Here is a 57,671-nt window from a genome sequence, read left to right as displayed (position 1 = left end):
GAGGACGTGCCATGTCCGAGTTCGATTACCTGATTGTCGGCGCCGGATCGGCCGGCTGCGTGCTGGCTAACCGCCTGGGCGCCGAGCCCGGCGTGAAGGTGTTGGTGCTGGAAGCCGGGCCGCTGGACCAGAGCTGGACCATCGACATGCCTTCGGCCGTGGGCATCGTCGTTGGCGGCAGTCGCTACAACTGGAGCTACAGCACCGAGCCCGAGCCCTGGCTGGACAACCGCCGCATCGGCACGCCGCGCGGGCGTACCCTGGGCGGCTCCTCGTCCATCAACGGCATGGTCTACATCCGTGGCCATGCCCGCGATTACGACAGCTGGGCCGAGCAGGGCTGCCACGGCTGGAGCTACCAGGAAGTGCTGCCCTATTTCATCCGCGCGGAGAATCACGAGCACGGCGCCGATGCCTACCACGGCGATGCCGGGCACCTGCACGTGACGGCGGGCAATATCGATACGCCGCTGTGTTCCGCCTTCGTCCAGGCCGGCGTGGAAGCGGGCTATGGCGAGAGTCGCGACCTCAACGGCTTCCGCCAGGAAGGCTTCGGCCCGGTGGATCGAACTACCCGCAAGGGCAAGCGCTGGAGCACCGCCCGTGGCTACCTGGCCGAGGCGTTGCAACGCGGCAATGTCACGGTCGCCACCGGTGCTTTGAGCCTGCGCATTCTCTTCGAGGGGCGCCGCGCCTGCGGTATCGAGTACGAGCAGAACGGCGAGGTGCACCAGGCCCGCGCCCGCCGCGAGGTGATCCTCGCCGCCGGGGCGATCAATTCGCCGCAATTGCTGTTGCTGTCGGGCGTCGGTCCAGCCGAGGAAATCCGTGCTCATGGCTTGCCGGTCGTGCATGACCTGCCTGGCGTCGGCCGGCGCCTCAACGATCACCCCGATACCGTGGTGCAGTACCTGTGCAAGCAGCCGGTGTCCATCTACCCCTGGACCCGCGCGCCGGGCAAATGGTGGATCGGCGCGCGCTGGTTCGTCAGCCACGACGGCCTGGCCGCGAGCAACCATTTCGAGGCCGGGGCCTTCATCCGTTCGCGAGCGGGCGTCGAGCACCCGGACCTGCAACTCACCTTCATGCCGCTCGCAGTGCAACCGGGCAGCGTTGACCTCGTGCCATCGCACGCCTTCCAGATCCATATCGACCTGATGCGCCCCACCAGCCTCGGCAGCGTCACCCTGCGCGGCGCCGATCCACGCTTGTCGCCGCGCATCCAGTTCAATTACCTGAAGACCGAGCAGGACCGCGCCGACATGCGTGCTGGTGCGCGACTGGTGCGGGAGATCATCGAGCAGCCGGCCATGCGCGGGCTGAAAGGCAAGGAGCTGGTGCCCGGGCCGGATAATCTCAGTGACCAGGCCCTGGACGCCTGGGCCCGGCGTGTGACCGAAACCGGCTACCACGCCAGTGGCACCTGCAAGATGGGGCCGGCCAGCGACCCGGAAGCGGTGGTCGATCCCGAACTGCGGGTGCACGGGCTGGAAGGCCTACGGGTGGTGGATGCGTCGATCATGCCGATCATCGTCAGTGGCAACACCAATGCGCCAACCGTGATGATCGCGGAGAAGGCCAGCGATATGATCCGGGGCCAGTCACCCCTGCCTGCGGCCCAGGTCCCGGTATGGACCCATCCGGACTGGCGTGGACAACAACGATAACCAGAGCACTGACGAGAGGTGCCGAACGTGGAAGGCCTGAACTCCCGGGAACGCCCGCTGGGCGGCGACAGCACGCTACGCGTCGGCCTGCTGCTGTTGCCGTCATTCCCCAGCCTGGGGTTGGCGGCGGTGGCCGAACCGCTGGCCATCGCCAACTGGCTGAGCCAGAAGCCGCTGTTCCAGTGGACCCTGCTGTCGCTGGACGGTCAGCCGGTACAGGCCAGTAATGGCCTGTCCAGCCAGGTGGAGGCGGGCATCAGCCCGGAGCAGGAGTTCGACCTCTGCTTCGTCATCGCCAGCTTCGATGTGCACCGGCACTGCCGCAACAACCTGCTGAAGAGCTGGCTGCGCAAGCAGGCGTTGTTCGGCGCCGTGCTGGTGGGCGTGGAAACCGGCACCGAACTGCTGGCTGCGGCTGGTGTGCTGGACGGCTACGACGCCGCGGTGCACTGGGACAACCTGCCGGGTTTCCAGGAGAGTTATCCCAAGGTGCGCTCCCGCGCCCAGCTCTATTGTCTCGACCGTCAGCGCCTGACTTGCGCTGGTGCGGCCGCCATCCTGGACATGATGCTCACCTGGCTGGGCAGCCGGATCGACGCTGACCTGGCCCGGGAAATCGGCATGCACCTGCTGGTGGGGCAGGTGCGTGCGCCGACGGAGAGCCAGCTGGACGACGGCCAGAAGGGCGAGCCGCTTCATGAGGGCAAGCTGCGTCGGGCTGTGCGCTTGATGGAGCAGACTCTGGAGGAGCCCCTGGACTGCGAGGCCATTGCCAGCCGCGTCGGCCTGTCGCGCCGGCAACTGGAGCGCCAGTTCAAGCAGCACACCGGGTTGTCGCCGCTGAAGTACTACATCGCCCTGCGTCTGGCCCGTGCCCACAACCTGTTGCAACAGACCAACCTCAGCGTTGCCCAGGTGGCCGCCAGTTCCGGCTTCGGTTCCCTGGAACACTTCTCCCGCGCCTACCGCGCCCGCTTCGGCTGCCCGCCCAGCGAGGACCGCAGCCAGACCTGGACCGCCCCGGTGATGCGCCAGCCGCTGACAAGGCAGGGGGCGTAGGCAAGGGCGGATCTGCGATCCGCTTTAGCGATTGAAATCGCCCCCACAGAGATTCCAATCCGAGCGCGGACAGCTCCCTCTCCCTCTGGGGCGAAGAGGCACGCTTTCGAAAGCACTGCTTTCGGTGCCGATGAGCGCCAGGGCGCGAAGCGAACTGGCCGGGGCGCAGAGCGGGGTTGGGGTGAGGGGAGTGGGCCGGCTCAAATCTCCCAAGGGCAGACCTTCGGCCTGCTTGGCGAATGAATTCGCCCCTACAGGACAAACGCCAGAGAGGAAGTTCGCACGGACAGCCCCCTCTCCCTCAGGGAGAGGGTTGGGGTGAGGGGCATGGAGTGGGCCAGCTCGATTTTCCTGCTCGATGTTTCCGTAGGTTGGGCAGAGCGAAGCGAAGCCCAACAATCCTGGGCACATTCCCCGTTGGGCTTCGCGGAGCTCAGCCACAACCTACGGCAAGACCGCTGGGCTACAACCGATACTCCACCTCTTCCCGATCGAGCATCCGCCTGAGCGCCGCAAAGTGCTTCTCGGCGAAGTCCGGATACTCCAGCCATTGCCGCGCCGTCTTGCGCGCCACCTCGTCGCTGGCGATGCGCAGCGGCCGGCCGGTGGCCAGTGCGGTGATGTAGGTCTCGCAGGCGCGTTCGAAGTAGTAGAGGTCGTCGAAGGCCTGGGCCACGCTGGTGGCGGCGACCATCACGCCGTGGTTGCCCATCAGCAGCACCGGCTTGCCATCCAGCAGGCGGCTGACCCGTTCCGCTTCATCACCCAGCCCCATGCCGTCGAAACCTTCGTCTATCGCCACCCGCTCGAAGAAGCGCATGCAGTTCTGCTCGATGGGCGGCAGCCGCGAGTCGGCCAGGCAGGCCAGGGCGGTGGCGTATTTCGAGTGGGTGTGCAGCACGCAGCGGGCCTGGGGCTGGTTGCGGTGCAGGGCGCCGTGCAGGGCCCAGGCGGTGATGTCCGGGGCGTCGGGGCGGTCGAGGGTGCTCGGGTCGTCGGCGTCCACCAGGATCAGGTCGCTGGCACGGATTTCCGAGAAGTGCTTGCCGTAGGGGTTGATCAGGAACTGCCGGCCATCGGCGGATACCGCCAGGCTGAAGTGATTGGCGATGGCCTCGTGCAGCCCCAGGCGGGCGGCCCAGCGAAAGGCGCAGGCGAGGTCGACCCGCGCCTGCCAGTGATCGAGTTTGTCCATGGGAACTCCATGCGGGGTGAGTTTCTGGCTTCGAGTCTAGGGAGCCGAAGTCGGGTGACTTGATGTGGAGCGACCTTCCTTGGCGCGTTCGTTCAACCGACGCAATGCGCCAGCGATTCGCCGCAATTCATCAACCGCACGCCAGTGGGCTGGCCGACAGTGACGCCACCTTCAATCCGAACCCAGGAGATGCCCATGGCGACCCACCAACTCTTCATCGACGGCCAGTGGCGTGACCCGGTCGAACCCCGGTTGCGGCCGGTGATCAACCCGGCCAATGAGGACGTGCTGGCGCAGGTGGCGGTCGCCGCTGCGGCGGATGCCGACCTGGCGATCGAAGCTGCGCGCCGCGCCTTCGACCAGGGTGAATGGCCCTGGCTGGGTGTCTGCGAGCGGGCCGCGATCCTGCGGCGCATCGCCGATGCCATTGAGGCCGATGGCGAACACCTGGCGCGGCTGGAAACACTCAACGCCGGCAAGACCCTCGGCGAGAGCCAGGGCGACGTGGCCAATGTGGTGGCGACCTTCCGCTTCTACGCCGCCTTACTGGAAGCCGAGGGCGGGACCGCCAACACTCACGCGCCGGCCCATGTCATCAGCCTCAACCAGCGCGAGCCGGTGGGCGTCTGCGCTCTGATTGCGCCCTGGAACTATCCGTTGCTGCAATTGGCCTGGAAGGTTGCCCCAGCACTCGCCGCTGGCAACACATTGGTGGTCAAACCCAGCAGCCTGACGCCGCTGACCGCCCTGCGCCTGTGCGAGCTGATCGAGCAAGTGGGTTTGCCGGCAGGGGTGTTCAACCTGCTCACCGGCCCAGGTGAGATTGGCGAGCGGCTGGCCGCCAGCCCGGATATCGACCTGGTGTCCCTGACGGGAGGCGCAACGGCCGGTGGCAAGGTGATGCGCGCGGCCAGCGGCAACTTCAAGCGGGTGGCGCTGGAGCTGGGAGGCAAGAACCCGAACATCGTCTTCGCCGATGCCGATTTCGAAGTGGCGCTGGATCAGGCGCTCAACGCCGTTTACTTCAATGCCGGCCAGGTCTGCTCGGCGGGCTCGCGGCTGCTGGTGGAAGCGGACATCCATGACGATTTCGTCCAGGCGCTGGCCGAACGGGTGCGGCGCATTCGCCTGGGCGCCGGGTTGGCTGACGGCACGCAGATGGGGCCGGTGATCTCTGCCAGCCAGCGCGATCAAGTTCTGCGCATGGTGAATGGTGCGCTGGAGGAAGGCGCCCAGCTGCTGGCCGGTGGACGGATTCCCCAGGGCGAGGGGTTCGAGCGGGGCTTCTGGCTGGAGCCCACGTTACTGGGCAACGTGCGTGCGGAGATGCGTATCGCTCGCGAAGAAATCTTCGGCCCGGTGATCACCGTCGAGCGCTTCGAGGGCGAAGCCGAAGCACTGCAACTGGCCAACGACACGCCCTTCGGCCTCGCCGCCGGTGTCTGGACCCGCGATCTCGCCAAGGCCCATCGCGTGGCTCGCCGGCTGCGGGCCGGTACGGTGTGGATCAACGACTACAACGCCGCCTTCCCCCAGGCACCCTGGGGCGGCTACAAGTCCAGCGGGATCGGTCGCGAGCTGTCGCGGGCCGGGCTGGAGGAGTTCAGTGAGTTCAAGCACCTCTACCTGAACACCAGCCCGGCTGCGCTGAATTGGTTCGGCGTGTGAAGCCTCATCCGGCCAGCGCTGCGCGTCGCCCGCGCTCCAGGCGCACGCTGGCCAGAAGCAGCAGCCCGACGACGAAATAGCTGCCGGTGATCAGCATGGCCAGGCGGTGATCGCCGCCAGAAATCCAGCTGGTCAAACCGTAGGTCATCGGGCCGAGGATGGCGGAGAGTTTCACTGCCTGCCCCCAGAGCCCGTAGAACTCCGCCAGCCGTGTGGGCGGGGCGAGCAGGCCGACGATGGCACGCCCCGCCGACTGGCTGGCCCCCATGCACAGGCCGGCGATATTGGCGGCGGCCCAGAACAGCGCCGGGCCGCTGGCCAGCCAGATCATGCCGACCATGGCCAGCCAGCCCAGCAAGGTCAGCGCCAGGGTGGGGCGATGGCCGATGCGATCCTGCAGCCAGCCGAACAGCACGGCTCCGATCGAAGCGGTGATGTTGACGACGAAGATCAGCAGCAGGGTGTCCTGGGTGGTGAACCCCATCACCTGGTTGGCGTAGATGGCGGCCAGGCTGATCACCGCAGCGATACCCGCCTGGTAGCAGACTGTGCAGGCCAGGAACCGAACCAGGTCGCGGTAGCGCCCGGCCTCGCGCATCGTTCGGGCAAAGCGTGTCCATGCGCCGCCCTCCGAGTTTGGTTGCGGTCGGCTGCGTTCCTTCAGGTAGAGGAAGGTCGGCGTGCTGGCGAGGGCGAAGAGCAGGGCGGTGATGATCACGCACACCGGCACGAACTGCGCCGCCGTCTGGCCCTGCCCCTGTGCCCAACTGACGTAACCGAGGCAGGCGCCCAGGCTGACCAGTCCGCCGATATAACCCAGTCCCCAGCCCCAGCCGGAAACCCGGCCCAGCGCATCATCGCGGGCGAGCTCCGGGAGGAAGGCGGCGATCAGGTTTTCCCCGGTACCGAAGCAGAAGTTCGACAGCACCACGAAGAGCACCGCCAGTGCCATGGCGCCCGGTCCGGCCAAGGCCAGTGCGGCAGTGAAGATCACGCAGCCGAGGGTGCTGAACAGCAGCAGGCGTTTCTTGCGTGCGGTGGCGTCGGCGTAGGCGCCAATCAGTGGCGCGGTAAGGATGACCAGGGCATAGGAAATGGCCAGCGTAGTGGTCCAGGCCAGGGTACCCCAGGGTTTGCCTTCGGCCACGACGGCGACGAAGTAGGCATTGAAAACGGCGGTGATGACCACCGTGGTGTAGCCGGAATTGGCGAAGTCGAACATCGCCCAAGCCCAGATTTCCCGGCGTGTCACACCGGTGGCGAGACTGGATCGCATGGCGCTTTTCCCCCTGTCGAGCGTCCCGGAGAGCCTAGCCCCGAGCGGGATATCTCGCGACCGTGGTGCCTCGTGTCACGTCCTGGGGCAAATGAAGGGGGCGGTCGTAGGGGCCCGGAATAGCCGCCGATGGTGGATGAAAAAAGCGCCATCCACCCTACAGGGTTGATCCTGTGGGAGCGATTTCAATCGCGAATGAATTCGCTCCCACAGTATTGGTTGAACCTCAGCCCGCCAACTCCGCCACGCGGCTTTGCACCACCCGGTAGCAGGGCACATAGGCCGCGCCGCCCGGCAGTTTCATGCGGTGCTGGCGGACGAAGGCGTTGAGCAGGTCGTCCAATGGCTGCATCACCGCGGGGTCGCCGTGGATTTCGTAGGGACCGTACTGCTCGATCAGGCGAATGCCCTTGTCCTTCACGTTGCCGGCGACGATGCCGGAGAAGGCCCGGCGCAGGTTGGCGGCCAGCTCGTGGGGCGGCAGGTCGCGGCGCAGTTCGAGGCTGGCCATGTTCTCGTGGGTGGGTTCGAACGGGTGCTGGAAGCGTTCATCGATCTTCAACAGCCAGTTGTAGTGGAAGGCGTCGTTGCGCTCGCGGCGGAACTGCTTGACCGCCTTCAGGCCGTGGGCCATCTCGATGGCGACCGCACAGGGGTCGTCGATGATGATCTTGTAGCGGCTCTGCGCGGCTTCGCCCAGCGTGGCGCCGACGAAGGCGTGCAATTGCTCCAGGTAGGCGGCGGCGCTCTTCGGCCCGGTGAGCACGAGAGGGAAGGGCAGGTCCTGGTTGTCCGGGTGCATCAGGATGCCCAGCAGGTAGAGGAATTCCTCGGCCGTACCGGCGCCGCCCGGGAAGATGATGATGCCGTGACCGACGCGAACGAAGGCTTCCAGGCGCTTCTCGATGTCCGGCAGGATCACCAGTTCGTTGACGATGGGATTGGGCGCCTCGGCGGCGATGATGCCGGGCTCGGTCAGGCCCAGGTAGCGACCTCCGTGGGTGCGCTGCTTGGCATGGCCGATGGTGGCGCCCTTCATCGGGCCCTTCATCACACCCGGACCGCAGCCGGTGCAGACGTCCAGGTGGCGCAGGCCCAGCTCGTGGCCGACCTTCTTGGTGTACTTGTATTCCTCGGTGCTGATGGAGTGGCCGCCCCAGCACACGACGATCTTCGGCTCCACGCCGGCGCGCAGGGTGCGGGCATTGCGCAGCAGATGGAACACGTAGTCGGTGATGCCTTCGGAACTGTCCAGGTCGAAGCGGCGACTCTTCAGTTCGTTCTCGGTGTGGACGATGTCGCGCAGGGCACTGAACAGCATCTCGCGGGTGCTGGTGATCATCTCGCCGTCGACGAAGGCGTCAGCCGGGGCATTGATCAGCTCCAGGCGCACGCCGCGGTCCTGCTGGTGGATGCGGACTTCGAAGTCCTTGTAGGCGTCGAGGATGGTCTTGGCGTTGTCGCTGTGGGCGCCGGTATTGAGGATGGCCAGGGCGCATTGGCGGAAGAGCTGGTACATGCGGCCGGAACCGGCTTCGCTGAGCTGCTGCACTTCCAACTGGGAGAGGGTGTCGAGGGCGCCCTTGGGGCTGACCTGGGCATTGATGACTTGTCTTCTGGGCATTCGGAATTTCCTTGCAACGATGCCGGAGGGCCGGTCGACCCGACGCGGCGGAATGCTGGGCGCCATGATCCTTGGCGCAGGTTGAGGCGGTGTTTCTTATCTGGGCACTGCGACGTTACGGATTTATTGCGGGACGGATTCGGCAGTCATGATTCAGCGTAATAGCGAGATTAGTGGCTGTCTGACAAGGACTTTCTTGGAGATGTTCCGGTTCACCGGGAGGTGGACGGCGGGGGCGCCGTCCACCGTTCCGTTCACTTGCGTGCTTCCAGGATGAGGTTGAAGGGCGTCTCCGTGGCTCGACGGAACTGGCTGAAACCGGCCTCTTCGAACACCTTGCGCAGGCGCGCCTCGCCGGCCTGGGCGCCAAGGCCGAGGCCCACTTCCTGGGACAGCGAGTTGGGCGTGCAGATGAAGGTGGAGGCCGAGTAGAACAGGCGGCCCACCGGGGTGGCGTTGTCGTCGAGCTGGTCGTTGGCGTAGGGCTCGACCAGCAGCACGGTGCCACCGGGTTTCAGCGTCTGCCAGGCGTGCTTGGCCGCACCCACCGGGTCGCCCATGTCGTGCAGGCAGTCGAAATAGCAGATCAGGTCGAAGCCGTCGCCCGGATAGTCCTTGGCGCTGGCCTGGGTGAAGGTGGCCCGATCCGCCACGCCCCCGTCCCGGGCCCGTTGGGTCGCGGTTTCGATGGAAGGGGCGTGGTAGTCGAAGCCGATGAAGCGCGAGGCGGGGAAGGCCTGTGCCAGGATCACGGTGGATGCACCGTGACCACAGCCGACGTCGGCCACCTTGGCACCGGCCTTGAGCTTGTCGACGACGCCATCCAGCGCAGGCAGCCATTCGTTCACGAGGTGCGCGCGGTAGCCGGGCCGGAAGAAACGCTCGGTGCCGCTGAACATGCAGGGATGGTGATCGCCCCAGGCCAGTCCGCCATCGCCGCGCATGGCTTTCACCACCTTGTCCTTGTCGTGGAAGAGGGCGGCGATGACGGAAGCACCGCCCGCCACGTATACCGGGGAGTCTTCCACTGCCAGGGCCAGGGCCTGTTCCTCGGGAAGGCGGAAGCGCCCGCTGTCGTGCTCCATGTAGCCGGAGGCGGCGTGGGCGCTCAGCCATTCACGCAGCAGACGGGCGTTGCAGCCGGTCCGCGTGGCTAGTTCTTCCGGGGTGACCGGCTGGCTGTCGGCCATGGCGCGATAGAGGCCGAGTTCGTCGCCGAGGATGATGTTGGCGAGCATCGCTGCGCCACCCATGTCGGTAACCAGCTTGCCCATGAAGTCGTTGAGTTTGGATTCGTCCATCGCCTGTCCTCCTCTGGCAAGTGGGCAACCATCTGGCCGGAGCGACAGCGAAAAGCGGCGACGGGAGCCGTAGGGGCGATGGAAGGAGCCGCGGCAGCCGGGTTGTAATGGCTGGAGAGGCTCCTTCCGTGTCCCGCAATCGCAGGACACTTTCAGTCTAGTGGCCAGCCAATGGTCCATTGCGGGCCGAGGGGGGGCAGCCGATAAGCGGCGTGCGTCTCAGACGTAGATGCTGACCCCGCCCTTGGCCTGCAGCCAGTCGCGGTAAGTGGTCAGGGACGTGGTCTGCTTGTCGCCGTCGTAGCCGATGAAACCGATGCCACTGTCCTTCTCGTCGAAGCCGGCATCGATCAGCTTCTGCACCTTGTCCTTCAGCTTCAGCGCATCGTCGCGGTCCAGTTCCGACACGTCGGGAAGCTGGATTCTGTCGGCGTTGGTGCCGGGCTGCGTGGTTTCCGTCGGCCGGGTACTGCCGGTCTGGGGGCCACTGATGGCGTTGCCGCCGCCGCTCATGGCGCGGAACAGGCCGCCACGGCTCTGGGCGATCAGGGCGTTGGCATAGCGCCGCAGGTCGCCGACCGGGTCTTGGGTGGGGGTCGACTTGTCTTCGCTCTTGCCGGCGCTAGTGCTGGTGCTGGTGCTGGTGCTGGTGGTAGCGGTGCCGGCCGTGTTGCTGGCATTGCTCCTGGAGGCGAGCCCCAGGTAGTTGGCCAAAGCCGAATTGCTGGAAATGGTGGTCATGGCAGTTCCTCTGCGCGATCTGACCGCCTGTTCAGCATTATTCGGGCCAGTTGGCTGAAAGGCCCATGTTTGCTGGGATTCGAAGGACGGGCGTGCCACTCCGGCGGCAGCTGCTTGCCGTCTGCGGGCAACGACCCGCCGCCGTGGCGGGGCGACCATCGGTCCGGCCTCCTTGAGTCGCTGCCGGGCGCCCACCATAGTGGGTTCCATGACTTCGACTCGCCGATCAGCACCGGCCGCGCTGGAGGATTTCCACCCCGCCGTCGCCGCCTGGTTCCGCGCCAGCTTCCCCGCTCCGACGCCAGCCCAGGCCCTCGCCTGGCCGGCCATCCGGGCTGGGGCGAGCACGCTGGTGGCTGCACCCACCGGGTCGGGCAAGACCCTCACCGCCTTTCTCTCGGCCATCGACGAACTGGTCCACGAGGGGCTGGAGCACGGCGGTCTGGCGGATCGCTGCACGGTGGTCTACGTCTCGCCGTTGAAGGCGTTGTCCAACGACATCCGCATCAACCTGGAAGAACCGCTGGCCGGCATCCGTGTCGAGCTGGCGCGCCAGGGCCTGGCGGATGTGGATATCCGCACCGCCGTGCGCACCGGCGATACGCCCCAGGCGGAGCGCGACGCCATGCGCAAGCGCCCGCCGCACATCCTGGTCACCACGCCGGAATCGCTCTACATCCTGCTCGGTTCGGAGTCCGGCCGCGCCATGCTGGCCGGGTGTCGCAGCCTGATCATCGACGAAATCCACGCCATCGCCGGCAGCAAGCGCGGCAGCCACCTGATGCTCAGCGCCGAGCGCCTGGAATCGTTGTGCGGACGCAGCTTGCAGCGCATCGGCCTGTCGGCCACGCAGAAACCCATCGAGCGCGTCGCGGCCTTTCTCATGGGCCAGGAGCGTGACGCCTGCACCCTGGTGGATGTGGGCTACAGCCGCGAGCGCGACCTCGCCATCGAAGTGCCTCCCGTGCCGCTGGAAGCGGTGCTGAGCAATGACGCCTGGGAGAAGGTCTACGACCGGCTGGCCGAGCTGGTGGCCGAACATCGCACCACCCTGGTGTTCGTCAACACCCGCCGGCTGGCAGAGCGCGCCACCCGCCACCTCTCCGAGCGCCTCGGCAATGCCGCGGTCGCCGCGCACCATGGAAGCCTGGCGCGGGACCTGCGCCTGGACGCCGAGCAGCGGCTCAAGCGCGGCGAGCTCAAGGTGCTGGTAGCCACCGCCTCGCTGGAACTGGGCATCGACATCGGCGACGTGGAGTTGGTCTGCCAACTCGGTTCGCCACGCAGCATCGCCGCCTTCCTGCAGCGGGTCGGCCGTTCCGGCCACAGCGTCGGCGGCACGCCCAAGGGGCGGCTGTTCCCGCAATCGCGGGACGACCTGATCGAATGCGCGGCGTTGCTGGATTGTGTGCGCCGTGACGAACTGGATGCCCTGGTGGTTCCCCAGGCGCCGCTGGATGTGCTAGCGCAGCAGATGGTGGCCGAGGTGGCCAGCCAGGAATGGGGCGAGGACGAGCTGTATCGGCTGATGACCCGGGCCATGCCTTTTGCGGACCTGGCCCGGGCGCAGTTCGACGCGCTGGTGAGGATGCTCTCCGAGGGCTACAACGGCCGCCAGGGCGTACGCGGCGCCTACCTGCACCGCGATGCGGTGAATCGCCGTCTGCGTGGCCGTCGTTCGGCGCGCCTGACCGCCATCACGTCTGGCGGCGCCATTCCCGAAACCGCCGATTACGCGGTGTTGCTGGAGCCCCAGGGGATGCCGGTGGGCAGCGTGCACGAGGACTTCGCCGTGGAGAGCCTGGCGGGTGATGTGTTCCAGCTGGGCAACCAGTCCTATCGCATCCTCCGGGTGGAGCCGGGCCGCGTGCGGGTGGAGGACGCGCAGGGGCAGCCGCCGAGCATTCCGTTCTGGCTGGGAGAGGCACCGGGGCGTACGGATGAGTTGTCGGCGGGGGTGGCGAGGTTGCGGGCCAGTGTCGAAGGTTGGCTGGCGGAGTCCGAGCATGCCGATGCCACCCTCACCCCCGGCCCCTCTCCCAGAGGGAGAGGGGAGTTGTCCGAGCGCGCTGAAGACATCGAGCGGGCGATCGAGGCATTGCGCGAAGAAGTCGGCCTCAGCGAGGCGGCGGCGCGGCAGATTGTCGAGTACCTGGCGCGGGCACGGGCTGCGTTGGGGGCGCTGCCGACTCACCAGCGGCTGGTGATGGAACGCTTCTTCGACGAATCCGGCGGCATGCAGCTGATCATCCATTCCCCCTTTGGCAGCCGGCTCAACCGGGCCTGGGGATTGGCGTTGCGCAAGCGCTTCTGCCGCAGTTTCAACTTCGAATTGCAGGCGGCGGCGACGGAAGATGCGCTGATCCTGTCGCTCGCCACCAGCCACAGCTTCCCGCTGGAGGACGTCTGGCGCTATCTGCATTCCAACAGTGCCGAACACATCCTGATCCAGGCCATTCTCGATGCACCGCTGTTCGGCGTGCGCTGGCGCTGGAACGCCTCCGCGGCACTGGCCCTGCCGCGCTACTCCGGCGGTCGCAAGGTCGCGCCGCAGATCCAGCGCATGCGCAGCGAGGACCTGCTGGCCAGCGTCTTTCCCGACCAGGCGGCCTGCCAGGAAAACCTGGTGGGCGAGCGCGAGATTCCCGACCACCCGCTGGTGGCCCAGACCCTCGATGACTGCCTGCACGAAGCCATGGATGCCGAGGGCTGGCTGGCCCTGCTGCGGCGCATGGAGCGTGGCGAGGTGCAACTGGTCGCCCGCGACCTGCCGGCGCCATCCGCCCTGGCGGCAGAAATCCTCGGGGCGCGGCCCTATGCCTACCTCGATGACGCGCCGCTGGAAGAGCGACGTACCCAGGCTGTGCAGCAGCGCCGCTGGAGCGATCCGGAGTCCGCCGACGATCTGGGGGCGCTGGATCTGGACGCCATCGCCGCGGTGGCCGAAGAGGCCTGGCCGCAGGTGCGAGATGCCGACGAGATGCACGAAGCGCTGCTCGCCCTGGCCTGTATCACCCACGCAGAGGCGCAGGCCAATGAAGGCTGGGCCGGCTGGCTGGTGCAGCTGGCAAAGGCCCGTCGGGCGAGTTGCCTGCAACTGGAAGGCAAGCCGGCAATGTGGGTGGCGGCCGAGCGTCTGGAGCAGTTCCACGCGATTTATCCCGATGCCGTGCTCAAACCGGCCATTGCCGCACCGGAAGGATTCACCTCTGCATGGGAAGCCGAGGCGGCGCTGGTGGAGGTCGTGCGCGCTCGCATGAGCGGCTTCGGTCCGCTGTCCCTGGCGAGGCTGGCCAGCGACCTGCGCCAGTCTCCTGCGACGCTCGGCTTTGCCCTGGCCAGCCTGGAGCGCGAAGGGCAGGTGCTGCGCGGTCGTTTCACGCCGGGCACGGTGGAAGAGGAATGGTGCGAGCGCCATCTGCTGGCGCGCATCCATCGCTACACGGTCAAGCGCCTGCGCCGCGAGATCGAGCCGGTGGAACGGTCCGATTTCATGCGGTTCCTGTTCGACTGGCAGCGCATCGCCCCGGCAACCCAGGTCCGTGGCGCCGAAGCCCTGGCGATGGTGCTGGGCCAACTGGAAGGTTTCGAGGCGGCTGCCGCTGCCTGGGAAAGCGAGATTCTTCCCAGCCGGGTGGCCGATTACGGCATCAACTGGCTGGACGACCTCTGCCGAGCCGGCCGGGTGGTCTGGTGTCGCCTGGGTGGACGCGGCAAGGCCGCTGGGCCGGTGCGCGGTACGCCCATCCTCTTGCTGCCGCGCAAGAACCTTGGGCTCTGGCGTGCCTGCCTGCGGGATGCGCCGACGCCCGAGCCGTCGCCGCGTGCCGAGCGGGTGCGCCAGGTGCTGGCTGGCGAGGGCGCGTTGTTCTTCGACGAATTGATGGACGAGGCCCATCTGCTGCGCAGTGAACTGGAGGATTGCCTCGGTGAACTGGTGGCCCTGGGCCTGGCCAATGCCGACAGCTTCGCCGGCCTGCGCTCACTGCTGCTGCCGGCGGCCCGACGCAGCCGGCACGACCGTCGTGCGCGCCTGGCCCTGGCCAACATGCAGGACGCCGGGCGCTGGGCACTGCTGCGCGGCAAGGCCGAAGAGGGCACTGGCAAGGTTCCGGCCGATGCCCTGGAACACGTGGCCCGCACCCTGTTGCGCCGCTATGGCGTGGTGGGCTGGCGCCTGCTGGAGCGCGAAGCCAACTGGCTGCCGCCCTGGCGCGACCTGCTGCGGGTCTATCACCGACTGGAAGCGCGCGGCGAGATTCGGGGTGGACGCTTCGTGGCAGGCGTCTCCGGTGAACAGTTCGCCCTGCCGGAAGCCGTGGGACTGCTGCGCGAAGTGCGCAAGCGTCCGCTTGCTGGACAACTGACCAGCCTCTCGGCCTGCGATCCACTGAACCTGCTGGGGACCTTGCTCAACGGCACCAAGGTGCCGGCGGTGGCGGGCAATCGCCTGCTGTTCCGCGATGGCGTGCCGGTGGCAACGCTGGTGGCGGGCAAGGTGAACCTGCTGCAGGACGCCGATCCGGCCACCGCCAACGAATGGCGCGCGGCGCTGATCCGCCAGCCGGCGGCGACGCCGGTTGGGCAGCAGTCGCGACGGGCGCGGATGCCGTTGTAGGGGAAAAGTGGTGGCGAGGCACTTACCTTGTGGGGGCGAATTCATTCGCTAAGCAGACTGAAAGTCTGCCCTGCAAGGCCACAGGGGGCACTTCGTGCCCCTTCGCGAATAAATTCGCCCCCACAGGAAAAGCGGACCCATCGTTGGCATCAGTCCTAACCGCTTGTAATAGCTCAGAAATTGACCCAACCCAAGCAGCCCCCCGCCAGACCTGGCGCCTGGCCATCTCCCGACAGCTTATCCACAGCTTCATCCACCGTTTTTGTGGGTATGCGCCGATCAGTCTTCGCCGGACTTATCCACAGCCAACAAGGGGGCGAGCAGGGTGCACATGCTGCGCCAATGGGAGCCTTCCCAATACAGCCGGTCGCAGGCCGCACAGCTGAGGAAGCGCGAATAGAGAGCGCCGACCTTGGGCGGGACTCGGGGGCGGGCGAGTTCCGGGGCGATCTCGTGGAGCGGATGGTTGCAGTGCAGGCAGAGGCTGAAGGGATTGGCGCTGCGGGCCAGGTCCAGCCGTTCGAACAGCTCGCGCAGTTGCAGCGAGGGTTTCAGCGCATGCACGTAGCAGCCGTGGGTGATGATGCGGCGCTTGAGCAGCTCGCGGTCTCGGGTGAGCACGATGCGCCCTTCATGGGCGGAAATCTCGGCGATCTGCCCATCCTCGAAGCCGTTGTCGTAGAGGGTGTCGAAACCGCACATGCGCAACAGGCTGGCGAGGCCGCCCAGGTGGGCGTCGGCTACGAAGCGCAGCACCCGCAGCGGGTGTGCGCGGACCTTGAGCAGGGGGCTGATGTCCAGCGTTTCGAACTTGGGATAGACCGCCACCCGGTCGCCATCGAGTATCACTCGCTCGAAACCGACCGACTCGCCATTGAGCAGCACCAGTTCGACTTCGGTGTGCGGCACGCCCAGTGCCTCGATCATGTGCTTGACCGTGGCCGCCCGGGCGCAGGCACAGGTGAAGGCCTGCCGGCGCCGCTCGGTGGGCAGGAAGTCATTGAGCTCTTCGTAGAATCGGAACGTTGCCCTGACCATGCAGGACAGTATGGCAGCCCGTGGCGCGCCCTCCGTGGGAGGGCGCGCGACCGGTCATTTCGGTTGGGCGACGACCCGCAGGTACGGCTTCAGGGTCTTGTAGCCGTCCGGGTACTTCTTCTTCGCGTCTTCGTCGGAGACCGAGGTGGGGATGATCACGTCCTCACCGGGGCGCCAGTTCACCGGCGTCGCCACCGTGTGCTTGGCGTTGAGCTGCAGCGAATCCAGCAGGCGTAGCACTTCGTCGAAGTTGCGGCCGGCGCTCATGGGGTAGACCAGCATGGCCTTGACCTTCTTGTCCGGGCCGATGAGGAACACCGAACGCACCGTGGCGTTATCCACTGCGGTGCGGGGGCCGGCGCTGGCATTGGGGTGGATCATGTCGTAGAGCTTGGCCACCACCAGGTTCTCGTCGCCGATCATCGGGTAGTTGACCGCGTGGCCCTGGGTTTCCTCGATGTCACCGACCCACTTGCGGTGATCGCTGACCGGGTCCACGGACAGGCCGATGACCTTGGTATTGCGCTTGTCGAATTCGGGCTTGAGCTTGGCCATGTAGCCCAGCTCGGTGGTGCAGACCGGCGTGAAGTCCTTCGGGTGGGAGAACAGGATGGCCCACTGGTCACCGATCCACTGGTGGAAATTGATGGTGCCTTCGGTGCTGTCCACGGTGAAGTCGGGTGCTTCGTCACCAATGCGGATTGCCATGTACGTCCTCCTTTGTCTGGCTGTTTAGGCCCGCCAGTGCCTGGCGGCTATCGCGGCAGGCCCTCGAGCCTTCCGGGCCTGAAAGTATAGGTCGGCCTCCCGCGCCTGCCCGGCGGACAGTGGATCAGTGGTCATGCGCGCCGTTCCGGGAGTGCTATTCCTACCTTGTGGAGGTCGTCGGAAGCTCGCTGTCGACAGGGCCCGTGGCGCGTTGCGCCGGATGGGCATGCATGGCGGGAAGAGTGGCGGCCTTCTTCCAGTGCAGTGACTTCCGCAATCCCGACCGTCGCCCTCCAATCAGGAGCGCGCGCATGGCTACGTTCATCACGCTGGCGAGCTTCACCGACCAGGGCATTCGCAGCGTCAAGGATTCCCCGGATCGCTTCGTCGCCTTCAAAGGGTTGGCCGAGCAGCTTGGCCTTTCGGTCAAGACCGTCTACTGGACGGTAGGCAGTTACGACCTGGTGCTGATAGTCGAGGGGGATGAGGAAGCGGCAACCACCTTGCTGCTCAAGACGGGCCAGTTGGGCAATGTCAGGACGCAGACATTGCGAGGTTATTCGGAGCAGGAGTTCCGGCGTCTGCTCGGCGGCCTGTAAAGCGTCCAGACCTTGAACGGGGAGCAGCACCGGCGGCCGCTCCCCTTGGGCTCAAAGCGCGGCCGCTGCCTTGAGCAGGTACTGGCTGGTGGGCAGCACGTCGAGCTTGTCGAAGTCGATGAAGCGATTGCAGCTGTCCATCATCGCCGTCAGGTTCTTCTGGAATTTCGCTTCATCGCCCACCGCATCGAAGAACGCCATGGGATCGGTCATGGCGGCTGGCGGGAAGGCTTCCTCGACTATGGCGTCCACCGGCGCGGCGCCGTGGGTGAGGGCGCGCACCACCAGGTTCTGCACGTAGAGGAAATTGTCCTGGGTGTCGATGGCCACGCGGGTGTGGTGGTTGCGCCAGACATCTAGCCAGGCATCGCGCGTCAGGCGCGGCGGGCAGCTGAGAAAGGCGATCTGCGAGAAACCGTGGGTACGCTGGCCGGGATGGGCGGGGTAGCGGGTATTGCGAATCACCACCGATTCGCTCACCAGGTAGGCCGCCAGCCGGCTGGATACGGCCTTCAGGACGTCATCGAAGGGGCGGCGGACGTCGGTGTTGGCGCTGTCGGCCCAGAGCGACAGGGTGGCGTCCGGCAGCGGCCGGTTGTTTTCCTGGCGCAGCCCGGCGGCAGGGGCGACATCGGCATCTGCCAGGTTCACCTGCAGGCCTCGCGCCCCAAGGGTGAACAGCTGTTCGGCGACCACGCCGCGCAGTTGCTGGGAGAAGTTTTCGACGCTGTCCTGCGGGGCGCGCCACAGGGTGTAGATGATTTTTTCCACGGCAAGGTCCTTGTTTTTATGGAGGCGCCCAGACCATGCGGCCTGGCGCGCGGCGCGGCATCGTCCACCCGGACTAGCGGATGAGTGGCCGGTGGCGTGGTCGAGGCGGTGCTAGCGTTAGGGGAGGGGACGTGCGGCCTTGGGGACTGCCATTCCCGTGCAGCAGGCCATTCGCCCACAACCCTTGTACTCGAACCCGGTGCCGTTGGCACCGCCGGAGTGCGTGCGGCCCTGCCATAACCCATAACCCGCACGGAGGTGATCGCCATGGCCCGTACAACCCCCATCAGCCACTACCGCAACATCGGCATAGTGGCCCACGTGGATGCCGGCAAGACCACCACCACCGAACGGGTTCTCTACTACACCGGGGTCAACCACAAGATGGGCGAGGTGCATGACGGCGCCGCGACCATGGACTGGATGGTCCAGGAGCAGGAGCGTGGCATCACCATCACCTCGGCGGCCACCACGGCGTTCTGGAGCGGTTCGCGCAAGCAGCTCGACAAGTTCCGCATCAACATCATCGACACCCCCGGCCACGTCGACTTCACCATCGAGGTGGAGCGCTCCCTGCGCGTGCTGGATGGCGCGGTGGTGGTGTTCAGCGGCGCCGATGGCGTGGAGCCGCAGTCCGAGACCGTCTGGCGCCAGGCCGACAAATACCACGTGCCGCGCATTGCCTACGTGAACAAGATGGACCGCGCCGGCGCCGACTTCCTGCGGGTGGTGGAGCAGATCAAGAAGCGCCTCGGTCACACGCCGGTGCCGATTCAGTTGCCCATCGGCCAGGAAGAGAACTTCAACGGCCAGATCGATCTGATCCGCATGAAAGCCATCTACTGGAACGACGCCGACCAGGGCGCCAGCTTCCGCGAAGAGGAGATTCCCGCCGAACTGCGGGAGGAGGCTGATCACTGGCACAACGTGATGCTGGAAGCTGCGGCCGAGGCCAATGAGGAGCTGATGACCAAGTACCTCGACGGCGGCAATCTCTCCGAGGAGGAAATCAAGACCGGCCTGCGCATTCGCACCCTGTCCTGCGATGTGGTGCCGGCCGTGTGCGGCTCGTCGTTCAAGAACAAGGGTGTGCCCCTGGTGCTGGATGCCGTGGTCGAGTTGCTGCCGGCGCCCACTGAAATTCCCTCGATTCGCGGCACCCATCCGGACCACCCGGAGAAGGAAGACGAACGTCACGCCGACGACACCGAACCCTTCTCGTCCCTGGCCTTCAAGATTGCTACCGATCCCTTCGTCGGCACCCTGACCTTCGTTCGCGTCTATTCCGGCGTGCTGAGCTCGGGGGATGCCGTGCTCAACTCGGTGAAGGGCAAGAAGGAGCGCGTCGGCCGCATGGTGCAGATGCACGCCAACCACCGCGCGGAGATCAAGGAAGTGCGCGCTGGGGATATCGCTGCGCTGATCGGCATGAAGGACGTCACCACCGGCGACACCCTCTGCGACCTGAACAAACCGATCATTCTGGAACGCATGGACTTCCCTGAGCCGGTGATTTCCATCGCCGTGGAACCCAAGACCAAGGCCGACCAGGAAAAGATGGGCATCGCCCTTGGCAGGCTTGCCCAGGAAGACCCGTCATTCCGGGTCAAGACAGACGAGGAAACCGGACAGACCATCATCTCCGGCATGGGCGAATTGCACCTGGACATCATCGTCGACCGCATGAAGCGCGAGTTCAATGTCGAGGCCAATACCGGCAAGCCCCAGGTGGCCTACCGCGAGACGATCCGCAAGACCTGCGAGATCGAAGGCAAGTTCGTTCGCCAGTCCGGTGGCCGCGGCCAGTACGGCCACTGCTGGATTCGCTTTGCCCCGGCGGACGAAGGGCAGGAGGGGTTGGTGTTCATCAACGAAGTGGTGGGTGGCGTCGTGCCCCGCGAATTCGTCCCGGCCATCCAGAAAGGCATTGAGGAACAGATGAAGAACGGCGTGCTCGCCGGCTATCCGCTGATCGGCCTGAAAGCCGCCGTGTTCGACGGTTCCTACCACGACGTGGACTCCAGCGAGATGGCGTTCAAGATCGCCGCCTCCATGGCCACCAAGCAGCTCTCGCAGAAGGGCGGCGCGGTCCTGCTGGAGCCGGTGATGAAGCTGGAAGTGGTGACACCTGAGGATTACATGGGCGACATCATGGGCGACCTCAACCGCCGCCGTGGCCTGATCCATGGAATGGACGATGGCGTGTCCGGCAAGATCATCCGCGCCGAAGTACCCCTGGGTGAAATGTTCGGCTACGCCACCGACGTGCGTTCCATGTCCCAGGGCCGCGCCAGCTTCTCCATGGAATTCGCCCGCTACGCCGAGGTACCGGCGAGCATTGCCGAAGCGATTGTGAAGAAATCCGGTTGAGTTTTGCAGGGGCTGGAGCTTGTGTAGGTTGTGGCGGGCGGCGTTCCGCTTGAGCAAAGCGAAGCCCAACAATCGAGAACGCGATGTTGGGCCTCGTTCCTCGGACCAACCTACGGCAGATCTTCGATCTGCAGCGAATGAATTCGCCCCCACAAGAAGAGCTCCAACCTTGCCATCCAAAAAGAAAACGGGCCCGAAGGCCCGTTTTTCATTCCTCACTCCGCTGCTCAGGTCAGTCCTTCTGTTTGCGGAAGTAGGGAATCACGTGCTCGCCGATGTTCTTCAGCGTCTCGAGCTGCGCCCACTGGGGCACGGTGCCCATCTGGCAGATGAAGAGGATTTCGTCGGCGCCGGCGTCGATCAGGCGTTGCACGTAGCCGATGCAGTCCTGCACGGTGCCGTAGGCATGGTTGGGGTTCATCATCGCCATGGTCGGGTCGGAGAAGTCCACTTTGACCTCCTCGGAAGCGAAGCGCGACTTGATCACCGCCTGGCCGTTGCCGTCGACGAAGGTGTCGTCCTTCCACTTCTCCGGGTCCGGGCGCTCGCCGCCGGCGTACCAATACGCCAGGGATTCCATGAAGTAGCGCTGGCCACGGATACCGATGTGGCGAGCCTTCTCGTTGTCTTCCAAGACGATGGCCGGGCACAGCGCGGCGATATGACGATTCGGGCGGAAGCCCACCTGGTTCTTCTCGTCACGGTTGTCCCAGGCCTCGTGGTACACGGCCACTTTCTTGGCGATTTCCTCAGGGCCACCGAAGCCCAGCACCAGGGCGCCCATGCCACGGCCGCCGGCGTTCTTCAGCGATTCGGTGTTGGTGCAGGCCAGGTACATCGGCGGGTGCGGGTCCTGGTAGGGCTTGGGATGGATCGGGCGTTTCGGAATCTTCACGAAATCGCCGTTATGTTCGATCTCGTCCTGCACGAACATTTTCGGGATCAGGTACATGGCTTCGTCGATCTGCGGCTGCAGGGTCGCCAGGTCGTAGCCGAAGGTGCCGGCCTCCTGCTGGGTGCCGCCCTTGCCCACACCGAAGTGCACGCGGCCCTTGGACAGCAGGTCGAGGGTGGCGATGCGCTCGGCCACCTTCACCGGGTGGTTCATGGCCGGTGGCAGGCAGACCACGCCGTGACCGATGCCGATGCGCTCGGTCTTGCCGGCGACGAAGGCCAGCATGGTTTCCGGCGCCGACATGTGGGAGTAGTTGGTCAGCGCGGTGTGTTCCACGCACCAGAAAGTGTCGAAACCGAGCTTGTCGGCGAGTACGGCCTGCTCGACGGTTTCGTCGAAAATGCGACGGTCGCCTTCGCGGCTGGAGTCGATCGTCTGTGCCTCGTAGATCAGGGAGAATTTCATGCGCTTGGCCCTTCTTGTTCTTCGATCGGTCAACCCGGAGAAGTCGGGTCTTGAGCGCATGGTGTGGGATCGAAAACGGCGCTGAATCCCCCAAAGGGACTAGTCATCTTGATGCCCCGCACAGCACGACGCCCGCGCGGGGCGGGCGTCGTGGCGAGGCGGGTTCGCCAGCAAGCTGGCTCCTACGTAGGAGCGAGCTTGCTCGCGAATCGCGATCTCAGGACCGTAGGATGTGGTGGGGCGGATACCCATCACCGCGGATTGATGGGTATCGCAAGCCCCACCCATCCTACAGAAGCTGGCTCTTACGCAAAGGGATCAGAGGAAGAAGTCGGTGCTGTCCAGACCCATCCCCACGCCGCCCAGGTTGAGGGCGTACTTGCCCGGGCAGTTGGCCACGTGGGCGCGGCCGGTGTGGATATCGCGGAAGGCGCGGTTGATGCCGTGCTTGCGGAAAATGGTGGAGGCGCCGCTGTTGTACATCAGCGCTTCCACCGCCTGGGCGCACTTGTCGGGGACGATGGCGGAGTCGTAGCGCATCTTCACCCGCTCGGCCATGGTCAACGCTTCGCCTGCCTTGGCGCGCTGCATCATCAGGTCGAAGTTACGCAGCAACACCGTGCGGCATTCATCCACCGTGACCATGGCGTTGGCCAGCGCGGTCTGGGCGCCGGGGTCCTGGATGATCTTGCGGCCATCGTTCACGCCGACGCGGCTCTTGTTGGCCTCGACGAACAGGTCAATGGCGCCCTGCAATGCCCCGATGGTGGAGGAGGAAACCGCCCGCACGAAGATCTGCCCGAAGGGCAGGCGGAACAGCGGAGCCGTGTTCACCGCATTGCCCGGGCTGTTCTGCAGGAAGCCGTCGATGGAGCGATGGGTGCGGTGCTCGGGCACGAACACGTCCTCCACCAGCACGTCGTGGGAGCCGGTGGCTTCCAGGCCCATCACGTCCCAGTTGTCGACGATGCTGTAGTCGCTGCGTGGCACCAGGAAGGTGCGGTAATCCGGGCCATCGCCTTCATTCGCCGGCGGCACCATGGCGCCGAGGAACGCCCACTGGCAGTGCTTGCTGCCCGAGGAGAAGCCCCAGCGGCCGCTGAGGCGGAAGCCGCCGTCGACGCGGGTGACCTTGCCCACCGGCATGTAGGAGGAGGAGATCAGCACGCTCGAATCCTGGCCCCAGACATCCTGCGCCGCGCGGTCGTCGAACAGCGCCAGCTGCCAGTTGTGGATGGCCACTACGCCCAGCACCCAGGCGGACGACATGCAGCCCTCGGCGAGGGTCATCTGCACTTCGAAGAAATCACGCGGCTCCAGTTCGTAGCCTTCCCAGCGCGCAGGCTGGAGGATGCGGAAAAAGCCCGCTTCGTGGAAATCGCGGATGGTTTCCTCGGGCAACTGGCCGTTCTTTGCAGCCAGCGGCGCGCGTTCGCGCAGCACCGGCACCAGTTCTTTGGCACGTTGTTTCAGGCGTTGGCGGATCAGGTCGTGGTCGAGCATGTTGTTGTTCTCCTGTTGAAGGCTTTTCCACCTATCGCCGGGCATTCAAACAACGGGCAAGCGGGGCGGCATCCTTCAAACGGACCATATGCACGAGCGCGGATTTGTCGGCTGGCAGGATCAGCTCTTTTGTGGGGGCGAATTCATTCGCTATGCAGGCCGAAGGTCTGCCCTTCGGCCCAACAGGTGGCAGCTGCGCTGCCCTTGGCGAATGAATTCGCCCCCACAGGTAAAGAGCCCCACGTACCGGCGTTCTGACTAGTCCCCTCGGACGATGTTGCCCGCCCGGCCCTGGCGAAAAATCGGCAGCACTCCAGAACAACAAGAGGGCAGTGCGATGAGCCAGGCCGATCTGAAAGGCGAGATGCTCCAGGCGATGCGTCGTCTGGCCAAGTCCGTGACCATCATCACCACCAGCAATGGCCAGGAGCGGTTCGCCATGTCCGCCACTGCGGTGGATTCGCTTTCCACCGAGCCGCCGTCGCTGCTCATCTGCGTGAACAAGACCGCATCGCTGCATGCCGTGCTGGATGCCGGTGCGGACTTCTGCGTGAACATCCTCGGGTTGGAGCAGGAAGGGCTTTCCCACCTGTGCAGTGGCCCGGTGAAGGGTGAAGCGCGCTTCCAGCAGGGCGACTGGCGCAGTAGCGAGGGCGGCATTCCCTACCTGGGCGATGCCCAGTCCGCCATCCTATGCCAGCAGGACGGCACGTTCAGCTACGGCACCCACACCATCTTCATCGGGCGCATTGTGGAGATCCACAACAGCGCCGAGATCAGTCCGCTGGTCTACCTCAACGGCGCGTACACCACGACCGCGCCGTCCCTGGCCGCTGCCAGCTGAGGGCGTGCCATGACGGCCATGGAGCAGACCCCCGAAGCGCCGCTGCGCGTACGTGATGCCGCGCAGGTGGCCTGGGACGACAGCGCCGACCTGCTGGTGGTCGGCTTCGGTGGCGCCGGTGTGTGTGCTGCCATCGAGGCCGCAAGCCAGGGCGTTTCGGTACTGGCCCTGGATCGCTTCCAGGGCGGCGGTGCCACGGCGCGCAGCGGCGGCGTGGTCTACGCCGGCGGCGGTACGTCGCAGCAGGCCGACGCGGGTGTGGAAGACTCAGTCGAGGCCATGTACGACTACCTGCGCCAGGAAGTGGACGAGGCGGTTTCCGCCGAGACGCTGCGTGGCTTCTGTCAGGACAGCCGCGCCAATCTGGTCTGGCTGGAGCAGCAGGGCGCGGCCTTCCAGGGCAGCGTGCCGCCGCTGAAGACCTCCTACCCCAGCGACCAGTACTACCTCTACTACTCGGGCAACGAAGCGGTACCGAGCTACGCCGCCCAGGCGCGCCCGGCCCCCCGTGGCCACCGCGCGCTGGGTTCCGGTATGTCCGGGATCGCCTTGTTCCGTCCTTTGGCCGCCACCGCCTTGCGCAAGGGCGTGCGCCTGCGTCGCCAGTGCGAGGTACGGCGCCTGGTGCTCGATAATGCCGGCACCGTGCTCGGTGTCGAAGCCTGGGAACTGCCGGCCGGCAGCCGTGCCGCGAAGCGCCACGCGCGGCTGAGCCGTTGGACCGACGCCATTCACCCCTATGCTCCGGCCCTTGCCGATGGCTGGCGCCGCAAGCTGCGTGCGCTGGAACTGGCCCACGGGCAACGCCGGCTGATCCGCGCCATGCACGGGGTGCTGCTCAGCTCAGGTGGATTCGTTTTCAACCGAGCCATGCTGACCGTGCATGCGCCGCGCTATCTCGACGGTTTGCCGCTGGGCACCAGTGGTTGCGATGGCAGCGGCATCCGCCTCGGCCAGAGTGCCGGCGGCCGCACCGCACGCATGGAGCGGGCGAGCGCCTGGCGCTTCATCAATCCGCCACTGGCCTGGGCCCGTGGCCTGATCGTTAACGCCGAAGGCCGTCGCTACTGCAACGAAGAGGTCTACGGCGCCAAGCTCGGCCACGCCATGGTGGAAGAGCAGGGCGGCCGCGCCATCCTCATCCTCAATCGCGCGCTGATGAAGGAAGCCTTCGCCCAGGTGGGACCGGGCAAGGTCTGGTCCTTCCAGCGCCTGCCGGCCGTGCTCAACATGCTGTTCAACGCCCGCCGTGGCCGCAGCCTTGCCGAACTGGCGGAGCGTACCGGTTTGCCGCAGGCGAACCTCGAACGCACGGTTGCCGCCTATAACGCCGCAGCGCGGGGAGACCGCGACGACGAACTGGGCAAATCGAAAGCGTTCCTCGCACCCCTGGACGAGGGCCCCTGGTACGCCCTGGACCTATCGTTCGACAGCAAGCTCTTCCCCTGCCCGGTGATCACCCTCGGCGGCCTGACCGTGTGCGAGCGCAGCGGCCAGGTGCTGGGGGAAGACGGCCAGCCCGTCCCCGGCCTGTTCAGCGCCGGCCGCAATGCGGTGGGCGTGGCCTCCAATTTCTATGTGTCCGGCCTGTCCCTGGCCGACTGCGTCCATTCCGGACGTCGGGTCGGTGCCCATGTGGCGGGCCTGGTTCGTGCCGCTCTGGCTTCCCAAGGAGAACAACAATGAAACGAGTCGAAGGCAAGGTTTGTATCGTCACTGGCGCCGCCAGCGGGGTAGGGCGCGAAGACGCGCTGCTGCTGGCCAGCGAAGGGGCGAAGGTGGTGCTCACCGACCTCAATGAAGAAGCCGGCCGCCAGGTGGCTGCCGAGATCGGCGCCAATGCGATCTTCGTTCGCCAGGACATCGCCAGCGAGGCCGATTGGCAGAACGTCATCAAGCTCACCCTGGAGAAATTCGGCCGTCTCGACGTGCTGGTGAACAACGCCGCCATCCTGGCCATGGCCAGTATCGAGGACACCAGCCTGGAGCTGTGGCAGAAGGTCCAGCGCATCAACAGCGACGGTTACTTCCTCGGCTGCAAGTACGCCATTTCGGCGATGAAGGACAGCGGCGGCGGTTCCATCGTCAACATGTCTTCGGTGGCGGCCCTGGGCGGCATGCCGGCCTTCTGCGCCTACTCCGCCTCCAAGGGCGCAGTGGCCGCGCTGACCCGCTCGGTGGCGCTGCACTGCAAGGAGCAGGGCTACCGCATCCGTTGCAACAGCGTGCACCCGGACGGCATCAACACCCCGATGACCCAGGCCCTGACCGGTGGCCAGGCGATTCCCCAGGAAGTGCTGGACCAGAACCCGAAGAACCGCATGTGCGCCCCGCGCGACATCGCCAACCTGGTGCTCTTCCTCGCCTCCGATGAATCGCGCTTCATCAACGGCAGCGAGATGCGCATCGACAACGCGCAGACCGTCAGCGGCCTGCTTTGATTCGGAGATTGTGATGGGTAGCGTGCAGCCACTTGTGATCGAGCCGCAGCAGTCCGGCGCCTTCCAGCTGGAAGTGGCCGAGGTGATCAGCGAGACCCACGACAGCCGTTCGCTGGTGCTGCGGATTCCCGCCGAACTGGAAGCGCGCTTCCAGTACAAGGCGGGGCAGTACCTGGGCTTTCGCGTGGTGCTCGATGGCAAGCGATTGACACGCTGCTATTCCATGTCCAGTTCGCCGGATTGCGACACCCTGCCGAAGGTCACCGTCAAACGGGTGGAAGGCGGCCGGGTGTCCAACTGGTTCAACGACCAGGTGCGTCCTGGCGACCTGCTGGAGGTGCTGCCGCCCGCGGGGCACTTCCACCTGCGTCCCGGTTCGCATGACCTGGTGTTGTTCGGCGGTGGTTCGGGGATCACCCCGGTGTTTTCCATCCTCAAATCGGCGCTGAAGACCACCGACCGCCGGATCAAGCTTGTGTACGCCAATCGCGACGAAGCCTCGGTGATCTTCCGCGATGAGCTGAAGGCACTGGCCAAGGCCCATGTGGACCAACTGGAAGTGGTCCACGTGCTGGACTCGGTGCAGGGATTCCTCAGCCAGGGCGAAGTACGCCAACTGGTGCGCGGCCACGCCGGCGCGGAGTTCTATATCTGCGGACCCGGTCCCTTCATGGACACCGTGGAAGGAGCTCTGCTGGGGCTGGGGGAAGCGCGTGAGCGCATCCATGTGGAACGCTTTGTCTCGCCGCCCGATCCGGATGCCCAGGAGGCCGTTCCGGCGGCCGCTGGCGTTGAGGCGGAGCAACTGCTGGTGGAGCTCGACGGCCAGCTCAGCGAAGTGCCCGTGCAGTCGGGCGAGACTCTGCTGCAGAGCATGCGCAATGCCGGCCTCGACGCGCCTTACTCCTGCGAAGAGGGCTTCTGTGGCGCCTGCATGTGCAAGGTGGAGGAGGGCGAAGTGGTGCTCTCCCGCAACGATATTCTCAGCCCCGCGGAACTCGCCGAAGGCTGGACCCTGGCATGCCAGGGCCGCCCCGGCAGCGCGCGGCTGAAACTGAAGTTTCCGGGGTGACAGCCGGGGGCTACCGCCCTTACGGGTGGTATTGAGCGTGTATGTCAGTGCCTTTACACCCGGCTTCGGCCGGGTTTTTTATTTTGAAGGTGTAGGTTGGGCAGAGCGCAGCGAAGCCCGACTGGGGGCATGGATTTGTTGGGCTTCGCGTAGCTCAGCCACAACCTGCGGTGGGGGCCGGGCGATCGGTGTGATGGTCATTCCGCCGCGTAGTCTCAACGGACGATCACTCCTGCCCACTCCGGCGGTAGACTCCGCCGAAAGCCCCATTCCAACAACAAGACATCGAGGTTTGCCATGGCGCGTCTGTCCAACAAGGTTGCGGTCATCACCGGTGCCGCTTCGGGTATCGGTCTGGCCTGTGTTCGCCGTTTCGTCGCCGAGGGCGCGCAGGTGGTTGGGCTGGACGTGGGTGAACCCCGCGCGGATGTCGTCGCCAGCCTGGAAGGGCTGCAGCCGGCGCCGCTGTTCATGACCCTGGACGTGCGCGACGAAGCGCGTGTGCAGGCGGTGATGGAAGAAGTGGTTGCACGCTTCGGCCGCATCGACGCACTGGTCAACGCCGCCGGCATCGCCAGCCGTGGCAGCATCACCGAGACCAGCACCGAGGAATGGCGCAGGGTCCTGGATATCCACCTGACCGGCTCCATGCTCACCAGCCGCTACGCACTGCCGCAGATGGTCGCCCAGCGCAGCGGCTCGATCATCAACTTCGGTTCGATCTTCGGTCTGCAGGGTTGCGACGGCAACGCCGCCTACAACACCGCCAAGGGCGGCATCACCCAGCTGACCCGCTCCATGGCCATCGACTACGGCTACGCCAATATCCGCGTCAACGGCCTCTGCCCGGGCCTGATCGACACGCCCATGACCCAGATGGTCAAGGAGCAGAAGGAATTCCACGCCTACTTCGCCTCCCAGCACATGCTCTGCCGTGCCGGGCAGCCGGAAGAGGTGGCCAGCGTGGCGCTGTTCCTCGCCTCTGACGACGCCTCCTTCGTCAGCGGCCAGATGATCGCGGTGGATGGCGGCTTCTCCGCCGGCCGCCGTTTCGCACCGCCGCAAGCCTGATTTCCCATCCATGCCACGGCCGGGTTTACCCGGCCGCTGCCCCGTCGCGCCCCGAGAAAAGCCCATGACCGACCTGGAAAGCGTCCTGACCATTCCTCAGCTGCTGGCCGCCACCGCGACCCGCTACGGCGAATCCATGGCCATCGAGGACGACAGCGTCCGCATCAGCTACCACCGGCTCGACCAGTTGCGGCGCCAGGCCGCCCGCGCTCTGCTGGCGCTGGACATTCAGGCCGGCGAGCGGGTGGCGATCTGGGCGCCGAACGTCCACGAGTGGATAGTCGCCGCCATCGCGCTGCAGAGCGTCGGCGCGGTGCTGGTGCCGCTGAACACGCGGATGAAAGGCAGCGAGGCGGGCTTCATCCTGCGCGAGAGCGGCGCCAGCCTGCTGTTCGTGATCGGCGAATTCCTTGGCACCGACTACCCGTCGCTGCTGGCCGGCGAAGCGCTGCCGGATCTGCGTACGCGCATCTGCTTGCGCGGCGCGGCACCGGGCTGCCTGGGCTGGGACGATTTCATGGCGCTGGCGGACGAGGTGTCCCCGGCGGAGCTGGTGGTGCGCGAGAGTCAGGTGGATCAGCACAGCCTGTCGGACCTGCTGTTCACCTCTGGCACCACCGGCAAGCCCAAGGGCGTGATGACCGCCCACGGCCAGAACCTGCGCATCGTCCGCGACTGGAGCGCCATGGTCGGCCTGCGCCATGGCGATCGCTACCTGATCGTGAACCCGTTCTTCCACAGCTTCGGCTACAAGGCCGGCTGGCTGGCGGCGCTGATGCGCGGTTGCTGCATCCTGCCGCAGCAAGTGTTCGATGTGCCGGTGATGCTCGAACGCGTTGCCCGCGAGCGGGTGAACGTGCTCCCCGGGCCGCCGACCCTGTACCAGTCGATCCTGGCCTTCCCCGAGCGCGAGCGCTTCGATCTGTCCAGCCTGCGGGTGGCGGTGACCGGCGCGGCGTCTGTGCCGGTGGAAATGGTGCGGCGCATGCGTAGCGAACTCGGCTTCGAAACCATCGTCACCGCCTACGGCCTGACCGAGGCCTGCGGCTTCGTCACCATCTGCCGGCCGGGGGATTCCGCCGAGCGGGTGGCGACCACCTCGGGCCGCGCCTTCCCCGATGTAGAAGTGCGCTGCGTCGATGCCAGTGGCAACCCGGTACCGCCGGGCGAACCGGGCGAATTGCTGGTGCGTGGGTACAACCTGATGCAGGGTTACTTCAACAACCCCGAAGCCACGGCCGAAGCTATCGATGCCGAAGGCTGGTTGCACACCGGTGACATCGGCGTGCTGGACGAGGATGGCTACCTGCGCATCACCGACCGCATCAAGGACATGTTCATCACCGGCGGCTTCAACGTGTACCCGGCGGAGATCGAACAGGTGATCCTGCGCTATCCGGGCGTGGCCCAGGCGGCGGTGATCGGCATTCCGGACGAGCGCCTGGGAGAAGTGGCCATGGCCTTCCTCCTGCCCGCGTCCGGCCAGCAATTGGATACCGGCGAGTTCCTCGGCTGGTGCCGCGAGCAGATGGCCAACTACAAGGTCCCGCGCCGCGCCCAGGTGGTGGACGCCATGCCGCTGAATGCGGCGGGCAAGGTGACCAAGGACGCGTTGCGAAGAATGGCCAACCTGTAGGAGCGAGCTTGCTCGCGAAGCGTCCGAGCGCGGTCTTTCGCGAGCAAGCTCGCTCCTACACGGAAACGTGCAACGGGGGCGAGTTGTGCACCCTCCTCAAGCCAACGAAGCCACGCTGTTCAGCAGGGTCTTCACCAATTGCGCCTGGCGCGTGGCGCCGGTCTTGGCGAACACGCCACGCAGGTGGGCGCGCACGGTGTTGCGGGATACGCCGAGGCGTTCGGCGCTTTCGTCCAGGGTCAGGCCATCCATCATCAGCATCGCCACCTCGGTTTCCGTGCGGGTCAGCTGGAACAGGCTGCGCAGCAGGCACCGCGAGGCTTGCGGCGAATCGCCCGGATCGCGGATGAACACGGCCACCGCCGGCCGGCGGGCGTTGCCCTGGCCCTCGTAGTTCAGGGCGATGGGGCGCAGCAGCAGGTTGAGCGGCACCTCCCCGGTGGGGCGCGTCAGGGTCAAGACTTCGATGCAGTCGTCCCGGCCGTGCTGGTGGTGCTGAAGCATGGTCTGGATGTTGCGCTGCAGGTTGCGGTTGTCCTGGCCGGCGAAGGCCCGCAGCTTGTCCTGGTGGCATTCGAGGCCATCCCGCGCGGCGAACAGGCGCTGGGCGGCCTGGTTGCTGTTCATCACCTTGCCGGTCTGGTCGAGGATGGCGGTGCCCACCAATAGCCGGTCGATGGTCACGGCGTAGAGGCGGCGTTCGGAGTCCAGCTGGTCCACCGTCGAGTGCAGGTCCACGGCTTGTTGCAGGTGCGGCAGCAACAGGCGCACCAGGGCCGTTTCCGCGGCGTCGAAATCCCGTCCTGAATGCCCCCGGCAAGCGAACAGGGCGCAGTGCATGCCGGCCGCCGTCTGCATGTTGGCCACCAGCACGTAGCGCAGGTCGAGCGGGCGCAGGTAGCTCTGGTAGAAGTCGTGGGCCAGCCAGTGTCCGGTCCCCAGTATCTGGTCGGCGGTGACCACTTGCTCAGCCGGCCAGTCGAGAAAGGGGCAGATGGCGTAGTAATGCTCGCTGTAGGAGGGCTCGCCGGGCAGGTGCGGGCCATGAATCGAGGCGTTGACGATCAGCCCCGGCCGCTCGTGGGCGGGATTGCGCAGCACCAGGGTCAGGTAGCTGGCGTCGAAGCGTAGGCGCAACGCTTCCAGCAGGCTGGCCCAGGGCGTGGGTTCCTGCGGTCCGCGGTAGTTCAGTGCCAGCAGTTCGCTGAGTTCGGCGGCACTGATTCCCGCCAGTTCATGGGCATGTCGAAGGTCGTCCATCCTCGCCTCGCTTGTTGTGGTTGTCGGGCTGGATCGGCTGAGTATTGGCGGCGCGCGCTGTGGATAAATCGTCCGTTCGGCCTAGTGGCGGTAGGGGATCGATTTGCTTGGCCGGGAAATGTAGGAGCGAGCTCTGCTCGCGAACTTCCGAGCGAGGGACATTCGCGAGCAAGCTCGCTCCTACAGGCCAAGGCCCATTGAGCGTGCGGGCTCAGAGCGCCAACAGGTGCTCAACGATGCGCTCGGCCGCTGCTTCCGCTGATTCACTCGCCGTGTCGATGCGCAGGTCCGGTGCCAGCGGCGGCTCGTAGGGCGAATCGATGCCGGTGAAGTTCTTCAGTTCACCTCGCCGGGCTTTCTGGTAGAGGCCTTTGGGGTCGCGGCTCTCGGCCAGCTCCAGGGATGCGTCGATGAAGATTTCCAGGAAAGCGCCGTCGCCCGCGAGGCTGCGTGCCAGTTCGCGTTCGGCGCGGAAGGGGGAGATGAACGACACCAGGGTAATCAGCCCCGCGTCCAGCATCAGCCGCGCCACTTCGGCCACCCGGCGGATGTTCTCCACGCGGTCGGCTTCGCTGAAGCCCAGGTCGCGGTTGAGGCCGTGGCGCACATTGTCGCCGTCCAGCAGGTAGGTGTGCCGGCCCAGGGCATGCAGCTTGCGCTCCACCAGGTTGGCGACGGTGGATTTGCCTGCCCCGGAAAGACCCGTGAACCAGAGGATGCGCGGCGTCTGGCCCTTCAGCGTGGCACGGGCCGCGCCGTTCACATCGATGGCTTGCCAGTGCACGTTCTGCGCGCGACGCAGGGCGAAGTGCAGCATGCCGGCGCCGACGGTCTGGTTGCTCAGCCGGTCGATGATGATGAAGCCGCCGGTATCGCGGTTTTCCCCATAGGGATCGAAGGCGATCGCCTGGTCCAGGCTCAGGTTGCACACGCCGATCTCGTTGAGCTCCAGGGTTTTCGCCGCGAGCTGCTCCAGGCTGTTGACGTTGACCTTGTGCTTCAAGGTGGCGCAGCTCATGCCGAGGGTGCGGCAGCCGATTTTCATCAGGTAGGGGCGGCCGGGCAGCATGGGTTCCTCGCCCATCCACACCAGGGTGGCTTCGAACTGGTCGGCCACGGCGGGCGGCGCGTCGGCCCGGACGATCAGGTCGCCGCGGCTGATGTCGATCTCGTCTTCCAGGGTCAGGGTCACGGCCTGGCCGCTGATGGCTTCTTCCTGTGCGCCGGCCATGCCGAGGATGCCGGCAACGCGGCTCTGCTGACCCGAGGGCAGCACGCGAATGCGTTCGCCGACGCGGATGGTCCCCGCCGCGACGTTGCCGGCGAAACCACGGAAATCCAGGTTCGGGCGGTTCACCCATTGCACCGGAAGGCGGAAAGCGGCGCCGGCACGGGCCGCTTCCAGGGGCGCGTTCTCCAGGTGCTGGAGCAGGCTCAGGCCCTGGTACCAGGGCATATTGGCGCTGCCTTCCAGCAAGTTGTCACCCTTGAGTGCCGACATCGGGATGCACTGGATATCGGTCAGGCCGAGTTGTGCGGCGAAGGCGCGGTAGTCGGCCTCGATGCGGTTGAAGACCTCCTCCGAGTAATCCATCAGGTCCATCTTGTTCACCGCCACCAGCACCTGGCGGATGCCCAGCAGCGACACCAGGTAGCTATGCCTGCGGGTCTGCGGCAGCAGGCCCTGGCGGGCGTCGATCAGGATCACCGCGAGGTCGGCCGTGGAGGCGCCGGTGACCATGTTGCGGGTGTACTGCTCGTGGCCGGGGGTGTCGGCGACGATGAACTTGCGCTTGTCGGTGGCGAAGAAACGGTAGGCGACGTCGATGGTGATGCCTTGCTCGCGCTCGGCGGCCAGGCCATCCACCAGCAGGGCGAAATCCAGTTCGCCGCCCTGGGTGCCGAGCTTTTTCGAGTCCGCCTCCAACTGGCCGAGCTGGTCTTCGAAGAGCACCTTGGTTTCGTACAGCAGGCGCCCGATCAGGGTGCTCTTGCCGTCGTCGACGCTGCCGCAGGTGATGAAGCGCAGCAGGTCCTTCTGTTGTTGCTGCTCAAGGTACTGGTCAAGTTCGATCTTGGCGTTCATCAGAAGTAGCCCTCTTGTTTCTTCTTCTCCATGGAACCGGCCGAGTCGCTGTCGATCAGCCGACCCTGGCGCTCGGAGGTACGGCTCACCAGCATTTCCTGGATGATCGCCGGCAGGTTGTCGGCGTCGCTGTCGATGGCGCCGGTCAGGGGGTAGCAGCCAAGGGTGCGGAAGCGCACCTTGCGCAGCTCGGGGGATTCGCCGGGGAGCAGCGGCATGCGCTCGTCATCGACCATGATCAGCGTGCCGTCGCGGCGCACCACCGGGCGCTCCTGGGCGAAGTAGAGCGGCACGATGGGAATGCCTTCGAGGTAGATGTATTGCCAGATATCCAGCTCGGTCCAGTTGGAGAGCGGGAACACCCGCAGGCTTTCGCCCTTGCGCTTGCGGGTGTTGTACAGGCGCCAGAGTTCGGGGCGCTGCTGCTTGGGGTCCCAGCGGTGCTGTTCGGAACGGATCGAGAACACACGCTCCTTGGCCCGGGATTTTTCCTCGTCGCGCCGGGCACCGCCGAAGGCCGCGTCGAAGCCGTACAGGTCCAGGGCCTGCTTCAGTCCCTGGGTCTTCCAGATATCGGTGTGCAGCGCCGAGCCGTGGGTGAAGGGGTTGATCCCGCGTTCCTGGCCTTCCGGGTTGATGTGCACCAGCAGTTCCAGGCCCAGGCGCTCGGCGGTCTGGTCGCGGAAGGCGATCATTTCGCGGAACTTCCAGGTGGTGTCCACGTGCAGCAGGGGAAAGGGCGGTTTGCCCGGCGCGAAGGCCTTCATCGCCAGGTGCAGCATGACCGCACTGTCCTTGCCGATGGAGTAGAGCATCACCGGGTTTTCACACTCGGCGACCACTTCGCGGATGATCTGGACGCTTTCGGCTTCCAGGCGTTGCAGGTGAGTCAGCATCGCTTGCCTCCTTGGGTGGGGGCCGGCTCCACGTGCTGCGGGCCGGCTTTTTTCCACGGTAGGGAAAGCGTCGTCGGGGGTTCTTCGTCCGAGCAGACGAAGTTTCAGCGGCTCTCGGCGAACAGCGTTTCGGCGCGTGCCTTGACCGCCAGGGCCACCGCATCGAAGCCCTGCTTGACCCAGGGGCCATGCAGTTCCATCACCTGGTCGGCGGTGTCACCGAGGAACAGGTCGGTGGTGTGGTAGCGGCAACTCTTCGGCCCGGTGGCTTCGATCAGCTGCTCACGGCGCGCGGCGTCGGGGTTGCTCGCGCTGGCGTGCATCTCCCAGGCCAGCAGGCGCGGTGGCTCGAAGCTGGCCAGTTGCTCGACCACATGCAGCAGCTCGCCAGGGCTGGCGGGATTGGGCAGGTACAGGTTCACCGGCTCGCCGAGGCGCAGGCTGGACTCCACCTTCACGGTGAAGGGGTTCCATTCGGGGTAGCGCACAAGGTCCGCCAGGACCGACCAGACCAGCTCGGCGGGGGCAGCGATGTCCACGGTCAGCGACCGCACCAGGTTCTTTTCTTCAGCCATCTGGGATTCCTCGGGATTCAGGCACCGCACCGCGCGACGCCGATCCGGCCGATGCTCCGCGCCCGTTGTCGCCAGTTCCTCGTCCGGGTGGACTAGGTTCCCGCTCATTGCCTCGCTGTAGGAGCCAGCTTGCTGGCGAATGATGCGCCCCCTTCGCGAGCAAGCTCGCTCCTACATCCAGATCGTAGGATGGGTGGAGCTTGCGATACCCATCGACCGCGCTGATGGGTATCGCTCCGCTCCACCCATCCTACGGAGTTACATCCAGCAGCGAGCCAGCCGGTGATTTAGTCCGCCCAGACGAAGAATCCCTCCCGCCCATCTCCCTAAGGTTTCCGCAGTGGCGGGTGTTCCGCCGGACCAGAGGAGACCGAAATGGCCACAGATGGAATCGAACAGCAGGTGCTGACCGGGCAGGTCTGGAGCGATTTCTGCGACCAGCTCAAACGGAGCGGTGAGCAGATCCTGCGAAGCGAGGCACCCAGCGATGCGCAGACCCGCGCCGAGGGCTTCCGCTACCTGACCCGCCTGCTGCGCATCGCCCTGGAAATGCACCTGGAATTCGCCGATCCGGACTTCCCCGGCTTCTTCTCGCCGTCCCACGAGACCGCAAAGATCGGCGCCGACAACCCGGACAACCTTTACCAGTATGCCCGCCTCAACGGCGCGAACCAGTACCGCGTCAGTGGTCGCCGGGGGAGCGTGTCCTACCTCAGTTTCGGCACCCAGAAGGGCGGTTACGAAAGCGACGGCAAGATGATCCAGACTGGTTTCATCGACGCCAGCCAACTGCAGCTCGACGCTGATGGCAGCTTCGAAATCATCCTCAGCCAGGACCGCGTGGACACCGGCAACTGGCTGCGTCTGGAGCCCGAAAGCAACGCGCTGATCGTTCGCCAGACCTTCCTCGACCGCGCCAGCGAACAGCCGGCGCAGCTGCGCATCGAGCGTCTGGACAGCCAGCAGAAGCCCGAACCGCTGAGCGCGGAACGTCTGCAGCAGAGCCTGGGACGGGTCGCCAGCTTCGTCGAGAACACCGCGCGGCTGTTCGCCAACTGGGCCCAGGGCTACCAGGCCCATACCAACCAGCTGCCACCGGCGGACCAGGCCCTGTGCCAGTCGGTGGGCGGCGACCCGAACATCTTCTACTACCACGGCTACTGGTCGCTGGCGGATGACGAGGCGCTGCTGATCGAAGTCGACCAGGTGCCGGATTGCGACTTCTGGAACCTGCAGATCAACAACTACTGGATGGAGTCCCTCGACTACCGCCATCACTGCATCTGCCTGAACAAGCACTCGGCGCAACCGGACGCGCGCGGCGGCGTGCGCATGGTGCTGAGCCACCGCGACCCGGGCCTGCCCAACTGGCTGGAAACCGCTGGCCACGCCGACGGCACCTTCTGCCTGCGCTGGGTCGGCGCCGAGCGTCCCTTCCACCCCGTCACCCGTGTGGTCAAGCTCGACCACCTCAAGGAGTTGCAATGACCAGTCCCATTCCCGCCGGTGACGATTTCGCCCTGGACAGCCTGCTGGACGAAGCCAGCCGCCGCGCTGGCGGGCTCGACGACTTCGGCCCCGGTGACTACCGCCAGGCCCTCGCGGTGCTGGCCGATGCCCTGCACGCAGAGGCCAAACTGTCTGCCCAGGGCCGGGCACTGCTCAGGGAGAAGCTGGTGGCGCAGCTGGTGAACCGCCTGGTGATCGAGGAGCACTGCAAGCGTCACCCGGAGATTCTCCAGCAGCCCATCGACGACCCGCTGGTGATCGTCGGTCTGCCGCGCACCGGCACCACGCTGCTGCAACGGCTGTTGTCGGTGGACCCGCAGTTCAGCAAGGCGCAGTGGTGGGAAACCCGCTACCCGGCGCCGCTGGACGGCGAAACCCTGGAGCGGCCGCAGGTGCGGATCGAGCGGGCGCGTGCCGAGGTGGCGGCGATGATCGAGTTCGTGCCGCAGATTCTGGCGATCCATCCGCTGGACGCCGAGCAGCCGGATGAGGAGTTCATGCTCATGGAGCACTCCTTCCTCTGTGCCATGGATTCCTACGTCAACGTGCCGACCTACACCGCCTGGCTCGACCGCCAGGACCAGACCCAGGTCTATGCGTACTTGAAGAAGATGCTGCAGTTCCTGCAATGGCAGCAGGCGCGTCGTGGCATCGCACCGGGACGCCGCTGGCTGCTGAAGAGCCCGCAGCACCTGCATACCCTGGAAATCCTGCTGAAGGTTTTCCCGAAGGCGCAGGTGATCCTCACCCATCGCGACCCGGGCAAGACCATTCCGTCGCTGGCGAGCTTTATCCACACCCTCTGGCAGATCTACAGCGACCAGGCCGACCCGGCCCAGGTCGGCGAGCAGTGGAACAGCCGCATGGCCCGCGCCCTGCGCCACAGCATGGCGGTGCGCGAAGGGCGGCCGGCCAGCGCGTTCTTCGACCTGCACTTCGAGGACACGGTGACCGACCCGCTGGGCGTGGCCGAACGCATCTATCGCTTTGCCGGCCTGGAACTGAAGCCTGAGGTGCGTGCGGCGATGGCCGATTGGCTGTCGCGCAATGGCCGCGAGCAGCGCGCCCCGCACCAGTACGACCCGGCCACCTTCGGCCTCGACGACGCACGTCTGCAGCGCGACTACGGCGATTACCGCAGCCGCTACCTGGCTGGTGCTTCTGTGTAGGAGCCAGCTTGCTGGCGAAGAGGAAGTTCCCATTCGCGAGCAAGCTCGCTCCTACGAAAAGCAGATCGATAACAACAAAAGGACACGAACATGCTGCTGAACGACAAGGTTGTAATGATCTCCGGTATCGGCCCGGGTATGGGTATCAAGCTCGCCCTGGAGGCGGCGCGCGAAGGCGCACGTGCCGTGGCGATCTGCGCCCGCAATGAAGAGCGGCTGCGCGAGGCGGAACAGCGCATCCATGACCTGGGCACCGACTGCCAGGTGCTGTGGGTGCCCACCGATGTGAGCAACCCGGAGGCCTGCCGCGCCTTTGCGGCGGCAACGGTGGAACGTTTCGGACGCATCGATGCCCTGGTCAACAGCGCTTACGCCCACGGCGGTTTCGAATCCCTGGAAAGCTGCACCGACCCGCTGCTGCAGGAGGCCCTGGAGGTAAACCTGTTCGGCTCGCTGCACCTGACCCGTGCGGTGCTGCCACAGATGAAGGCGCAGCGCTCCGGTGCCATCACCATGATCAGCACCCTGGGTGTGTTCAAGCCCTACGCGGGGGGCGGCGCCTATGCAATTTCCAAGGGAAGCCTGGCAGTGGCGGTGCGCTACCTGGCTGCCGAACTCGCCGGGCACGGCCTGCGGGTGAACGGCCTGGCCTGTGGCTGGATGTGGGGCGAGCCGGTGCAGGCCCATGTGCGCCAGGCTGCCGCCGCGCGCGGTGTCAGCGAGGAACAGGTGCGTGCGGAGTTCAGCCAGGGCATTCCCGGCGGCCGCATGCCGGGCGACGAGGAATGCGCCCGCGCGGCGTTGTTCCTGGTCTCCGACTACGCCAGCGCCATCAACGGCGCGCAACTGGACGCCAACGGCGGCGAGCTGATGCGCTGAGCGCGGGGGGATGAAGATGCTCGAACATTGCGCCTTCAACGGCGACGCGGACGGACTCTGCGCCTTGCAGCAATTGCGCCTCGCCGGAGAACTGAAAGCAGGCGTGCGCCTGGTCAGCGGCGTGAAGCGTGATATCGGCCTGCTCGACCGAGTGCAGGCCGGCCCAGGCGAGCGGGTCACGGTGCTGGACATTGCCCATGAGCAGAATCGGTCGGACGTCGCGCGCCTGCTCGATGCGGGTGCCCGAGTCCGCTACTTCGATCACCACTTCGCGGGTGAATTGCCTGAGCACCCGGCGTTCGAGTCCTTCATCGACACGGCGTCAGATGTCTGCACCAGCCTGCTGGTGGATCGCTTCCTCGCGGGGCAGTTCCATCGCTGGGCGGTGGCGGCGGCCTTCGGTGACGGCATGGCCGGGCCGGCCAGGGCGCTGGCCGAGCGTCATGGCCTGCGCGCGGTGGATATCGAGGCGCTGGCAGAGCTGGGCCAACTGCTGAACTACAACGCCTATGGCGACAGCCTGGACGATTTGCATTTCGACCCGCTGGCGCTGGCGGTGGAGCTGGCGCCCTACGACGATCCGTTGGACTTCATCCGGCAGAGCCCCAGCTTCGCCTGCTTGCGTGAGGGGTACGGCGCCGACATGGCGGCTGCGGCGCGTCTCGAGCCCTGGCAGACGGGGGAGGGCGCGACGCTCTATCGCTTACCGGCAGAACCCTGGGCGCGGCGGGTCAGCGGGGTGCTGGCCAACCAGTTGGCAGCGCGGGACCCGCGGCGGGCATTGGGCCTGCTGAGTGCGCGAGCCGATGGGGACTGGACCTTCAGCCTGCGAGTACCGGCCGACGCCAGCCTGGAAGCGGACGCTTTCTGCCGGGGCTTCGCAACCGGAGGAGGACGCAAACGCGCGGCTGGCATCAACCGTTTGCCGGCCGCGTCGTTGCAGGTGTTCGCCGATGCATTCCTGGGGAGCTACCAGTAGTTAGGAGAGGCGCCGTGGTTACAGCACGAAGCCTTCCCGCTCCATGCGCGCCAGCAGACTCTGCCAGAACGGCAGTTCGGTGGTATTGCCGACGCGTCTGGGCGCGCCGCCCTTCAAGGTGTAAAGCCCGTCGGCATCGAAGGCGTAGCGCAGGGCCAGGTCCTTGCGCCGGGACGCGGGGAGGATGTCGTCCACCAGGTTGTCGAGGACCAGGGGCTCTGCGTCCGGGGTTTCGTGATAGGTCACCACCATGTGCGCCTGGTTCAGCTCCAGGGCGCGCGCATAGGTGATGCGCAGCTTGTCCGGAGCGACGCCCAGTTGCAGCAGGGTGAAGTATTTGGCCAGGGCGAAGTCTTCACAGTCCCCGGCGCCCTTGGCCAGGGTTTCCACGGGCGTGGCCCAGTAGTCGCGGCGTTGCCAGAGGGCGCTGTCGTCGGTGAAGCGCACCTGACGATTGAACTGGCGGTTGACGGCCTCGAGCTGCTGTCGTTCAGTCAGGCGGCGACCGGTTTCCAACAGGTCATGCCAGGCCTGGAGGCGATCCTTCGCCGGGCCGCTGCGACCGTAGCGCTTTTCCGCCTTGCGCAGCACGGGGTCGGCGCTCCAGGCGGCCCTGGCGTCCCCGGCACTCAATAGCAGGCTGCCGCTGAAAAGGGCGAGCGTGAGCAATTGCCAGGACAGGGGGACGCCGAAGCGGCGAGAGGCGGGCTTCTGCAACGGTTTGACTCTCCAGGGGAAAGCGGCCGGGGCCGGGTTCTGCGGTGGATCAATCCGTTGAGCGAATCACCGGCATAGAGGAAACCCTCCGCCGGTTCAGGGATGTTGACACACTAGGATCAGGACGGTCGGTGCCGCAAGCGGCAGGGGATGCGCGGCAGGGGCTGGGAGAGCTCGAGGCAGTCAGGACAGCTCTGGATCGGGCGCCTGGAGGCGCTGGCCGGTTGTCGGAAAGTGGGGTCTTTTTCTGCCCGCCGGCGGCGCAAGACTGCGCACGTCCGACGGGCGGGGAGTCATCGGTTACTTACCGAATTCGACTCGCTGCTGTTGAATCCACGATTGGTATTTCGGCATTTGCCGCTCGCCCGAGTACGCCTCTTCGTCCTCATAGCTACGGCCAGACGCGGTGGGTTGTTCCTCGACCATTCGTGTGAAGCGCTCGCTGGAGTCCTCCCTCATCTGCAGGACTTGCTCGTTGCGCATCCGGAACTCGTCCAGGCGGTCGCTTCCATTCTCCGCCAGGGCAGTGCCCGGTCCCGTTGTCGCCGCCAGGGCCAGAAGGCCGCTGAGGGTCATTGTGGTGAGTGTGGATTTCATTTGTCGTTTCCTCTTGTTCCTGGCTCGCCTCCCCACGAGTTGGACGAACAGCATCGGCGATTATTACGGCTGGCGTGGATAGCCTGACGGATGGCCGAAAAGTTGACCGATGGGCGTTTGCAAGGCCTTGATTGGCATGGGTATTTCCGAGGTTCATGCCCGTTTTTGGCCCTCGTGCCGGAGAGCCGGGCATCCCTTTGTGGGGGCGATTTCAATCGCTATGCAGGACGCAGTCCTGCCAATCGTGAAATGGGATGTGGCACCGCGCGCAAACCTGGAGTCCCAAAAAAATACGCCCCCGCCAAGAAGGGCAGGGGCGCCGCGTGGATTCCTCGTCCGTGAGGATTGGGGAGTCGCGGATCAAGCGTTCGGGGAATGTTCCCCTTGTTCTTTCCAGCCGCCGCCAAGGGCCTTGTACAGGTTCACTTCGCTGGCCAACTGGTTGAGGCGGTCGCCGATCAGTTGCTGGCGGGCGCTGAACAGCTGGCGCTGGGCGTCCAGCAGGGTCAGGTAGCTGTCGACACCGGTGCGGTAGCGGCGCTCGGCGAGGCGGTAGTACTCCTCGGTGGTCTTCACCAGTGCGCGCTGGGAATCCAGTTGGTGCTGGTAGGTCGTACGCGCGGCGAGGCCGTCGGCGACTTCCTGGAAGGCGACCTGGATGGCCTTCTCGTACTGCGCGACCTGGATGTCCTTCTGCAGCTCGGTGTAGTCGAGGTTCGCCTTCAGGCGGCCGGCGGTGAAGATCGGCAGGCTGATGCTCGGCTGGAACAGCCAACTGCCCGAGCCGGCATCGAACAGGCCGGACAACTCGTTGCTCATGGTGCCGGCGTTCGCGGTCAGGCTGACGCTGGGGAAGAAGGCCGCACGCGCCGCGCCGATATTGGCGTTGGCCGACTTCAGCAGGTGCTCGGCCTGGACCACGTCCGGGCGGCGTTGCAGCAGCTCGGAGGGCAAGCCCGGCGGTACTTCGGCCAGCAGGTCGGCGTCCAGCGCCAGGCCCCTGGGCAGGTCCGCCGGAATGCCGGTGCCCACCAACTGGGTCAGGGCGTTGCGGTCCTGGGCCACGAGACGGGTGTACTGCGCCAGGCTGACCTGGGCGCTTTCCACGGCGGTGCGCGCCTGGCTCAGGGCCAGGGCATCGGCGACGCCCACGTCGAAGCTGCGTTTGGTGAGGGCGTAGCTTTCCTGATAGGTCTTGAGGGTGTCGCGGGTCAGCTGCAGCAGGGCCTGGTCGGCCTGCCAGTCCAGATAGGCGGTGGCCACCGAGGCCACCAGGCTGATCTGGGTGCTGCGGCGCGCCTGTTCGGTGGCGAAGTACTGTTCCAGGGCCTGCTCGTTGAGGCTGCGCAGGCGGCCGAAGAAGTCCAGTTCCCAGGCGTTGGTGCCGAGGGTGGCGCTGTAGCTGCTGCTGGTGTCGGCCTGGCCGCTCTGGCTCATGATGCCGGGAGTGCGCTGGCGGGTGGCGCCGCCGTCGGCCGAGATGCTGGGGAACAACTCGGAGCGCTGGATGCGATAGAGCGCGCGATAGGCCTCGACGTTCAGCGCGGCGGTGCGCAGGTCGCGGTTGTTGTCCAGGGCGAGCTGCACCAGTTGGCGCAGCGCCGGGTCCTGGAAGAACGCGTTCCAGTCGAGGTCGGCGGCGGCGGTACTCACCTGGGCCGCACCGTCGCTGTACGCCTCCCCCTGGGGCCAGTCGGCCTCCACCGGCGCTTCCGGGCGCTGGTAGTCGGGGATCATGGAGCAGCCACCGAGCAGGGTCGCGGCGATGGTCAGGGACATCAGGGAACGCCTCACTGCAGGGCCTCCTTCTTGATCGCAGCCTTGCTCGCCTTGTCCTTGAACAGCGAGCAGACCAGCACGTAGAACAGCGGCACCCAGAAGATGGCCAGGACGGTCGCGGTGAGCATGCCGCCGATCACGCCGGTACCAATGGCGTGCTGGCTGCCGGAGCCGGCGCCGTTGGAGATGGCCAGGGGCACCACGCCGAGGATGAACGCCAGCGAGGTCATGATGATCGGGCGCAGGCGCATGCGGCAGGCTTCCACGGCGGCTTCGAACAGGCTCTTGCCCTGCTCGTGCAGCTCCTTGGCGAACTCGACGATGAGGATCGCGTTCTTCGCCGAGAGGCCGATGGTGGTGAGCAGGCCGACCTGGAAGAACACGTCGTTGGACAGGCCGCGCAGGCTGGTGAACATCAGCGCGCCGATCACACCCAGCGGCACCACCAGCATCACCGAGAACGGAATCGACCAGCTCTCGTACAGCGCCGCCAGGCAGAGGAACACCACCAGCAGCGACAGCGCGTAGAGGGCCGGGGCCTGGGAACCGGACAGGCGTTCCTCGTAGGAGAGGCCGGTCCAGGAGTAGCCGACGCCCGCCGGCAACTGCTTGGCGATCTCTTCCACGGCGGCCATGGCTTCACCCGAGCTGTGGCCCGGTGCCGCCTCGCCGAGGATTTCCACCGCCGGCACGCCGTTGTAGCGGGCCAGCTTGGGCGCGCCGTAGGTCCATTCGCCGCTGGCAAAGGCGCTGAACGGCACCATCTGGCCCTTGTCGTTGCGCACGTACCACTTGTTGAGGTCTTCCGGGTTCATCCGCGCTTCGGGTTCGCCTTGCAGGTAGACCTTCTTCACCCGGCCACGGTCGATGAAGTCGTTGACGTAGCTGGCGCCCCAGGCGATGGACACGGTGTTGTTGATGTCGGACAGGGAAATGCCGTGGGCACGCGCCTTCTCGTCGTCGATCTGCAGCTGGTACTGGGGCTCGTCGCGCAGGCCGTTGGCACGCACGCGGTTGAGCACCGGGTCTTTCGCCGCCAGTTCGAGGAACTGGTCACGGGCGGCGTTGAGCGCCTCGTGGCCGACACCGGCGCGGTCCTGCAGGAACAGGTTGAAACCGGTGGCGTTGCCCAGCTCCATCACCGCCGGTGGGGCGAAGGCGAAGACCATCGCATCGCGGAAGCTGAAGAAGTGCTTCTGCGCACGCTGAGCCAGGTCGAACACGCTCTGGCCTTCCGCAGTGCGCTCTTCCCACGGCTTGAGCATGATGAAGGCCATGCCCGAGCTCTGGCCGCGACCGGCAAAGTTGAAGCCGGTGACGGTGAACACGGACTTCACGGTGTCCTTCTCCTGGTCCAGCAGGTATTCGCGCATCTGGTCCACGACCACCTGGGTACGCTCGGCGCTGGCGCCGGACGGGGTCTGCACCTGGGCGAAGAGCACGCCCTGGTCTTCCTCGGGGAGGAAGGCGGTGGGGATGCGGGTGAACAGCCAGCCCATGGCGACCAGGATCACCACGTAGAGCATCAGGTAGGGCGCCTTGCGCTTGAGCACGCCGCGCACGCCGCGCTCGTAGCTCTGCACGCTGCGGTCGAAGCTGCGGTTGAACCAGCCGAAGAAGCCGCGCTTCTCGTGGTGGCCCTTGGCGATGGGCTTGAGCAGGGTGGCACACAGGGCCGGGGTGAAGATCAGCGCCACCAGTACCGACAGGGCCATGGCCGAGACGATGGTGATGGAGAACTGCTTGTAGATCACGCCCGTGGAGCCACCGAAGAAGGCCATCGGCAGGAACACCGCCGAGAGCACAAGGGCGATACCCACCAGCGCGCCCTGGATCTGGCCCATGGATTTGCGCGTGGCTTCCAGCGGCGAGAGGCCTTCCTCGGCCATCACCCGCTCGACGTTTTCTACGACGACTATGGCGTCGTCCACCAGCAGGCCGATGGCGAGCACCATGGCGAACATGGTCAGGGTGTTGATGGTGAAGCCGAACATCGCCAGCACGCCGAAGGTGCCGAGCAGCACAACCGGCACCGCAAGGGTCGGGATGATGGTGGCGCGGAAGTTCTGCAGGAACAGGAACATCACCAGGAACACCAGGACGATGGCTTCGCCCAGGGTGTGGATCACGCCTTCGATGGAGGCGGAAACCACCGGGGTGGTGTCATAGGGGAAGACCACCTTCATCCCGGCGGGCATGAAGGGTTCCAGTTGCTTGACGGTCTCGCGGATCGCCTTGGCGGTGTCCAGGGCGTTGGCGCCAGTGGCGAGTTTGATCGCCATGCCGGAAGCCGGCTTGCCGTTGAACTGCGCGCTGATGCTGTAGTTCTCGCCGCCCAGCTCGATCTTCGCCACGTCACGCAGGCGTACCTGGGAGCCGTCGCGATTCACTTTCAGGAGGATTTCGCCGAACTGCTCCGGCGTCTGCAGGCGCGTCTTGCCGATGATGGTGGCGTTGAGCTGGGTGCCGGGGGAGGCGGGCAGGCCGCCGAGCTGGCCGGAGGAAATCTGTACGTTTTGCGACTGGATGGCGGTCTTCACGTCCACCGGGGTCAGCTGGTAGTTGTTCAGCCGCGCCGGGTCCAGCCAGATACGCATGGCGTATTGGGCGCCGAACACCTGGAAGTCACCCACGCCCTTGGTCCGTGAGATCGGGTCCTGGATGTTGGAGACGATGTAGTTGGCCAGGTCGTTCTTGTCCATGCTGCCGTCTTCGGAGACGACGCCGATGACCAGCAGGAAGTTCTTCACTGCCTTGGTCACGCGGATGCCTTGCTGCTGCACTTCCTGCGGCAGCAGCGGGGTGGCCAACTGGAGCTTGTTCTGCACCTGCACCTGGGCGATGTCAGGGTTGGTGCCCTGCTCGAAGGTGGCGGTGATGGTCATGCTGCCGTCGGAGTTGCTCTCCGAGGAGATGTAGCGCAGGCCGTCGATGCCATTGAGCTGTTGCTCGATGATCTGCACCACGGTGTCCTGCACCGTCTGCGCCGAGGCACCGGGGTAGCTGACCTGGATGCCCACTGCCGGTGCGGCGATGCTGGGGTACTGGTTGATCGGCAACTTGAGGATCGACAGGCCGCCGGCGAGCATGATCACCAGCGCGATCACCCAGGCGAAGATTGGGCGATCGATGAAGAATCTCGACATCTAAGGGCTCCTCAGTGGCTCTTGGCCAGGTTGTCGCCCGCAGGTTGCTGGGCTGCCACGTTGGTTGCCGGCGCAGCATTCACTTCGACGCCCGGACGCACGAACTGCAGGCCTTCGGTAATCAGGCGGTCGCCGGGGTTGAGGCCTTCGATCACCAGCCAGCGGTCGCCGACGGTGCGCTCGGCCTTCAGGTGACGCAGCTCGACCTTGTTCTCGGCATTCACCACCATGGCGGTGGCCTGGCCCTTGAGGTCGCGGGTCACGCCTTGCTGCGGTGCGAGGATGGCTTCCTGCTTCACCGCCGAGCCCAGTCGGGCGTGGACAAACATGCCCGGCAGCAGGGTGTGCTCCGGGTTGGGGAAGACCGCGCGCACGGTCACCGAGCCGGTGCCTTCGTCTACCGAGACTTCGGAGAACTCCAGGCTGCCCTTGTGCGGGTACTCGCTGCCGTCTTCGAGCAACAGGGAAACCCTGGCGCCGCTCGCACCGGCTTTTTCCAGTTGGCCTTCGGCCATTTCCCGACGCAGGCGCAGCAGGTCCTTGGTGGATTGGGTCACGTCGACGTAGATCGGGTCGAGCTGCTGGATAGTGGCCATGGCCAGGGTCTGGCCATTGTTCACCAGCGCGCCTTCGGTGACCGCCGAGCGGCCGACACGTCCGGAAATGGGGGCCAGCACCTTGGTGTAGCGCAGGTCGATCTTGGCCTTCTCCAGCGCGGCCTCGGCCTGCAGGCGGGCGGCCTGGGACTCGTCATAGGCCTGCTTGCTCACAGCCTGGTCGCTGACCAGGTCCTTGTAGCGGTCCGCCAGGGACTGCGCCGAGGCCAGGCTGGCCTGGGCGCTCTTGAAGGTGGCGGTGTAGACGGACGGGTCGATCTGATAGAGCTGCTGGCCGGCCTTGACCTCGCTGCCTTCGGTGAACAGGCGCTTCTGGATGATGCCGTCGACCTGAGGACGTACTTCGGCGATGCGATAGGCGCTGGTGCGGCCGGGGAGCTCGGTGGTCAGGGTGAAGCTCTGGGGTTGCAGGGTCACGACGCCGACCTTGGGCGTCTGGGCGGGCGGGGGAGCCGAGGCTTCCTGGCAGCCGGTGAGGACGAGCGTGGCCAGTGCGATGGCGGAAACCAAGGCGGCAAAGGCTGGCTTCATGGGCATCTGAAGGGACCTCTATTTTCTGGGGTACAGCTTCCTGAAGGGAAGGCTGGGCGCAGGGCAGGTTCTGGATTCTTGCGAAGGTGTACGAATATACTTACATGCGTGAATGTTTGTAAATCGAATCTTCCGAAGCCGCTGTCAGAATTTGTTTCCTCGGCGGGATGATTTTTCCTTTGATAGCAACCAGATAGGTAAAAGTGGCGAATGGCCAGACGCACCAAAGAGGAAGCCGAAGAGACCCGCGTGCAGATACTCGATGCTACCGAGCGGGTATTTCACGAGAAGGGTGTTTCCCGCGCCTCTCTGGCTGAAATCGCGGCGGCTGCCGGCGTGAGTCGAGGCGCCATCTACTGGCACTTCGAGAACAAGAGCGACCTGTTCCAGGCGATGCTCGAACGCATCCACATGCCGCTGGAACAGCTCGCGCGTGCCAGCGAGAGCGAAGATGAGCCCGACCCGCTGGGGCGCATGCACCAGTTGCTGGTGCGCCTGCTCAAGCGGGTGGAACTGGACCCGCAGAGCCGGCGCATCCACGAGATCCTCCGGTTCAAGGTGGAATACACCGAGGAACTGGGCGACCTGCGCCAGCAGATCCAGGACCTGAGCGCCGAATGCGATGAGCGCATCGCCAAGGCACTGCGCAATGCAGTAAGCCGTGGCCAGTTGCCCCGAGACCTGGACTGTCGTCGCGCCGCCGTCAGCGTGCATGCCTATATGGAAGGCATCCAGACCAACTGGCTGCTGGTGCCCAATGGCTATTCCCTGGCGGACGAGGCGGAAAGCCTGGTTGACAGCCTGATGGACATGCTGACATTCAGCCCGGCGCTGCGGGTCAGAAGCGCCTGAAATCCCGCCTTTAATCCCCAGTGTCATTTATCCGGCGCCAGTTCTGTCTTGCTGGCGCGGTCGGCATTTTCCCCAAAAGTGGGTAAACCGCTCTAGCACGGTGCTTACAGCCTTGATGAGAAACGCTCTCGCGCAAAAGGCCCATGTCGTCGGTCGGGGTTAACCCCGCAGCCGTCCGGCAGACGGGGTTGGAGGCTGGCGGGGGGCCGGAGTCTTGGCTAAGGATGTGGGTAGGCTTCTGTGGGGGCAGCGCCGTTTCGCTCCAGGGGCTTGAATTATAAGAAGGCGGTCGGACACGGCCGAACCCACCACTCCGTCAATGGAGCGCCGAGATGAAGAATTTCTCGCAGCCCCGTACAGAACTGTCCGAAGCCCTGAGTCGCCTGCGCCACACCTTTTATGTGGTCGGGGGATTCAGCGGCGTCATCAACCTGATGATGCTGGCACCGGCGCTCTACATGCTGCAGGTCTACGATCGCGTGCTGGCAAGCAGCAACATCACCACCCTGGTGATGCTGACGGTGCTGATGCTCGGGCTCTACGTGCTCATGTCATTGCTGGAGGTGGTGCGTTCGACTGTACTCATCCGCCTTGGCAACCGCCTGGACATGAGCCTGAACAAGCGCATCTTCAACGCTTCCTTCGAGCGCAACCTGCGCCGAGCCGGCGGCAACCCGGCCCAGGCGCTCCAGGACCTGTCCCAGGTTCGCCAGTTCCTCACCGGCAATGGCCTGTTCGCGTTCTTCGACGCGCCGTGGACCCCCATCTACCTGCTGGTGATCTTCCTGGTGCACCCGCTACTGGGCATCGTCACCCTGATCGGCTCGGCCATTCTCTTCGGCCTGGCGCTGCTCACTGAAGTGGTGACCCGGGGCCCGCTGATGGAAGCCAACCAGGCTTCGATGGCGTCAGGCACCTTCGCCAACAACAACCTGCGCAATACCGAAGTGATCGAGGCGATGGGCATGCTGCCGGCCATCCGCGAACGCTGGTACAGCAGTCACCAGCGCATCCTCGAGAAACAGACCCAGGCTTCAGACCGTGCGGCCTACATCAATGGCGCCAGCCGTTTCGTGCGGATCACCCTGCAGTCGCTGATCCTCGGTGCCGGCGCGCTGCTGGCCATCAAGGGTGAGATCACTGCCGGGATGATGATCGCCAGTTCGGTGCTCAGCGGTCGCGCCATGGCACCGGTTGAACAGGCCATCGGCGTGTGGAAGCAGCTGCTGACCGCCCGCGCTTCTTGGGAACGCCTGACCAAGCTGCTGGCTGACTTCCCCGCCCGCAAGGACGCCATGGCGCTGCCCAAGCCCCAGGGCGCACTGTCGGTGGAGAACGCCATGACCGCAGCGCCCGGTGGGACGGCCACTATCCTGCGTGGGGTCAATTTCGCCCTGGCGCCCGGCGAAGCACTCGGCATCATCGGCCCATCCGCCGCCGGCAAATCCACCCTGGCCCGCTTGCTGGTGGGGGTCTGGCCGGCGCAAGGGGGCACGGTACGCCTGGACGGCGCCGACATCTTCCAGTGGAACAAGGCGGAACTCGGTCCCTGGCTCGGCTATCTGCCCCAGGACGTGGAGCTGTTCGAAGGCACCATCGCCGACAACATCGCCCGCTTCGGCGAGGTGAACAGCGAGGAAGTGATCCTGGCGGCCAAGCGCGCTGGCGTGCACGAGATGATCCTGCGCTTCGACAAAGGCTACGACACGCCCCTTGGCCTCGACGGCAGCCCACTCTCCGGCGGACAGAAGCAGCGCATCGCCCTGGCCCGGGCCATCTATGGCGATCCCTCGATGATCGTGCTCGACGAGCCCAACGCCAACCTCGACGACGTGGGCGAAGCGGCGCTGGTGGAGGCCATCCTCGACCTGAAGAAGCGGGGTAAGACGCTGATCCTGATCTCCCACCGCCCCAGCGTGCTCGGCACGATAGACAAGGTCCTGCTGCTGAGAGACGGCGGCATGCAGATGTTCGGTCCTCGTGACGAGGTCTTCTCAGCATTGCGCCAGGCTAGCGTCATGCCCTCCGTGGGCACGCCCAACCTCGCGTCCGTGCGGGCAAAGGAGTAATCGATCATGCAAGCGGCAAGCGAAAGCAAGGCCCTGGTACGGGTCGAAGAACCGACACAGGTGGACATGGATGACTCCCGGCCGGCCCGTTGGGGCGTCTGGATGGTGCTGGCAGGATTCGGCGGCTTCCTGGTCTGGGCCGTGATGGCCCCGCTGGATGCCGGCGTGGTGGCCAACGCCACGGTCAACGTCACCAATGCGCGCAAGACCGTGCAGCACCTCACCGGTGGCGAGGTGGACGCCATTCTCGTGCGCGAAGGCGACAAGGTCCGCGCCGGCCAGGAGCTGGTACGCCTGGACCCGACCCAGGCCATCGCCGAGCAGGGCGCCCTCAGCTCCCAGTACATCGTCGCCAAGACCGTGGAAGACCGTCTGGTTGCCGAGCGCGATGGCGCCGACACCGTGACCTTCGCCCCGGAACTGCTGGAGCGCTTCAGCGGCGATCCGCGCCTGATGGAATCCATCGCCTTGCAGCAGCGGTTGTTCCAGACCCGGCGCAAGGCGCTGCTGGGTGAAATCGGCATCCTCCACGAGAACCTCAACGGTGCCGAAGAACAGCTCAAGGGCCTGCGCCAGGTCCAGGCCACCCGCGCCAGCCAGTCGAGCCTGCTTGGCCAGGAACTGGAAGGCGTGCGCAGCCTGGCCGCCGAAGGCTACATCCCGCGCAATCGCATGCTCGAACTGGAGCGCAATGCCTCGGAACTGAATGGCTCCATGGCGCAGAACATCGCCGATATCGGCCGCACCCGTAACCAGATCGCCGAACTCAAGCTACGCATCCTCCAGCGCGAGCAGGATTTCCAGAAGGAAGTGGAATCCCAGCTGACCGATGTGCAGAAGGAAGCCACCTCCCTCGGCGAACGGCTGCGCTCGGTGGACTACCAGGTGGACAACACGGTGATCCGATCGCCCATCGACGGCATCGTCCTGGGCCTGACCATCACCACTGTCGGCGGTGTGATCCAGCCCGGCGCGCGGCTCATGGACGTGATACCGGACAGTGAGCCCCTGCAGGTGGACGCCCAGGTTCCGGTTCAGGCCATCGACAAGATGGTGCCTGGCCTGCCTGTGGACATCACCTTCCCGGCCTTCAACCACGCGCAGACGCCGAATATTCCGGGGCGGGTGCTGACAGTTGCCGCCGACCGGCTGGTGGACGAAGCCAGCAAACAGCCCTATTACTTGACCCAGGTGGAAGTGACCGAAGAAGGCATGAAGATGCTCGGGCCGAACAATATCCGCGCAGGCATGCCGGCCACCGTAACCATCAAGACCGGGGAACGCAGCCTGATGAGCTACCTGATGAAACCGCTGCTGGGCCGTGTCGGAAACGCATTCAAGGAGCAGTGACATGAGAGCCCGGATGGCCATAGCCGGTTTGTTCGGAGCCGTCGCCCTGCCTGCGGCGGCCATGGACCTCAGCGACGCCTGGGGCGTCTACCAGACCCAGGGACCGACCTACCTGGCGTCGGTCCACGAACGCCAGGCCGGCCAGGAATACAAGGAACTGGGCAAGGCCGGCCTGCTGCCGAACATCAGCAGTACCGCCTACTGGAAACGGGTGGACGGCACCAGCGAGCAGGACAACGTCCTGGGCAACTCGGTGGAGAATGACCTGGAGTACGACTCAAAGGGGGCGGTGGTGGAGTTGCGCCAACCGCTGTTCAACAAGCAGCGGATGGCCGAGTACCGCCAGGGCAAGCAACGCACCCTGTTCAGTGATGCGGTGTTCGATGTGAAGACCCAGGAATCGGCGGTCAGCCTGGCCAGCCGCTATTTCGCCGTGCTGCTGGCGCTGGAAACCATCGATCTGGCCAAGGTCAAGCTGAACAACCTGGAGAACCAGGTGAAGTCCGCCAAGCGCCGATTCGAACTGGGTGACGGCACTGTGATCGACGTCGACCAGGCCTCTGCCCGACGCGACCTGGCCCAGGCCGAGTTGATCGAGGCCGAGGACAACCTGCTGGTGGCGCGACGTCTGCTGCAGGAGCTGCTCGGCGTGCTGCCGGAAGAGATGTCCACCCTGCGTACCGAGTTTCCCACCCCGCCGCTGGAGCCGCCGACCCTGCAGGACTGGATCAGCGATGCGCGGGCCAACAACCCGACCATCATCGCCCGCAGCCGGAGCCTGGATATCGCGGACTTCGAGGTGGACCGGGCCAAGGCCGGGCACTGGCCGACCCTGGATTTCGTTGCCGCCTACAACGATACGGAGAGCGATTCGGTTTCGACCCAGAACCAGCACAACAAGTACGGTTCGGTCGGCGTGGAATTCCGCATGCCGATCTTCACCGGTGGCGCCACCAGCGCGCAGGTGCGCCAGGCCTCGGCCAACCGGGAGCTGGCCAATGACCAACTGAACTCCAGCCGCGAAGAGGTGCTGTCCGGCACCACCCGTGAATTCCGTGGGGTACAGAGCGGCGAGCAACGGGTTCGGGCCCTGGAGACCGCCGTGGTATCCAGCGAACGCGCCCAGGAGTCCGCGCGCAAGGGTTTCCAGGCAGGCACCAGTACCAACCTGGACATCCTCAATGCCGAGGAACAGGCTTTCATCGCCCGCCGCGACCTGCTCGAGGCCAAGCTGCGCTACCTGCTTTCGCGCTTGCGCCTGGCGGCTTCGGTGGGGTCGCTGGGGGAGGACGATATCCAGCAGGCCAACGAATATCTGGGGCCGTCGCTGCCAATGCATCCGAGCGTTGATCTAGAAGGTGAGGCACCGCCGATGGTGGATCGCTGAGGCTGCGGACCAACCTACGCGACGGCACTTGTAGGTTGGGTAGAGGAACGAAACCCAACGTTTCGCGGCCGATGCCGGGACCGTTGGGCCTCGCTCCGCTCGGACCAACCTACGGGGCGGCTGCGCCGCCCTTTGCGAATGAATTCGCCCCCACAGGGAACGGCGGCTCGTTCACCGCGCCGCACTGACCCCTTCCAGCGTTGCAAACGACGTGTCCTTCGCCGTCAGCAGGAAGTCGCGCATGAAGGGGGCGTCCAGCATGTCGGCGCGGATCGCCGCGAACAGCGTGCAATACAGGCCTTTCTCGCCCAGACGCTTGGCGGTCACGTAGCCGCGTGAGCTGTATTCGTGCAACGCCCAGTTGGGCAGGCAGCAGACGCCGCGGCCGCTGGCCACCAGTTGCATCATCATCACCGTGAGTTCGGATGTGCGCACCTGGGCGGGTTCCACGTCCGCCGGTTCCAGGAAGCGGGTGAAGATGTCCAGGCGATCGCGTTCCACCGGGTAGGTGATCAGGGTCAGGCTGGCCAGGTCCTCGGGGACGATGAATGGCTTGCTCGCCAGGGCATGCTGGTTATCCACAGCGAGCAGGGCTTCGTAGGTGAAGAGCGGCACATAGGTGATGCCGGCGAGATCCACCGGGTCGGCCGTCACCACCAGGTCCAGGTCGCCCCGCGCCAGAGCGGGCAGCGGAGCGAACGAGAAACCCGAAGCCAGGTCCAGCTCCACCTCCGGCCAGGCGTCGCGGAACTGGTCGATGGTGGGCATCAGCCACTGGAAGCAGCTGTGGCACTCGATGGCCATGTGCAGACGGCCGGCGGTGCCCCCGGCCAGACGCGCCAGGTCGCGCTCGGCGCTGCGCAGTTGCGGCAAGAGACTGTCGGCCAGTTGCAGCAGTCGCAATCCGGCGCTGGTGAAACGCACCGGTTTGGTCTTGCGCACGAACAGCTGCATGCCCAGGCGCTCTTCCAGTTCCTTGAACTGGTGGGAGAGGGCGGACTGGGTGAGGTGCAAGCGTTCCGCGGCTTCCACCAGGCTGTCGGCTTCGCGCAAGGCGTGCAGGGTCTTGAGATGGCGCAGCTCGAGCATGACAGCCTCCATGAGTAGAATTTGAGATAAACACGAAGTCGTTGAGTTTGTCTCAAGTTAAGGAGGCTGTCGATAACAGCCACGCTCATTTCGGCATCACATGTAGGAGCGAGCTTGCTCGCGAACAATCGGTGCTCGACCCTTCGCGAGCAAGCTCGCTCCTACGGGGCCGCTGCGCGGCCCTTGGCGAATGAATTCGCCCCTACGGGATCAGTTGATCTTCCGCCCGTGGACCTGCTGGTCCGCATGGTACGAGGAACGCACCAGCGGGCCGGATGCGACGTTGGTAAAGCCCATTTCGGCGCCCTTCTCGGCGAACCAGGCGAAGGTGTCGGGGTGGACGAAGCGCTGCACCGGCAAATGATTGCGTGACGGTTGCAGGTACTGGCCGAGGGTGAGCATGTCGATCTCGTGCTCGCGCATGCGCTGCATGACTTCGATCACTTCGTCGTCCGTCTCGCCCAGGCCCAGCATCAGGCCGGATTTGGTCGGCACTCCCGGCACCCGTTGCTTGAACTTCTGCAACAGGTCCAGCGACCACTCGAAATCCGAGCCCGGACGCGAGGAGCGATAGAGGCGCGGCACGGTTTCCAGGTTGTGGTTGAACACATCCGGCGGTTCGGTGGCGGTGATTTCCAGGGCGATGTCCATGCGCCCACGGTAGTCCGGCACCAGGGTTTCCAGCTGGACGCCGGGGGACAGCTTGCGGATCTCGCGCAGGCAATCGACGAAGTGCTGGGCACCGCCATCACGCAGGTCGTCGCGGTCCACCGACGTGATCACCACGTACTTGAGGCGCAGGTCGGCGATGGCGATGGCCAGGTTCTTCGGCTCGTCGGCATCCAGCGGCTTTGGCCGGCCGTGGCCGACGTCGCAGAAGGGGCAGCGACGGGTGCAGATGTCGCCCATGATCATGAAGGTGGCGGTGCCCCCGGCGAAGCACTCGCCCAGGTTCGGGCAGGAGGCTTCCTCGCAAACGCTGTGCAGCTTGTGCTTGCGCAGCAGTTGCTTGATTCGGGCCACCTCCGGCGAGGTGGCGATGGGGACGCGTATCCAGTCTGGTTTGCGCGGCACGTCCTCGGTGGGAATGATCTTCACGGGAATGCGCGCGACCTTCTCGGCGCCGCGCAGTTTTACGCCGGCCTGCAACGGTTGCGGACGCGGGGTGATCTGGGTTTCGGTCATGTTCTTGCTCCGAAGGCTCGGCGTTTTTTGTAGGAGCGAGCTTGCTCGCGAAGCTGTTCGCGAGCAGAGCTCGCTCCTACCCGTTCAAGGAAGGCAACAGTCCTCAGCCGCGGTAGTAGCGCTGCGGCACGAAGGGGGTCTTGGCGACTTTCATGGCGACGCGCTTGCCGCGCACCAGGGCCCAGACTTCGCTGTCCAGGGCGGCGTGGCTGGCGCTCACGTAGCCCATGGCCACCGGGGCACCCAGGCTGGGGCCGAAGCCGCCGCTGGTGACTTGGCCAATCACCGTGCCGTCGGCATCGACGATCTCCGCGCCTTCACGCACCGGCACGCGCTCCTGCGGCAGCAGGCCGACACGCTTGCTCGGCACGCCGTCGCGCTGCTGGGCGAACACCGCGCTGGCGCCGGGGAAGTTGCCGGCGCGCACGCCATCGGCGCGGCGGGCCTTGGAGATGGCCCAGAGGAGGCTCGCTTCGACAGGGGTAGTGGCGGGGCTCATGTCGTGGCCGTAGAGGCACAGGCCGGCTTCCAGGCGCAATGAATCGCGGGCGCCGAGGCCAATGGGCTGGACTTCCGGTTGGGCCAGCAGGGCACGGGCCAACGCTTCGGCATGCTCGACCGGAACGGAAATCTCGTAGCCGTCCTCGCCGGTGTAGCCGGAGCGGCTGACGTAGCACTCGACGCCTTCCAGGCGCACGCTGCCGAACTGCATGAAAGTCATCTTGCGCACTTCCGGCGCGAGGCGACCGAGCACCTCGGCTGCCGCTGGACCCTGCAGGGCCAGCAGGGCGCGAGAGTCGAACAGCGATTCGATTTCGCACTGCTCACCGATGTGCTTCCGCAGATGGGCGAGGTCCTGCTCCTTGCAGGCGGCATTGACCACCACGAACAGTTCGTCGTCGGCGAGGCGGGCGACCATCAGGTCGTCGAGGATGCCGCCGTTCTCGTCGGTGAACATCGCGTAGCGCTGCATGCCCACCGGCAGGTCGAGGATGTCCACCGGTACCAGGCTTTCCAGCGCTCGGGCGGCGTTCGCGCCGCGCAGGATGACCTGGCCCATGTGCGAGACATCGAACAGGCCGGCCTGCTCGCGGGTGTGCAGGTGTTCCTTGAGCACGCCGAGCGGGTACTGCACCGGCATGTCGTAGCCGGCGAAGGGCACCATGCGCGCACCGAGTTCGAGGTGCAGGGCGTGCAGCGGGGTTTTGGCGAGGTCGGTCATGTGAGGCTCCAAAGTGAAAGTCGGTGCGGGGGCAGGGCTTCCCTCACCCCCGGCCCCTCTCCCAGAGGGAGAGGGGAGAAAAAGGCTTCAGCATTCGATGATGTTCACGGCGAGGCCGCCGCGGGCGGTTTCCTTGTATTTGCTCTTCATGTCGGCACCGGTCTGGCGCATGGTGCGGATCACCTTGTCGAGCGAGATGAAGTGCTGGCCGTCACCGCGCAGGGCCATGCGTGCGGCGTTGATGGCCTTCACCGAGCCCATCGCGTTGCGCTCGATGCAGGGCACCTGGACCAGGCCGCCGACCGGGTCGCAGGTCAGCCCGAGGTTGTGCTCCATGCCGATCTCGGCGGCGTTCTCGACCTGCTGCGGGGTGCCGCCGAGAACTTCGCAGAGCGCGCCGGCGGCCATCGAGCAGGCCACGCCGACCTCGCCCTGGCAGCCGACTTCAGCGCCGGAGATCGAGGCGTTTTCCTTGTAGAGGATGCCGATGGCGGCGGCGGTGAGCAGGAAGCGCTCGACGCCGTCGTCATTGGCGCCGGGCACGAAGCGGCTGTAGTAGTGCAGCACCGCCGGGACGATGCCCGCCGCGCCGTTGGTGGGCGCGGTGACCACGCGGCCGCCGGTGGCGTTTTCCTCGTTCACCGCCAGGGCGTAGAGGTTGACCCAGTCGAGCACCGAGAGGCTGTCGCGCAGGCTGGCCTCCGGGTGTTCGCTGAGCTGGCGGTAGAGCGCGGCGGCGCGGCGCTTGACCTTGAGCCCGCCGGGCATGATGCCTTCCTTGCGGCAGCCGGTGGTGACGCAGTCCTGCATCACCTGCCAGATCTTCATCAGCCCGGCGCTGGTCTCTTCCGGGTTGCGCCAGGCCTTCTCGTTCTCGCGCATCAGGCCGCTGATGGACAGCCCACTGGCGCTGCAGTGGGCGAGCATGTCCTTGCCGGTCTTGAACGGGTAGGGCAGCGGCGTGCGGTCTTCGACGATGCGGTCCAGGCCGGCGGCTTCCTCGTCGACGACGAAGCCGCCGCCCACCGAGTAGTACTCGCGGGCGCGGATCTGGATGCCGGCGGCGTCGAAGGCGCGGAAGATCATGCCGTTGGGGTGGTAGGGGAGCGGTTTCCTGATCAGCGCCAGGTGCTCCTTCTCCACGAAATGAATCGACTTCTCGCCGCCGAGAAGCAGTTCGCCGCTCTGGCGGATGCGCGCCAGGCGCTCATCCAC

43 protein-coding genes are annotated in these 57,671 nt (G+C 65.7%); 20 read left to right on the top strand and 23 right to left on the bottom strand.

Going from position 1 to position 57,671, the window contains the following annotated elements; translation table 11 throughout:
* Positions 1 to 11 precede the first annotated feature (11 nt).
* Positions 12 to 1,667: a choline dehydrogenase gene (locus DM872_RS14625; protein ID WP_179060175.1), complete on the top strand. Its 1,656-nt coding sequence runs from the start codon at positions 12 to 14 to the stop codon at positions 1,665 to 1,667.
* Between the two features lie 27 nt (positions 1,668 to 1,694).
* On the top strand, positions 1,695 to 2,726 hold the full coding sequence (locus DM872_RS14620; protein ID WP_179060174.1) for a GlxA family transcriptional regulator: 1,032 nt from the start codon (positions 1,695 to 1,697) through the stop codon (positions 2,724 to 2,726).
* A 463-nt stretch (positions 2,727 to 3,189) separates the two neighbouring features.
* Here the strand turns inward: DM872_RS14620 and DM872_RS14615 are convergent, their stop codons facing one another.
* Complete coding sequence (locus tag DM872_RS14615; protein ID WP_179060173.1) at positions 3,190 to 3,921, bottom strand: class II aldolase and adducin N-terminal domain-containing protein; 732 nt, start codon at positions 3,919 to 3,921, stop codon at positions 3,190 to 3,192.
* Between the two features lie 195 nt (positions 3,922 to 4,116).
* On the opposite strand from DM872_RS14615, the gene DM872_RS14610 reads away from it, so the two are divergent.
* Positions 4,117 to 5,589, top strand: coding sequence for an aldehyde dehydrogenase family protein (locus DM872_RS14610; protein WP_179060172.1), 1,473 nt, complete (start codon positions 4,117 to 4,119; stop codon positions 5,587 to 5,589).
* Between the two features lie 4 nt (positions 5,590 to 5,593).
* Here the strand turns inward: DM872_RS14610 and DM872_RS14605 are convergent, their stop codons facing one another.
* From DM872_RS14605 to DM872_RS14590, 4 genes are all read right to left on the bottom strand, one after another.
* Positions 5,594 to 6,865: an MFS transporter gene (locus DM872_RS14605; protein ID WP_179060171.1), complete on the bottom strand. Its 1,272-nt coding sequence runs from the start codon at positions 6,863 to 6,865 to the stop codon at positions 5,594 to 5,596.
* 226 nt (positions 6,866 to 7,091) lie between these two features.
* On the bottom strand, positions 7,092 to 8,489 hold the full coding sequence (gene ppnN, locus DM872_RS14600; protein ID WP_179060170.1) for a nucleotide 5'-monophosphate nucleosidase PpnN: 1,398 nt from the start codon (positions 8,487 to 8,489) through the stop codon (positions 7,092 to 7,094).
* Between the two features lie 254 nt (positions 8,490 to 8,743).
* On the bottom strand, positions 8,744 to 9,790 hold the full coding sequence (locus tag DM872_RS14595; RefSeq protein ID WP_179060169.1) for a class I SAM-dependent methyltransferase: 1,047 nt from the start codon (positions 9,788 to 9,790) through the stop codon (positions 8,744 to 8,746).
* Positions 9,791 to 10,009: 219 nt separating this feature from the next.
* Entirely contained in the window at positions 10,010 to 10,531 is a 522-nt protein-coding gene (locus DM872_RS14590; RefSeq protein WP_179060168.1) for a hypothetical protein, read from the bottom strand.
* A gap of 208 nt (positions 10,532 to 10,739) precedes the next feature.
* Here DM872_RS14590 and DM872_RS14585 point away from each other — a divergent pair, with 208 nt between their 5' ends.
* Positions 10,740 to 15,149, top strand: a complete 4,410-nt coding sequence (locus DM872_RS14585) for a DEAD/DEAH box helicase (protein ID WP_179060167.1) — start codon at positions 10,740 to 10,742, stop codon at positions 15,147 to 15,149.
* A 279-nt stretch (positions 15,150 to 15,428) separates the two neighbouring features.
* Here the strand turns inward: DM872_RS14585 and DM872_RS14580 are convergent, their stop codons facing one another.
* The gene (locus DM872_RS14580) at positions 15,429 to 16,187 is read right to left on the bottom strand and encodes a Mut7-C RNAse domain-containing protein (RefSeq protein ID WP_179060166.1); all 759 of its coding nucleotides are present in this window, start codon (positions 16,185 to 16,187) and stop codon (positions 15,429 to 15,431) included.
* Between the two features lie 54 nt (positions 16,188 to 16,241).
* Positions 16,242 to 16,895 carry a peroxiredoxin gene (locus DM872_RS14575; protein WP_077523971.1) on the bottom strand — a complete coding sequence of 218 codons (654 nt, stop codon included), beginning with the start codon at positions 16,893 to 16,895 and terminating at the stop codon, positions 16,242 to 16,244.
* A gap of 311 nt (positions 16,896 to 17,206) precedes the next feature.
* Between DM872_RS14575 and DM872_RS14570 the strand changes: the two genes are divergently transcribed.
* On the top strand, positions 17,207 to 17,494 hold the full coding sequence (locus tag DM872_RS14570; RefSeq protein ID WP_077523970.1) for a GYD domain-containing protein: 288 nt from the start codon (positions 17,207 to 17,209) through the stop codon (positions 17,492 to 17,494).
* A 51-nt stretch (positions 17,495 to 17,545) separates the two neighbouring features.
* On the opposite strand, the gene DM872_RS14565 is transcribed toward DM872_RS14570, so the two are convergent.
* Positions 17,546 to 18,265: an EthD domain-containing protein gene (locus DM872_RS14565; RefSeq protein ID WP_179060165.1), complete on the bottom strand. Its 720-nt coding sequence runs from the start codon at positions 18,263 to 18,265 to the stop codon at positions 17,546 to 17,548.
* A 267-nt stretch (positions 18,266 to 18,532) separates the two neighbouring features.
* Here DM872_RS14565 and fusA point away from each other — a divergent pair, with 267 nt between their 5' ends.
* On the top strand, positions 18,533 to 20,635 hold the full coding sequence (gene fusA / locus DM872_RS14560) for an elongation factor G (protein WP_179060164.1): 2,103 nt from the start codon (positions 18,533 to 18,535) through the stop codon (positions 20,633 to 20,635).
* Between the two features lie 232 nt (positions 20,636 to 20,867).
* Here the strand turns inward: fusA and DM872_RS14555 are convergent, their stop codons facing one another.
* Positions 20,868 to 21,995 (bottom strand): LLM class flavin-dependent oxidoreductase, encoded by a 1,128-nt coding sequence (locus DM872_RS14555; protein ID WP_179060163.1) that lies wholly within the window; start codon positions 21,993 to 21,995, stop codon positions 20,868 to 20,870.
* Positions 21,996 to 22,313: 318 nt separating this feature from the next.
* A complete protein-coding gene (locus DM872_RS14550; RefSeq protein WP_179060162.1) occupies positions 22,314 to 23,498 on the bottom strand; it encodes a flavin-dependent monooxygenase in 1,185 nt (394 codons plus the stop codon).
* A gap of 337 nt (positions 23,499 to 23,835) precedes the next feature.
* On the opposite strand from DM872_RS14550, the gene DM872_RS14545 reads away from it, so the two are divergent.
* The 6 genes from DM872_RS14545 (at position 23,836) to DM872_RS14520 (ending at position 30,562) form a co-directional block, all read left to right on the top strand.
* A complete protein-coding gene (locus DM872_RS14545) occupies positions 23,836 to 24,342 on the top strand; it encodes a flavin reductase family protein (RefSeq protein ID WP_179060161.1) in 507 nt (168 codons plus the stop codon).
* Between the two features lie 9 nt (positions 24,343 to 24,351).
* Positions 24,352 to 26,028, top strand: coding sequence for an FAD-binding protein (locus DM872_RS14540; RefSeq protein ID WP_179060160.1), 1,677 nt, complete (start codon positions 24,352 to 24,354; stop codon positions 26,026 to 26,028).
* Positions 26,025 to 26,783 (top strand): glucose 1-dehydrogenase, encoded by a 759-nt coding sequence (locus DM872_RS14535; protein ID WP_179060159.1) that lies wholly within the window; start codon positions 26,025 to 26,027, stop codon positions 26,781 to 26,783. The genes DM872_RS14540 and DM872_RS14535 overlap by 4 nt, the downstream gene beginning before the upstream one ends.
* A 13-nt stretch (positions 26,784 to 26,796) precedes the next feature.
* Positions 26,797 to 27,855, top strand: coding sequence for a ferredoxin--NADP reductase (locus DM872_RS14530; RefSeq protein ID WP_179060158.1), 1,059 nt, complete (start codon positions 26,797 to 26,799; stop codon positions 27,853 to 27,855).
* 297 nt (positions 27,856 to 28,152) lie between these two features.
* Positions 28,153 to 28,926: an SDR family NAD(P)-dependent oxidoreductase gene (locus tag DM872_RS14525; RefSeq protein WP_179060157.1), complete on the top strand. Its 774-nt coding sequence runs from the start codon at positions 28,153 to 28,155 to the stop codon at positions 28,924 to 28,926.
* 64 nt (positions 28,927 to 28,990) lie between these two features.
* Positions 28,991 to 30,562 (top strand): FadD3 family acyl-CoA ligase, encoded by a 1,572-nt coding sequence (locus DM872_RS14520; RefSeq protein WP_179060156.1) that lies wholly within the window; start codon positions 28,991 to 28,993, stop codon positions 30,560 to 30,562.
* A 96-nt stretch (positions 30,563 to 30,658) separates the two neighbouring features.
* Here the strand turns inward: DM872_RS14520 and DM872_RS14515 are convergent, their stop codons facing one another.
* The 4 genes from DM872_RS14515 to DM872_RS14500 form a co-directional block, all read right to left on the bottom strand.
* Positions 30,659 to 31,822, bottom strand: a complete 1,164-nt coding sequence (locus tag DM872_RS14515; protein WP_179060155.1) for a helix-turn-helix transcriptional regulator — start codon at positions 31,820 to 31,822, stop codon at positions 30,659 to 30,661.
* A gap of 211 nt (positions 31,823 to 32,033) precedes the next feature.
* Complete coding sequence (cysN, locus tag DM872_RS14510; RefSeq protein WP_179060154.1) at positions 32,034 to 33,908, bottom strand: sulfate adenylyltransferase subunit CysN; 1,875 nt, start codon at positions 33,906 to 33,908, stop codon at positions 32,034 to 32,036.
* Entirely contained in the window at positions 33,908 to 34,804 is an 897-nt protein-coding gene (cysD, locus tag DM872_RS14505; protein WP_179060153.1) for a sulfate adenylyltransferase subunit CysD, read from the bottom strand. The genes cysN and cysD overlap by 1 nt, the downstream gene beginning before the upstream one ends.
* A 104-nt stretch (positions 34,805 to 34,908) precedes the next feature.
* Positions 34,909 to 35,379: an SRPBCC domain-containing protein gene (locus DM872_RS14500; protein WP_179060152.1), complete on the bottom strand. Its 471-nt coding sequence runs from the start codon at positions 35,377 to 35,379 to the stop codon at positions 34,909 to 34,911.
* A 375-nt stretch (positions 35,380 to 35,754) separates the two neighbouring features.
* Between DM872_RS14500 and DM872_RS14495 the strand changes: the two genes are divergently transcribed.
* The 4 genes from DM872_RS14495 (at position 35,755) to DM872_RS14480 (ending at position 39,915) form a co-directional block, all read left to right on the top strand.
* On the top strand, positions 35,755 to 36,867 hold the full coding sequence (locus DM872_RS14495; protein WP_179060151.1) for a DUF1214 domain-containing protein: 1,113 nt from the start codon (positions 35,755 to 35,757) through the stop codon (positions 36,865 to 36,867).
* Positions 36,864 to 38,057: a sulfotransferase family protein gene (locus DM872_RS14490; protein ID WP_179060150.1), complete on the top strand. Its 1,194-nt coding sequence runs from the start codon at positions 36,864 to 36,866 to the stop codon at positions 38,055 to 38,057. The genes DM872_RS14495 and DM872_RS14490 overlap by 4 nt, the downstream gene beginning before the upstream one ends.
* Before the next feature lie 90 nt (positions 38,058 to 38,147).
* Positions 38,148 to 38,936, top strand: a complete 789-nt coding sequence (locus tag DM872_RS14485; protein ID WP_179060149.1) for an SDR family oxidoreductase — start codon at positions 38,148 to 38,150, stop codon at positions 38,934 to 38,936.
* A 10-nt stretch (positions 38,937 to 38,946) separates the two neighbouring features.
* Positions 38,947 to 39,915 carry an acetyltransferase gene (locus tag DM872_RS14480; protein WP_179060148.1) on the top strand — a complete coding sequence of 323 codons (969 nt, stop codon included), beginning with the start codon at positions 38,947 to 38,949 and terminating at the stop codon, positions 39,913 to 39,915.
* An 18-nt stretch (positions 39,916 to 39,933) separates the two neighbouring features.
* On the opposite strand, the gene DM872_RS14475 is transcribed toward DM872_RS14480, so the two are convergent.
* The 5 genes from DM872_RS14475 to DM872_RS14455 form a co-directional block, all read right to left on the bottom strand.
* Positions 39,934 to 40,632: a transglutaminase-like cysteine peptidase gene (locus tag DM872_RS14475; protein WP_179060147.1), complete on the bottom strand. Its 699-nt coding sequence runs from the start codon at positions 40,630 to 40,632 to the stop codon at positions 39,934 to 39,936.
* Positions 40,633 to 40,932: 300 nt separating this feature from the next.
* Positions 40,933 to 41,229 (bottom strand): hypothetical protein, encoded by a 297-nt coding sequence (locus tag DM872_RS14470; protein WP_179060146.1) that lies wholly within the window; start codon positions 41,227 to 41,229, stop codon positions 40,933 to 40,935.
* 360 nt (positions 41,230 to 41,589) lie between these two features.
* Positions 41,590 to 43,023, bottom strand: a complete 1,434-nt coding sequence (locus tag DM872_RS14465) for an AdeC/AdeK/OprM family multidrug efflux complex outer membrane factor (RefSeq protein ID WP_179060145.1) — start codon at positions 43,021 to 43,023, stop codon at positions 41,590 to 41,592.
* Positions 43,020 to 46,154: an efflux RND transporter permease subunit gene (locus DM872_RS14460; protein ID WP_179060144.1), complete on the bottom strand. Its 3,135-nt coding sequence runs from the start codon at positions 46,152 to 46,154 to the stop codon at positions 43,020 to 43,022. The genes DM872_RS14465 and DM872_RS14460 overlap by 4 nt, the downstream gene beginning before the upstream one ends.
* Positions 46,155 to 46,165: 11 nt before the next feature.
* The gene (locus DM872_RS14455) at positions 46,166 to 47,308 is read right to left on the bottom strand and encodes an efflux RND transporter periplasmic adaptor subunit (RefSeq protein WP_179060143.1); all 1,143 of its coding nucleotides are present in this window, start codon (positions 47,306 to 47,308) and stop codon (positions 46,166 to 46,168) included.
* Between the two features lie 204 nt (positions 47,309 to 47,512).
* On the opposite strand from DM872_RS14455, the gene DM872_RS14450 reads away from it, so the two are divergent.
* The 4 genes from DM872_RS14450 to DM872_RS14435 all read left to right on the top strand — a co-directional run bounded on the left by DM872_RS14450 (position 47,513) and on the right by DM872_RS14435 (position 52,960).
* Positions 47,513 to 48,154 (top strand): TetR family transcriptional regulator, encoded by a 642-nt coding sequence (locus DM872_RS14450; protein WP_179060142.1) that lies wholly within the window; start codon positions 47,513 to 47,515, stop codon positions 48,152 to 48,154.
* A gap of 332 nt (positions 48,155 to 48,486) precedes the next feature.
* Positions 48,487 to 50,223, top strand: a complete 1,737-nt coding sequence (locus DM872_RS14445) for a type I secretion system permease/ATPase (protein ID WP_179060141.1) — start codon at positions 48,487 to 48,489, stop codon at positions 50,221 to 50,223.
* Positions 50,224 to 50,289: 66 nt separating this feature from the next.
* Entirely contained in the window at positions 50,290 to 51,573 is a 1,284-nt protein-coding gene (locus tag DM872_RS14440) for an HlyD family type I secretion periplasmic adaptor subunit (protein ID WP_373273720.1), read from the top strand.
* A gap of 1 nt (position 51,574) precedes the next feature.
* Positions 51,575 to 52,960 (top strand): TolC family outer membrane protein, encoded by a 1,386-nt coding sequence (locus DM872_RS14435; RefSeq protein WP_179060139.1) that lies wholly within the window; start codon positions 51,575 to 51,577, stop codon positions 52,958 to 52,960.
* Positions 52,961 to 53,131: 171 nt separating this feature from the next.
* Here the strand turns inward: DM872_RS14435 and metR are convergent, their stop codons facing one another.
* The 4 genes from metR to DM872_RS14415 form a co-directional block, all read right to left on the bottom strand.
* Positions 53,132 to 54,049 carry a transcriptional regulator MetR gene (metR, locus tag DM872_RS14430; protein WP_077526912.1) on the bottom strand — a complete coding sequence of 306 codons (918 nt, stop codon included), beginning with the start codon at positions 54,047 to 54,049 and terminating at the stop codon, positions 53,132 to 53,134.
* Positions 54,050 to 54,259: 210 nt separating this feature from the next.
* Positions 54,260 to 55,234, bottom strand: a complete 975-nt coding sequence (lipA, locus tag DM872_RS14425) for a lipoyl synthase (protein ID WP_179060138.1) — start codon at positions 55,232 to 55,234, stop codon at positions 54,260 to 54,262.
* A 103-nt stretch (positions 55,235 to 55,337) separates the two neighbouring features.
* Positions 55,338 to 56,456 (bottom strand): glycine cleavage system aminomethyltransferase GcvT, encoded by a 1,119-nt coding sequence (gcvT, locus tag DM872_RS14420; RefSeq protein ID WP_179060137.1) that lies wholly within the window; start codon positions 56,454 to 56,456, stop codon positions 55,338 to 55,340.
* Between the two features lie 87 nt (positions 56,457 to 56,543).
* Positions 56,544 to 57,671 (bottom strand): L-serine ammonia-lyase (locus DM872_RS14415; RefSeq protein WP_179059268.1); only part of this gene is annotated, 1,128 nt, incomplete at its 5' end.

It is taken from the genome of Pseudomonas taiwanensis, from assembly GCF_013393345.1.
In the GTDB taxonomy this organism is placed as follows: Bacteria; Pseudomonadota; Gammaproteobacteria; order Pseudomonadales; family Pseudomonadaceae; genus Metapseudomonas; species Metapseudomonas resinovorans_C.
Note: the sequence above shows the minus strand (reverse complement) of the source record. Positions and strands in the feature narration are given on the sequence as shown.

Bases quoted from the DNA above. Each gene is read 5' to 3' on its own strand.
- DM872_RS14625 (WP_179060175.1), top strand. From the start codon at position 12: ATGTCCGAGTTCGATTACCTGATTGTCGGCGCCGGATCGGCCGGCTGC.
- DM872_RS14615 (WP_179060173.1), bottom strand. From the start codon at position 3,921: ATGGACAAACTCGATCACTGGCAGGCGCGGGTCGACCTCGCCTGCGCC.
- DM872_RS14610 (WP_179060172.1), top strand. From the start codon at position 4,117: ATGGCGACCCACCAACTCTTCATCGACGGCCAGTGGCGTGACCCGGTC.
- DM872_RS14605 (WP_179060171.1), bottom strand. From the start codon at position 6,865: ATGCGATCCAGTCTCGCCACCGGTGTGACACGCCGGGAAATCTGGGCT.
- ppnN (WP_179060170.1), bottom strand. From the start codon at position 8,489: ATGCCCAGAAGACAAGTCATCAATGCCCAGGTCAGCCCCAAGGGCGCC.
- DM872_RS14595 (WP_179060169.1), bottom strand. From the start codon at position 9,790: ATGGACGAATCCAAACTCAACGACTTCATGGGCAAGCTGGTTACCGAC.
- DM872_RS14590 (WP_179060168.1), bottom strand. From the start codon at position 10,531: ATGACCACCATTTCCAGCAATTCGGCTTTGGCCAACTACCTGGGGCTC.
- DM872_RS14585 (WP_179060167.1), top strand. From the start codon at position 10,740: ATGACTTCGACTCGCCGATCAGCACCGGCCGCGCTGGAGGATTTCCAC.
- DM872_RS14580 (WP_179060166.1), bottom strand. From the start codon at position 16,187: ATGGTCAGGGCAACGTTCCGATTCTACGAAGAGCTCAATGACTTCCTG.
- DM872_RS14575 (WP_077523971.1), bottom strand. From the start codon at position 16,895: ATGGCAATCCGCATTGGTGACGAAGCACCCGACTTCACCGTGGACAGC.
- DM872_RS14570 (WP_077523970.1), top strand. From the start codon at position 17,207: ATGGCTACGTTCATCACGCTGGCGAGCTTCACCGACCAGGGCATTCGC.
- fusA (WP_179060164.1), top strand. From the start codon at position 18,533: ATGGCCCGTACAACCCCCATCAGCCACTACCGCAACATCGGCATAGTG.
- DM872_RS14555 (WP_179060163.1), bottom strand. From the start codon at position 21,995: ATGAAATTCTCCCTGATCTACGAGGCACAGACGATCGACTCCAGCCGC.
- DM872_RS14550 (WP_179060162.1), bottom strand. From the start codon at position 23,498: ATGCTCGACCACGACCTGATCCGCCAACGCCTGAAACAACGTGCCAAA.
- DM872_RS14545 (WP_179060161.1), top strand. From the start codon at position 23,836: ATGAGCCAGGCCGATCTGAAAGGCGAGATGCTCCAGGCGATGCGTCGT.
- DM872_RS14540 (WP_179060160.1), top strand. From the start codon at position 24,352: ATGACGGCCATGGAGCAGACCCCCGAAGCGCCGCTGCGCGTACGTGAT.
- DM872_RS14535 (WP_179060159.1), top strand. From the start codon at position 26,025: ATGAAACGAGTCGAAGGCAAGGTTTGTATCGTCACTGGCGCCGCCAGC.
- DM872_RS14530 (WP_179060158.1), top strand. From the start codon at position 26,797: ATGGGTAGCGTGCAGCCACTTGTGATCGAGCCGCAGCAGTCCGGCGCC.
- DM872_RS14525 (WP_179060157.1), top strand. From the start codon at position 28,153: ATGGCGCGTCTGTCCAACAAGGTTGCGGTCATCACCGGTGCCGCTTCG.
- DM872_RS14520 (WP_179060156.1), top strand. From the start codon at position 28,991: ATGACCGACCTGGAAAGCGTCCTGACCATTCCTCAGCTGCTGGCCGCC.
- DM872_RS14515 (WP_179060155.1), bottom strand. From the start codon at position 31,822: ATGGACGACCTTCGACATGCCCATGAACTGGCGGGAATCAGTGCCGCC.
- cysN (WP_179060154.1), bottom strand. From the start codon at position 33,908: ATGAACGCCAAGATCGAACTTGACCAGTACCTTGAGCAGCAACAACAG.
- cysD (WP_179060153.1), bottom strand. From the start codon at position 34,804: ATGCTGACTCACCTGCAACGCCTGGAAGCCGAAAGCGTCCAGATCATC.
- DM872_RS14500 (WP_179060152.1), bottom strand. From the start codon at position 35,379: ATGGCTGAAGAAAAGAACCTGGTGCGGTCGCTGACCGTGGACATCGCT.
- DM872_RS14495 (WP_179060151.1), top strand. From the start codon at position 35,755: ATGGCCACAGATGGAATCGAACAGCAGGTGCTGACCGGGCAGGTCTGG.
- DM872_RS14490 (WP_179060150.1), top strand. From the start codon at position 36,864: ATGACCAGTCCCATTCCCGCCGGTGACGATTTCGCCCTGGACAGCCTG.
- DM872_RS14485 (WP_179060149.1), top strand. From the start codon at position 38,148: ATGCTGCTGAACGACAAGGTTGTAATGATCTCCGGTATCGGCCCGGGT.
- DM872_RS14480 (WP_179060148.1), top strand. From the start codon at position 38,947: ATGAAGATGCTCGAACATTGCGCCTTCAACGGCGACGCGGACGGACTC.
- DM872_RS14470 (WP_179060146.1), bottom strand. From the start codon at position 41,229: ATGAAATCCACACTCACCACAATGACCCTCAGCGGCCTTCTGGCCCTG.
- DM872_RS14460 (WP_179060144.1), bottom strand. From the start codon at position 46,154: ATGTCGAGATTCTTCATCGATCGCCCAATCTTCGCCTGGGTGATCGCG.
- DM872_RS14455 (WP_179060143.1), bottom strand. From the start codon at position 47,308: ATGCCCATGAAGCCAGCCTTTGCCGCCTTGGTTTCCGCCATCGCACTG.
- DM872_RS14450 (WP_179060142.1), top strand. From the start codon at position 47,513: ATGGCCAGACGCACCAAAGAGGAAGCCGAAGAGACCCGCGTGCAGATA.
- DM872_RS14445 (WP_179060141.1), top strand. From the start codon at position 48,487: ATGAAGAATTTCTCGCAGCCCCGTACAGAACTGTCCGAAGCCCTGAGT.
- DM872_RS14440 (WP_373273720.1), top strand. From the start codon at position 50,290: ATGGATGACTCCCGGCCGGCCCGTTGGGGCGTCTGGATGGTGCTGGCA.
- DM872_RS14435 (WP_179060139.1), top strand. From the start codon at position 51,575: ATGAGAGCCCGGATGGCCATAGCCGGTTTGTTCGGAGCCGTCGCCCTG.
- metR (WP_077526912.1), bottom strand. From the start codon at position 54,049: ATGCTCGAGCTGCGCCATCTCAAGACCCTGCACGCCTTGCGCGAAGCC.
- lipA (WP_179060138.1), bottom strand. From the start codon at position 55,234: ATGACCGAAACCCAGATCACCCCGCGTCCGCAACCGTTGCAGGCCGGC.
- gcvT (WP_179060137.1), bottom strand. From the start codon at position 56,456: ATGACCGACCTCGCCAAAACCCCGCTGCACGCCCTGCACCTCGAACTC.